This is a genomic window from Streptomyces sp. NPDC059897 (assembly GCF_042730865.1).
In the GTDB taxonomy this organism is placed as follows: domain Bacteria; phylum Actinomycetota; class Actinomycetes; order Streptomycetales; family Streptomycetaceae; genus Streptomyces.
The window spans coordinates 1-57,329 of record NZ_JBHWKQ010000046.1; the positions used below are offsets into that span (position 1 = coordinate 1).

Annotated in this window: 49 protein-coding genes and 1 pseudogene (1 of these 50 running past the window's edge); 18 read left to right on the forward strand and 32 right to left on the reverse strand. The window is 71.6% G+C overall.

Features of this window, described 5'->3' with window-relative positions:
- Positions 1-80: 80 nt before the first annotated feature.
- The 4 genes from ACFV9W_RS33165 to ACFV9W_RS33180 are packed head-to-tail and all read left to right on the forward strand — an operon-like array spanning position 81 to position 4,378.
- Positions 81-1,238 carry a carbohydrate kinase family protein gene (locus ACFV9W_RS33165; protein WP_385768738.1) on the forward strand — a complete coding sequence of 386 codons (1,158 nt, stop codon included), beginning with the start codon at positions 81-83 and terminating at the stop codon, positions 1,236-1,238.
- Positions 1,239-1,248: 10 nt separating this feature from the next.
- A complete protein-coding gene (locus tag ACFV9W_RS33170) occupies positions 1,249-2,661 on the forward strand; it encodes an extracellular solute-binding protein (RefSeq protein ID WP_385768651.1) in 1,413 nt (470 codons plus the stop codon).
- The gene (locus tag ACFV9W_RS33175; RefSeq protein ID WP_385768653.1) at positions 2,658-3,560 is read left to right on the forward strand and encodes a carbohydrate ABC transporter permease; all 903 of its coding nucleotides are present in this window, start codon (positions 2,658-2,660) and stop codon (positions 3,558-3,560) included. Before ACFV9W_RS33170 ends, ACFV9W_RS33175 begins: the two co-directional genes overlap by 4 nt.
- On the forward strand, positions 3,557-4,378 hold the full coding sequence (locus tag ACFV9W_RS33180; protein ID WP_385768655.1) for a carbohydrate ABC transporter permease: 822 nt from the start codon (positions 3,557-3,559) through the stop codon (positions 4,376-4,378). Before ACFV9W_RS33175 ends, ACFV9W_RS33180 begins: the two co-directional genes overlap by 4 nt.
- 14 nt (positions 4,379-4,392) lie before the next feature.
- Here ACFV9W_RS33180 and ACFV9W_RS33185 read toward each other — a convergent pair whose 3' ends face one another.
- The 10 genes from ACFV9W_RS33185 to ACFV9W_RS33230 form a co-directional block, all read right to left on the reverse strand.
- Positions 4,393-5,052: a TetR/AcrR family transcriptional regulator gene (locus tag ACFV9W_RS33185; RefSeq protein WP_385768657.1), complete on the reverse strand. Its 660-nt coding sequence runs from the start codon at positions 5,050-5,052 to the stop codon at positions 4,393-4,395.
- Between the two features lie 46 nt (positions 5,053-5,098).
- On the reverse strand, positions 5,099-7,513 hold the full coding sequence (locus ACFV9W_RS33190; protein ID WP_385768659.1) for a glycoside hydrolase family 2 protein: 2,415 nt from the start codon (positions 7,511-7,513) through the stop codon (positions 5,099-5,101).
- Positions 7,514-7,527: 14 nt separating this feature from the next.
- Complete coding sequence (locus ACFV9W_RS33195) at positions 7,528-8,793, reverse strand: alpha-L-fucosidase (RefSeq protein ID WP_385768661.1); 1,266 nt, start codon at positions 8,791-8,793, stop codon at positions 7,528-7,530.
- Between the two features lie 34 nt (positions 8,794-8,827).
- Entirely contained in the window at positions 8,828-9,874 is a 1,047-nt protein-coding gene (locus tag ACFV9W_RS33200) for an ABC transporter ATP-binding protein (RefSeq protein WP_385768663.1), read from the reverse strand.
- Positions 9,861-10,892, reverse strand: coding sequence for an ABC transporter ATP-binding protein (locus ACFV9W_RS33205; RefSeq protein WP_385768665.1), 1,032 nt, complete (start codon positions 10,890-10,892; stop codon positions 9,861-9,863). Before ACFV9W_RS33205 ends, ACFV9W_RS33200 begins: the two co-directional genes overlap by 14 nt.
- Positions 10,889-11,860: an ABC transporter permease gene (locus ACFV9W_RS33210; protein WP_385768667.1), complete on the reverse strand. Its 972-nt coding sequence runs from the start codon at positions 11,858-11,860 to the stop codon at positions 10,889-10,891. The genes ACFV9W_RS33205 and ACFV9W_RS33210 overlap by 4 nt, the downstream gene beginning before the upstream one ends.
- The gene (locus ACFV9W_RS33215; protein ID WP_385768669.1) at positions 11,857-12,930 is read right to left on the reverse strand and encodes an ABC transporter permease; all 1,074 of its coding nucleotides are present in this window, start codon (positions 12,928-12,930) and stop codon (positions 11,857-11,859) included. The genes ACFV9W_RS33210 and ACFV9W_RS33215 overlap by 4 nt, the downstream gene beginning before the upstream one ends.
- Before the next feature lie 5 nt (positions 12,931-12,935).
- Complete coding sequence (locus ACFV9W_RS33220; RefSeq protein WP_385768671.1) at positions 12,936-14,603, reverse strand: ABC transporter substrate-binding protein; 1,668 nt, start codon at positions 14,601-14,603, stop codon at positions 12,936-12,938.
- 112 nt (positions 14,604-14,715) lie between these two features.
- Complete coding sequence (locus tag ACFV9W_RS33225) at positions 14,716-15,795, reverse strand: LacI family DNA-binding transcriptional regulator (protein ID WP_385768673.1); 1,080 nt, start codon at positions 15,793-15,795, stop codon at positions 14,716-14,718.
- Between the two features lie 309 nt (positions 15,796-16,104).
- Positions 16,105-16,362, reverse strand: coding sequence for a hypothetical protein (locus ACFV9W_RS33230; RefSeq protein WP_385768674.1), 258 nt, complete (start codon positions 16,360-16,362; stop codon positions 16,105-16,107).
- A gap of 3 nt (positions 16,363-16,365) precedes the next feature.
- Between ACFV9W_RS33230 and ACFV9W_RS33235 the strand changes: the two genes are divergently transcribed.
- The 3 genes from ACFV9W_RS33235 (at position 16,366) to ACFV9W_RS33245 (ending at position 19,217) form a co-directional block, all read left to right on the forward strand.
- The gene (locus ACFV9W_RS33235) at positions 16,366-16,644 is read left to right on the forward strand and encodes a hypothetical protein (RefSeq protein ID WP_385768676.1); all 279 of its coding nucleotides are present in this window, start codon (positions 16,366-16,368) and stop codon (positions 16,642-16,644) included.
- Positions 16,645-16,846: 202 nt separating this feature from the next.
- Positions 16,847-18,748 (forward strand): ATP-binding protein, encoded by a 1,902-nt coding sequence (locus tag ACFV9W_RS33240; RefSeq protein WP_385768678.1) that lies wholly within the window; start codon positions 16,847-16,849, stop codon positions 18,746-18,748.
- Positions 18,749-18,815: 67 nt separating this feature from the next.
- Positions 18,816-19,217, forward strand: coding sequence for a hypothetical protein (locus ACFV9W_RS33245; protein WP_385768680.1), 402 nt, complete (start codon positions 18,816-18,818; stop codon positions 19,215-19,217).
- Here ACFV9W_RS33245 and ACFV9W_RS33250 read toward each other — a convergent pair.
- From ACFV9W_RS33250 to gdhA, 6 genes and pseudogenes are all read right to left on the reverse strand, one after another.
- Entirely contained in the window at positions 19,177-21,516 is a 2,340-nt protein-coding gene (locus tag ACFV9W_RS33250) for an MFS transporter (RefSeq protein ID WP_385768740.1), read from the reverse strand. The genes ACFV9W_RS33245 and ACFV9W_RS33250 overlap by 41 nt on opposite strands.
- A 142-nt stretch (positions 21,517-21,658) precedes the next feature.
- Entirely contained in the window at positions 21,659-21,829 is a 171-nt protein-coding gene (locus ACFV9W_RS33255; RefSeq protein ID WP_385768742.1) for a cytochrome P450, read from the reverse strand.
- Positions 21,830-21,939: 110 nt separating this feature from the next.
- Positions 21,940-22,017 (reverse strand): annotated as a pseudogene (locus ACFV9W_RS33260) (hypothetical protein); the annotation flags it as partial.
- A 237-nt stretch (positions 22,018-22,254) separates the two neighbouring features.
- Positions 22,255-22,713 carry a spore germination protein GerW family protein gene (locus ACFV9W_RS33265; RefSeq protein ID WP_385768681.1) on the reverse strand — a complete coding sequence of 153 codons (459 nt, stop codon included), beginning with the start codon at positions 22,711-22,713 and terminating at the stop codon, positions 22,255-22,257.
- A gap of 74 nt (positions 22,714-22,787) precedes the next feature.
- Positions 22,788-23,759, reverse strand: a complete 972-nt coding sequence (locus tag ACFV9W_RS33270) for an esterase/lipase family protein (RefSeq protein ID WP_385768683.1) — start codon at positions 23,757-23,759, stop codon at positions 22,788-22,790.
- 250 nt (positions 23,760-24,009) lie between these two features.
- The gene (gene gdhA, locus ACFV9W_RS33275) at positions 24,010-25,365 is read right to left on the reverse strand and encodes an NADP-specific glutamate dehydrogenase (protein ID WP_385768685.1); all 1,356 of its coding nucleotides are present in this window, start codon (positions 25,363-25,365) and stop codon (positions 24,010-24,012) included.
- A 307-nt stretch (positions 25,366-25,672) separates the two neighbouring features.
- Between gdhA and ACFV9W_RS33280 the strand changes: the two genes are divergently transcribed.
- Entirely contained in the window at positions 25,673-26,116 is a 444-nt protein-coding gene (locus ACFV9W_RS33280; RefSeq protein ID WP_385768687.1) for a hypothetical protein, read from the forward strand.
- 306 nt (positions 26,117-26,422) lie between these two features.
- Here the strand turns inward: ACFV9W_RS33280 and ACFV9W_RS33285 are convergent, their stop codons facing one another.
- From ACFV9W_RS33285 to ACFV9W_RS33300, 4 genes are read right to left on the reverse strand one after another with little or no spacing between them, the layout of a single operon-like run.
- Positions 26,423-27,319: an MBL fold metallo-hydrolase gene (locus ACFV9W_RS33285; RefSeq protein ID WP_385768689.1), complete on the reverse strand. Its 897-nt coding sequence runs from the start codon at positions 27,317-27,319 to the stop codon at positions 26,423-26,425.
- 47 nt (positions 27,320-27,366) lie between these two features.
- Positions 27,367-27,768 carry a YkvA family protein gene (locus ACFV9W_RS33290; protein ID WP_385768691.1) on the reverse strand — a complete coding sequence of 134 codons (402 nt, stop codon included), beginning with the start codon at positions 27,766-27,768 and terminating at the stop codon, positions 27,367-27,369.
- Positions 27,769-27,785: 17 nt separating this feature from the next.
- Positions 27,786-28,427, reverse strand: a complete 642-nt coding sequence (locus ACFV9W_RS33295; RefSeq protein ID WP_385768693.1) for a Chromate resistance protein ChrB — start codon at positions 28,425-28,427, stop codon at positions 27,786-27,788.
- A gap of 41 nt (positions 28,428-28,468) precedes the next feature.
- Positions 28,469-29,227, reverse strand: coding sequence for a sulfite exporter TauE/SafE family protein (locus ACFV9W_RS33300; RefSeq protein ID WP_385768695.1), 759 nt, complete (start codon positions 29,225-29,227; stop codon positions 28,469-28,471).
- Between the two features lie 110 nt (positions 29,228-29,337).
- Here ACFV9W_RS33300 and ACFV9W_RS33305 point away from each other — a divergent pair, with 110 nt between their 5' ends.
- From ACFV9W_RS33305 to thpR, 3 genes are all read left to right on the forward strand, one after another.
- The gene (locus ACFV9W_RS33305) at positions 29,338-30,261 is read left to right on the forward strand and encodes a LysR family transcriptional regulator (protein ID WP_385768696.1); all 924 of its coding nucleotides are present in this window, start codon (positions 29,338-29,340) and stop codon (positions 30,259-30,261) included.
- Positions 30,262-30,322: 61 nt separating this feature from the next.
- On the forward strand, positions 30,323-32,983 hold the full coding sequence (rph, locus tag ACFV9W_RS33310; protein ID WP_385768698.1) for a rifamycin-inactivating phosphotransferase: 2,661 nt from the start codon (positions 30,323-30,325) through the stop codon (positions 32,981-32,983).
- A gap of 77 nt (positions 32,984-33,060) precedes the next feature.
- Positions 33,061-33,669 carry an RNA 2',3'-cyclic phosphodiesterase gene (thpR, locus tag ACFV9W_RS33315; protein WP_385768700.1) on the forward strand — a complete coding sequence of 203 codons (609 nt, stop codon included), beginning with the start codon at positions 33,061-33,063 and terminating at the stop codon, positions 33,667-33,669.
- A gap of 13 nt (positions 33,670-33,682) precedes the next feature.
- Here the strand turns inward: thpR and ACFV9W_RS33320 are convergent, their stop codons facing one another.
- From ACFV9W_RS33320 to ACFV9W_RS33340, 5 genes are all read right to left on the reverse strand, one after another.
- Positions 33,683-35,908: a right-handed parallel beta-helix repeat-containing protein gene (locus ACFV9W_RS33320; RefSeq protein WP_385768702.1), complete on the reverse strand. Its 2,226-nt coding sequence runs from the start codon at positions 35,906-35,908 to the stop codon at positions 33,683-33,685.
- 55 nt (positions 35,909-35,963) lie between these two features.
- On the reverse strand, positions 35,964-37,400 hold the full coding sequence (locus ACFV9W_RS33325) for a M1 family metallopeptidase (RefSeq protein ID WP_385768704.1): 1,437 nt from the start codon (positions 37,398-37,400) through the stop codon (positions 35,964-35,966).
- Complete coding sequence (locus tag ACFV9W_RS33330; protein ID WP_385768706.1) at positions 37,397-39,082, reverse strand: hypothetical protein; 1,686 nt, start codon at positions 39,080-39,082, stop codon at positions 37,397-37,399. Before ACFV9W_RS33330 ends, ACFV9W_RS33325 begins: the two co-directional genes overlap by 4 nt.
- Positions 39,083-39,159: 77 nt before the next feature.
- Positions 39,160-40,020, reverse strand: coding sequence for a carbohydrate ABC transporter permease (locus ACFV9W_RS33335; RefSeq protein WP_385768744.1), 861 nt, complete (start codon positions 40,018-40,020; stop codon positions 39,160-39,162).
- Positions 40,021-40,114: 94 nt separating this feature from the next.
- On the reverse strand, positions 40,115-41,071 hold the full coding sequence (locus ACFV9W_RS33340) for an ABC transporter permease (RefSeq protein WP_385768708.1): 957 nt from the start codon (positions 41,069-41,071) through the stop codon (positions 40,115-40,117).
- Positions 41,072-41,418: 347 nt separating this feature from the next.
- On the opposite strand from ACFV9W_RS33340, the gene ACFV9W_RS33345 reads away from it, so the two are divergent.
- The 5 genes from ACFV9W_RS33345 to ACFV9W_RS33365 all read left to right on the forward strand — a co-directional run bounded on the left by ACFV9W_RS33345 (position 41,419) and on the right by ACFV9W_RS33365 (position 49,610).
- Positions 41,419-42,405: a hydroxyacid dehydrogenase gene (locus tag ACFV9W_RS33345; protein ID WP_385768745.1), complete on the forward strand. Its 987-nt coding sequence runs from the start codon at positions 41,419-41,421 to the stop codon at positions 42,403-42,405.
- Positions 42,406-42,485: 80 nt separating this feature from the next.
- Entirely contained in the window at positions 42,486-43,616 is a 1,131-nt protein-coding gene (locus ACFV9W_RS33350; protein ID WP_385768710.1) for a LacI family DNA-binding transcriptional regulator, read from the forward strand.
- Between the two features lie 186 nt (positions 43,617-43,802).
- Positions 43,803-45,179, forward strand: coding sequence for a M60 family metallopeptidase (locus ACFV9W_RS33355; RefSeq protein WP_385768712.1), 1,377 nt, complete (start codon positions 43,803-43,805; stop codon positions 45,177-45,179).
- A 21-nt stretch (positions 45,180-45,200) separates the two neighbouring features.
- Positions 45,201-47,594, forward strand: a complete 2,394-nt coding sequence (locus ACFV9W_RS33360) for a polysaccharide lyase 8 family protein (RefSeq protein WP_385768714.1) — start codon at positions 45,201-45,203, stop codon at positions 47,592-47,594.
- A gap of 48 nt (positions 47,595-47,642) precedes the next feature.
- On the forward strand, positions 47,643-49,610 hold the full coding sequence (locus ACFV9W_RS33365) for a DUF2264 domain-containing protein (RefSeq protein ID WP_385768716.1): 1,968 nt from the start codon (positions 47,643-47,645) through the stop codon (positions 49,608-49,610).
- A gap of 41 nt (positions 49,611-49,651) precedes the next feature.
- On the opposite strand, the gene ACFV9W_RS33370 is transcribed toward ACFV9W_RS33365, so the two are convergent.
- From ACFV9W_RS33370 to ACFV9W_RS33380, 3 genes are all read right to left on the reverse strand, one after another.
- Complete coding sequence (locus tag ACFV9W_RS33370) at positions 49,652-51,130, reverse strand: M20/M25/M40 family metallo-hydrolase (protein ID WP_385768718.1); 1,479 nt, start codon at positions 51,128-51,130, stop codon at positions 49,652-49,654.
- Positions 51,123-52,187, reverse strand: a complete 1,065-nt coding sequence (locus ACFV9W_RS33375; RefSeq protein ID WP_385768720.1) for a DUF917 family protein — start codon at positions 52,185-52,187, stop codon at positions 51,123-51,125. The genes ACFV9W_RS33370 and ACFV9W_RS33375 overlap by 8 nt, the downstream gene beginning before the upstream one ends.
- A 70-nt stretch (positions 52,188-52,257) precedes the next feature.
- Complete coding sequence (locus ACFV9W_RS33380; RefSeq protein WP_385768722.1) at positions 52,258-52,572, reverse strand: hypothetical protein; 315 nt, start codon at positions 52,570-52,572, stop codon at positions 52,258-52,260.
- Between ACFV9W_RS33380 and ACFV9W_RS33385 the strand changes: the two genes are divergently transcribed.
- Positions 52,555-53,136, forward strand: coding sequence for an IclR family transcriptional regulator (locus ACFV9W_RS33385; RefSeq protein ID WP_385768724.1), 582 nt, complete (start codon positions 52,555-52,557; stop codon positions 53,134-53,136). The two genes, ACFV9W_RS33380 and ACFV9W_RS33385, sit on opposite strands and share 18 nt — an antisense overlap.
- Positions 53,137-53,150: 14 nt before the next feature.
- Here the strand turns inward: ACFV9W_RS33385 and ACFV9W_RS33390 are convergent, their stop codons facing one another.
- The 3 genes from ACFV9W_RS33390 to ACFV9W_RS33400 form a co-directional block, all read right to left on the reverse strand.
- On the reverse strand, positions 53,151-53,831 hold the full coding sequence (locus ACFV9W_RS33390; protein ID WP_385768726.1) for an AroM family protein: 681 nt from the start codon (positions 53,829-53,831) through the stop codon (positions 53,151-53,153).
- 94 nt (positions 53,832-53,925) lie between these two features.
- Complete coding sequence (locus tag ACFV9W_RS33395) at positions 53,926-54,363, reverse strand: SsgA family sporulation/cell division regulator (RefSeq protein WP_385768728.1); 438 nt, start codon at positions 54,361-54,363, stop codon at positions 53,926-53,928.
- A gap of 159 nt (positions 54,364-54,522) precedes the next feature.
- Complete coding sequence (locus tag ACFV9W_RS33400) at positions 54,523-54,699, reverse strand: hypothetical protein (protein ID WP_385768730.1); 177 nt, start codon at positions 54,697-54,699, stop codon at positions 54,523-54,525.
- Between the two features lie 40 nt (positions 54,700-54,739).
- Here ACFV9W_RS33400 and ACFV9W_RS33405 point away from each other — a divergent pair, with 40 nt between their 5' ends.
- Positions 54,740-57,082, forward strand: coding sequence for an ATP-binding protein (locus tag ACFV9W_RS33405; RefSeq protein WP_385768732.1), 2,343 nt, complete (start codon positions 54,740-54,742; stop codon positions 57,080-57,082).
- 23 nt (positions 57,083-57,105) lie between these two features.
- Here the strand turns inward: ACFV9W_RS33405 and ACFV9W_RS33410 are convergent, their stop codons facing one another.
- Positions 57,106-57,329, reverse strand: partial view of a YdcF family protein gene (locus ACFV9W_RS33410; protein ID WP_385768734.1) — the 3' end only. Its footprint extends 382 nt past the window's final position; 224 of the gene's 606 nt are visible here — the last part of the coding sequence; its start codon lies beyond the right edge, outside the window — the gene reads right to left on this strand; its stop codon occupies positions 57,106-57,108.

Here is a 57,329-nt window from a genome sequence, read left to right on the forward strand (position 1 = left end):
GCGGACGCCCCTTCGTCATACGTAGAGGGGGAGCCCGCGCAAAGATGAGCAACTTCTTGCAACTGCCTGGCCGGAAGTGCATGGTATCGATCATCGTCGCGCCGCAGCGGCCGACGTTCGCGAACAGGGAGGGTACGACGGTGAGTCCGAGCAGGGCGGTGTGCGACTGCATCGATCCGCTGGCGGGGGTACGTGCCACCGGCGATCCCGAACACGACGTGTTCCTCACGGGAACCGTCTTCATGGACCTGGTCTTCACGGGGCTCGACGGCGCCCCGCGCATCGGCACCGAGAACTGGGCCCGCGGCATGGGCTCCAGCCCCGGCGGCATCGCCAATATGGCCACCGCGCTCGCCCGCCTGGGCCTGCGCACCACGCTGGCGGCCACGTTCGGCACCGACCTGTACGGCGACTACTGCTGGGAGTCCCTTGCTGACGTCGAACGCGTCGACCTGACCCACTCGCAGCGCCTCCCCGGCTGGCACTCGCCGCTGACGGTGTCCATGGCGTACGACGGCGAACGCACCATGGTGACGCACGAGCATCCGGCGCCCCCGCTGGAGCACACCGTGCCGCGCGCCCGCGCCGGAGTGGCCTCGCTCGAACCCGACCGCGAGGACGCCTGGTTGCGGCAGGCGCACGAGCAGGGCGCCCGGATCTTCGCCGACGTCGGCTGGGACGAGTCGGGCCGCTGGGACACCGCGACGCTGACCGGCCTCCCGTACGCCCACGCCTTCCTGCCCAACACCACGGAGGCGCTGCACTACACGCGCACCGACACCCCGCGGGACGCGGTGGCGAAGCTGGCCGAGCTCGTGCCGATCGCCGTGGTCACCAAGGGCCCCGACGGCGCCGTCGCCGTCGACTCGCTCACCGGTGAGCACGCCGACGTCCCGGGCCTGCGCGTGGAGGCACTGGATCCGACCGGCGCGGGGGACGTGTTCATGGCCGGGTTCGTGACGGGCACCCTCGCCGGGTGGCCGCTCGCCGACCGCCTTGCCTTCGCCAACCTGACGGCCGCCCTGTCCGTGCAGCACTTCGGCGGTTCGCTGTCCGCTCCAGGATGGGTGGAAGTGGCCGCCTGGTGGGGCGAGTTGACCGCCCGGGCGAAGGCCGGTGACGCCGCCGTCACCGACCTGGCGCGCCGTTACGGCTTCCTGCACGACCTCGTCCCCGCCCGCCTCCACGAGGTGGCCCGCCGCCGCGCCACACCGACCCTCGGCTTCCGCGCCGCGTAGGAGACACACCATGAGCTCAAGATTCACGCGGAGGTCGGTGCTCGTGGCCGCCCTCGCCGCCGGTGCCGCGAGCTGCACACCGGGCACCGACGGTTCGGGCGCGGTGACCGGTGAGACCGCGGCCGGTGGAGGCAACGGCATACCCGACCCCGCGAAGGCCGGGAACGTGACACTGCACGTGTGGGACCAGGAGACCCGCGGCGGCACCAACGCCGAGATCGAGCAGCTCAACAAGGAGTTCCAGCACAGGTACCCGAACGTCACGATCAAGCGGGTCTCGCGGAGCTTCGACGACCTCAAGACGACGCTCAAGCTGGCCCTGTCCGGCAACACCCCGCCCGATGTCGTCCAGGCCAACCAGGGCTACCCGGACATGGTGGCGTTCGTCGAGGCGGGCCTGCTCGCCCCGCTCGACAACTACGCGGGCATCTACGAGTGGAACACCCGCTACCCGGCCACGCTCCTCAACCTCAACCGGGTCTCCGTCGCCGAGCCGGGCGCTTCGCGCCGCTTCGGGACCGGCCGCCTGTACGGGATTTCGCAGACCGGCGAGTTCGTGGGCCTCTACTACAACAAGAAGGTCCTGAAGCGGGCGGACGTCCAACCCCCGCGCACCTGGGCGGAGTTCACCGACAGCCTCGCGAAGCTCAAGAAGGGCGGGGAGCTCCCGATCCAGTTCGGCAACCTCGACAAGTGGCCCGCGATCCACACCTTCGGCATGCTCCAGGACCAGCAGGGCGCCGAGCAGGCCCGCGCCACCGTCCTCGGCGACGGTGACGGCTTCGCCGACCCGCGTACGACGCAGGCCGCCACCACGCTGACCGACTGGCTGGACCGCGGCTATCTCCCCAAGGACGCCAACGGGCTCGGCTACGACGACGCCAACAAGAAGTTCATGGCCGGGCAGGGCGCGTACACGATCACCGGCACGTGGATGCTGGCCGACCTGAAGAAGCGGCTCGGCGACGATCTCGGCATCATGCCCCCGCCACCGCCCACGGCGAGCGGCAAGCCGGTCACCACCGGCGGCCAGGGCCTCGCCTGGTCGGTCACCTCCCGCTCCGCGCACCCCGACGTGGCGGCGGCGTACCTGGACTTCATCACCAGCGAGCACGCGGCGGATGTGATGACGGAGAACGGCGTCCTGCCGGCGGTCCCCGGAAACGCGGCGGCCGCCCTCGACCCGAAGTCCCCCGACGGCCAAATGGTCACGGGCTGGCGGCAGTTGACGTCGGCGGACGGCCTGGTCCCGTATCTGGACTACGCGACACCCACGTTCTACGACACGAGCTCCGCGGCCCTCCAGGACCTCATCGCGGGCAAGACGTCACCTCGGAACTTCTCCCGCAAGCTCGAGTCCGACTACGCCCCGTTCATCAAGAAGCAGCGGGGCAAGGGCAGTTCGGGGGCGTCGGGCTCGTGACCAAGAGATCTCACACATCGGGCCGGGCGGCGCCGGGCGAGCCCCGCTCCATCGGCTACCTCTACGTCCTGCCCGCACTGGCGATCTACGGCCTGTTCCTCCTGTACCCCTTCGGCCAGGCGGTGGGCCTGTCCTTCCTCCACTGGGACGGCCTGACCCGCGCGACCTCGGCAGGGCTGGACAACTACACGGCGCTCTTCACGGACCCGACACTCCGCGCCCCCTTCGGCCACGCGCTGGTGCTGCTGCTCTTCTACGCGGCGCTGCCGGTGGCCATCGGCCTGCTGCTCGCGGCGACGATGTCCCGCATCCGGGTCCGCGGCCTGACCTTCTTCCGCACGGTGCTGTTCCTGCCGCAGGTCCTGGCCATGGTCGTCGTCGGTGTGGCCTGGCGCTCGATCCTGGCGCCCGACGGCCTGCTCAACGACGTGCTGCGCGGCGTCGGCCTCGACAGCCTGGCCCGCCCATGGCTGGGCGACGACACGTGGGCGCTGCCGACGGTGGGCGTGGTCGGCACCTGGGTCATGACGGGCCTGTGCATGGTCCTGTTCCTCGCCGGAGCCCAACGCATCCCGCGCGAACTGTACGAGGCGGCCCGCCTCGACGGAGCGGGCGCCGTACGCGAGTTCTTCGCGGTGACACTCCCCGGCCTGCGCGGCGAGATCTCGGTCGCCCTGACCCTCACGATCATCGCAGGCCTGCGCAACTTCGACCTGATCTACATCACCACGGGCGGCGGCCCCGGCAACGCCACGTCCGTACCGGCCTACGAGGTGTACCACCGCGCCTTCGAGCTGAACGAGGTCGGCTCGGCCGCCGCCATCGGCGTGGCCCTCACCGTCCTCATCTTCGCCCTGACCGTCACGGTCTCCCGTCTCGTCGAAGGGCGCCGCGCATGACCTCCCGCATCGAACGCACGGCCACGTACGCGATCCTGGCACTCTTCGCGGTCATTGCCCTGACCCCGGTGATCGGCATCCTCTCCACGGCCCTCTCCTCCCCCGACGCGGTGGGCGGCGGCTTCGCCCTCCCGGACACCTTCCACTGGTCGAACTTCCAACAGGCGTGGCAGCGCGGCCACTTCGGCACCTACCTCGGCAACTCGGCCCTTGTGACGCTGGCCGTGGTGACCGCTGCGACAGTGCTGTCCATCCTGGCCGCGTACGCCTTCGGCACGATGCGTTTCCCCGGCTCGACGCTGCTCTTCTACCTGTTCGTCCTGGGCCTCACGCTCCCCCAGGAGGCCCTGGTCGTCCCGCTCTACTTCGACCTGAGGTACTTCCACCTCACGGACACCTACTGGGCGCTGATCCTGCCCCAGACCGCGCAGTCCCTCGCGTTCGGTGTGTTCTGGATGCGTACGTACTTCGTCGGCAGCAACCGCTCGGTCATCGAGGCGGCCCGCGTCGACGGCGCCGGATCGTGGACCACACTGTGGCGCATCCTCGTCCCGATGGGCCGCCCGGCCATCACCACGCTCGTCGTGATCACGTTCATGTGGACGTGGAACGAGTTCCTGATGGCCCTGGTCATGATCAGCGACGAGGCCCTGCGCACGGTCCCCCTGGGCCTGGCCTTCTTCCAGGGCCAGCAGAGCGCGGACACGACGCTGCTGGCGGCGGCGTCGGTGCTGATCGCGTTGCCGGTGGTGGTTGTTTATGTGGCGTTGCAGCGGAAGTTCATCGAGGGGATGCTGAGCGGGGCGGTGAAGGAGTAGGGGCACGCACCGGGTCACCGCATCGCCCGGTCGAACTCCCCCTGGTCGAGCGCCCGCTGGGGCAACGGCGTCGGCCGGTCCCGGTCCTGACGGAGGCCGTCCAGGATCAGGGTGAGGTAGCGCTTCCACAGGTCCGGGGTGACGGACCGGCCCTGTTCGGCCGTGGCCATCAGCATGATGTGGATGAGCGGGACGTCCGTCACTTCGATGTCGTCGCGCAGGCTGCCGGCCTGTTGGGCGCGGGTCAGCACGGTGGTCACCGCAGGGGTGAGTCGCTCCCGCATGGTGAGCGCTCGCCGCCTGTCGGGCGTGCCCTCCAGCAGGACGTCGCGCAGGCCGCGGTTGTCGGCGAAGTGCCGGCCGGTGACCAGCAGGAGCTGTTCGAGGCCCGTCCACGGGTCCTCGCACCGCGACGCCTCCTCGGCCGCCTCCGCCAGCCGCTCCACCTGGTCCTCGAAGACCGCCTCGATGAGCTCCTCGCGGTCGGCGAAGCGCCGGTAGACGGTGCCGACGCCGACGCCCGCGTGCCGGGCGATGTCGTCGAGCGTGACCTCGACGCCGCGCTCGGCGAACACCTCACGGGCGGCGGCGATAATGCGCTGCCGGTTGCGTTCGGCGTCCGCCCGCAGCGGCTTGGCGGGGGTGCTCCCGGAGGGGGTGGCTCGGCGACTCATGGGCCCACTGTAGCGAGCCAGCCGGAGACACCCCCTCCGGTTGCCGTCACGTCGCGAAGAAGCCGTTCCGGGTGTGCAGGGTGACCGCGTCCGCGTCCGGCAGCGGGGTCCCCTCTCGTTCCGGGCGCAGCACCACCGTTCCGCTCTCGCCCGGCAGCAGCGTGAGCAGCGCCGTGTCCGCGCGCATGCCGGGGGCCTCGACGATCAGGTCACCGAGCGCGACCCCCGTGGTGAGGTGCACGAGCGCGTGGTCCGCCTTGTGCTCGACTGAGTGCTTGACGTCGGGCGCGGGCCAGCGGACGCCGTCGTCGCGTACGAAGACGTGGACGGCGCGGTCGGCTCCCGCGGTGTCCGCGACCACCAGTTCCTCGCGGCGACGGCCCGCCTGGGTGATGCGGGGGCCGACGGGGAGGGTGAGGACCGAGCGGGCCTGTACCGTGAACTCCTTCTCCGTACGGGCCACTTCTCCGTCCTGGACGTGCACGCGGCGCAGCGCGAGTTCGCCCGTCCACGGCTCGTCCGTGTCGTTGACGAGGACGGCGCTGAGGCCGGCCTCCCTCGGCTGGAGCGTGACGAGGCGGTCGGCGAAGGCGCCGCGCACCGCGTACCAGGCGGGCTTGGGGCGGCCGCCGTGGTCGATCAGGGACCAGGACAGGGCCGGCCAGACGTCGTTTAGCTGCCAGATCAGCGCCCCGGCCGTGCGCGGCCACCAGGAGCGGAAGTGTTCCACGGCGGTGCGCAGGGCGTGTGCCTGGTTGAGGCTCGTGGCCAGGTGCCAGCGGCCGGTGTCCGTGGCGATGGCGGCCGGGTCGGGGAAGCGGGCCTTCAGGCGGTCCACGAGGTGGCGTTCGCCGCCGGGCTGCTTCTGGTGTGCCAGCAGCGCCGGGTCGTCGGGGCTTTCGGGCAGGGTGCCGAGCGCCTCGGTCAGCGTGGCCCGGGTGGCCGGGGCCTGCCAGCCGAACTCGGCGGCGAAGCGCGGGATCTGGTCGCGGTAGTGGGCGTAGTCGAGGAGGTTCCAGGTGTCCCAGAGGTGGGCCGGGCCGTCGCCCGGAACCTGCGGGTGGACGCCCGGTTCGCTCGCCACGGGGCTGTTCACGACGTACACGGCGCCGGGCGCGTGGGCCTGGACGGCGGCCGGGAGCAGCTCGCGGTAGTAGCCCTCGCCCCAGGTGCGGTCCCGGATCCGGCTGCGCCAGCCCCAGTCCTCGTGGCCAAGCAGATTCTCGTTGGCGCCGTTCCAGAGGACGACACTCGGGTGCGCCGCGAGGCGGCGGACGACGTCGTCGGCCTCGGCGACGACCTCCGAGCGCAGCGGCTCCTCCTCAGGGTAGGCGGCGCAGGCGAACGCGAAGTCCTGCCAGATCAGGACGCCGCGCTCGTCGCAGGCCGCGTAGAAGGCCTCGTCCTCGTAGATGCCGCCGCCCCAGACGCGCAGCATGTTCATGTTGGCGGCGCATGCCTGGTCGATACGGGTCTCGTAGCGGGTGGGGGTGATGCGGGAGACGAAGAGGTCGTCGGGGATCCAGTTGGCGCCCTTGCAGAACACCGGGCGCCCATTGACCCGCAGGGTGAACGCGCGACCGTGCTCGTCAGGTGTCGTGTCGACGGTGATGTGCCGGAAGCCGACGCGGTGGTGTGTCTCCTGGAGGACCTTGCCGCCCTCCCCCAGCAGCCGCACCGTCGCGTCGTGCCGGGTGGGTGCGCCGTAGCCGCGTGGCCACCACAGGTCGGGCGCGGGGACGTCAACAGACACGCTCTGTCGGCCCGTTGAGTCGATGGGGAAGCGTTCCGTGTGTCCCGCGACCGTGATCTCGGCCTCGCACGGACCGCCCTCCACGTCGAGCCCGACGACGAGGGTGCCGTACCGCAGGTTCTCGTCCAGGGTCGTGGTGACATCGACGTCCGCGCGGGCCGTGTCCCACACGTCGAGGCGCACGTCCCGCCAGATCCCGGCGGTGACGAGCGTGGGGCCCCAGTCCCAGCCGCCCTCGCAGGCCATCGTGCGCAGTTCGTTGTAGGGGTACGACCAGTCGTACGGCAGCGGGTCGTCGCCGGCCGACTCCAGCATGGCCCGCGCGGACGAGGCGAAGCGGACGGTCAGCTCGTTCGTCCCCGGCCGAACGGCGTCGGTCACGTCGAAGCGGTAACGGCGGTGCATGTTGCGGGTGTTGCCGACCTCCGTGCCGTTGACGACGACCGTCGCGATCGTCTGGAGCCCGTCGAAGGCGAGGTGCGCGCGCGAGCCGTCGGCCAGGTCCGCCATGTCGAAGTGTCTGCTGTACTCCCAGTCCGCGAGCCCGACCCATTGTGCGTCCGCCTCGTTCGTGCCGAGGAAGGGGTCGGCGATGACCCCGGCCCGCATCAGGTCGGTGTGCGCGCATCCCGGCACGACCGCCGGGACCTCGATGTCACCGGTCCCGTCGGCGGACCGCAGCGTCCAGCCCTCACCCGTCAGTTCCACGATCTCCTGCCCTCTCATTCGTCCGGCCGGTCCGTCGGTGCCCGATACCCCTCGGGGACCCGCGGCAGCTCCCGTACTCCCGTTTCGAAGACTTCGACCGACTCCAGCAGGGCTCCGTCGCCGTCGACCTCGACGGTCAGCTCGGCGGCCGTCACCGGTTGGGTGAGGTGGATGCGTCCGGCGCCCACGGTCAGCCCCTCGGCGAGGACGCGGTCGCCCGCCCGCACCACATGGCGTACGACGCGCTGTCCGTCGGTGAGGTCCTCGCGCAGCCGGATGTGGTCGAAGGTCACCGGTTCGGCGAAGGAAGCCTTCCAGGTGTCGCCGCGGGTCAGTTCAGCAGTCCCCGCAGGCGTGCCGAAGCGGCGTGTCACCTCCGCGCCGAACTCCGCCGCCCGCGCCGCGTCGGCGTCCGGGATCCGGCCGCGGGTGTCGGGCGGCAGGTTGAGCAGGAGGTTCGCGCCGAGGCCCACGGAGCGGTAGTGGATGGCGAGCAGGTGCTCCAGCGACTTGGGCTCGTCGTCCGGGTGCCAGAACCAGCCGCGCCGGATCGACACGTCGCACTCGGGCGGCAGGTAGAGCGCCTCGGCGAACTCGGCGGTGACGACCGTGTAGTTGCTCATCTGGGTGTGGTCGACGACGTACTCGACGGGGTCCGCGGCGAGCCCGTCCTCGTTGCCCACCCAGCGGATCGTCGGGTCGCCCATGTTGAACACCATGGCGTCGGGCTGGTGCTTGCGGGCGACGGCCATGATGGCGGTCCAGTCGTACTCGTAGCCGTCCGAGCCGGCGCCGTCGAACCACAGCTCCATCAGCGGCCCGTACGAGGTGCACAGCTCGCGGATCTGCTCGGTGTAGAGCTTGGTGTACGCGGCCGGGTCGGCGTACTCGGGCGCGTGCCGGTCCCACGGGGACAGGTACACCCCGAAGCCGAGTCCGGCCGCCCGGCAGGCCGCCGCCAGTTCGCCGACGACATCGCCCTTTCCGTCCTTCCACGGCGAGGAGGCGACGGAGTAGTCGGTGGTCTTCGTCGGCCACAGGCAGAAGCCGTCGTGGTGCTTCGCGGTGATGATCGCGTAGTGGGCCCCGGCCGCGCGGGCCGTGGCGACCCACTGTTCCGCGTCGAGGTCCGTGGGGTCGAAGGACGACGCCGGGAGGGTGCCGTCGCTCCACTCCTGACCGTGGAAGGTGTTGATGCCGAAGTGGAAGAAGACGCCGGTGTTCAAGCGCTGCCAGGCGAGTTGGTGCGGTGTCGGTGCGAGGGGGGCGTCTGATTGCAACGCGGGTCCTTTCAGGGGTGGTACGGGGTCGGGCTCAGGCGTACTGCTCGTCCTGCGCCCAGCAGTGCACCCAGTGGGTGTCGTCGACCTGGGTCCTCGCCGGGAAGGCCGTGGCGCAGATGGGTCTGGCGAGGGGGCAGCGGGTGCGGAAGCGGCAGCCGGAGGGCGGGTCGACGAGGCTCGGGGGTTCGCCGAGGGTCTCCTCGTCGTCGACATCCGGTTCGTCGAGGAAGCCGCCGCGGTCGGGGTCGGGCGCCGACTCCAACAGGAGCCTGGTGTAGGGGTGTTGGGGGTTGGCGACGAGTTCGTCGCCGGGTCCGGACTCGACGAGCTGGCCTGCGTACAGGACCTTGATCTCGTCGGCGAAGTAGCGGGCGCTGGCGATGTCGTGGGTGATGTACAGGATCGCCAGGCCCTCGTCGTCGCGGAGCTTTCCGAGCAGGTTGAGGATGTCCAGGCGGATGGAGACGTCCAGCATGGAGATCGGTTCGTCGCCTAGCAGGACCTTCGGGCGGGCGGCGAGCGCGCGGGCGATGGCGATGCGCTGGCGCTGGCCGCCGGAGAGCTCGTAGGGGAACTTGTCGATGAACTGGTCGGCCGGTGTGAGGTTGACGCGTTCGAGGAGCTGGAGGATCTGGCGTTCCGTGTCCTCGGCGCCGGAGGTGAGGCCGTGCAGTTTGAGGGGGCGGCTGAGGATGTAGCGGATCTTGTGGACCGGGCTGAGCGAGGCGAACGGGTCCTGGAAGATCATCTGGACCTGGCGGTAGTACGCGCGCTTCGCCTTCGCCGTGCGGGCCTTCTTGACGACGTCGCCGTCGAGCCGGATCTCGCCCTCGGTAGGCGGGTAGGCGAGCGCGAGCATCCGGGCGAGTGTCGACTTTCCGCTGCCGGACTCGCCGACGAGCGCGGTGATGCGGCCCCTGTGCAGCGCGAGCGAGGTCGGCTCGACGGCCTTGACCTCCTTGCCGTGGCCGCCGGGCCCGTGCATCGGGAAGCGCTTGACGACCTCACGGGCCTCCAGGACCGGGGCCGGTTCCGTGGCCGGGCCCGGCGCCGGGACGGTGGTGTCAGGTGCGGGCATGGCTGGCCTCGGCTTCCGGGGTCGTCGTGGCGGGGTTCCGGTGGAGGTGGCAGGCGACGTCGCCGACCGCCTCGCCGAGCTGCAGCAGGACCGGCTCCTCGCGGTCGCAGGCGTCCATGCGCTGGGCGCAGCGGGGGTGGAAGGAGCAGCCGGGCGGCGGGGTGCGCAGTCCCGGTGGCGAGCCGGGGATGCCGGTGATCTCGCGGCGTTCGCCGTGCAGCGGAGGGAAGGCGCCGCGCAGGGCGGTGGTGTACGGGTGCCGGGGGTCCTCGTAGAGGCGGCGCGGCGGCCCGGTCTCCACGATCTTACCCGCGTACATGACGGCGATCCGGTCGGCGATCTCGATGAGCAGCGACAGGTCGTGAGTGATGAAGACGACCGAGAAACCCAACTCCCGTTTGAGGCGTGCCACTTGGCGCAGGATCTGGCGCTGCATGACGACGTCGACGGCGGTCGTCGGCTCGTCCATGACGACGAGGTCGGGTTCGCAGGCGAGCGCGAGGGCGATGGTGGCGCGCTGGCGCATGCCGCCGGACAGCTCGTGGGCGTAGGAACGCAGCCGGTCCGCGGGGATGCCGACCATGCCGAGCAGCTCACCCGCCCGCTCCCAGGCCGCCTTCTTCGACAGGCCGCGATGCCGCCTCAGGACGTCGGCGAACTGGGTGCCGAGGCGGAGCACGGGGTTGAGGGCGTTCATCGCGCTCTGGAAGACGATGGCCACCTTCTCCCAGCGCAGCGACTCCAGTTGACGTTCGGTCAGGCGCAGGATGTCGGTGTTGTCGGCGCCGTCGTGGCCGTGCAGGATCACCGAGCCGCCGGTGGTGACGGCCGGCGGCCGCTCCAGGCGGGTCATGGCGGTGACCAGGGTGGACTTTCCGCAGCCGCTCTCGCCGACGATGCCGAGTGTCTCGCCGCGGCGCAGGGTGAGATCGACGCCGCGCACGGCGTGCACGGGGTTCTCCTGGTCGAAGTAGTCGACGTGCAGGTCGCGGACGGTGAGCAGAGGGGCGCCGGTCACGAGGTGACCTCCTTGACGGGTGCGGCCTTGTGGGACCCGGTGGCGTCGCCCGCGCCGATGCGGGCGGCGCGGGCCCGCATCCGTACCTGCTTGGAGGGCTTGCGCAGGCGGGGGTTGGACACCTCGTCGATGCCGAAGTTGATGAGCCCGGCGGCGACGCCGACCAGGGCGATGCAGGCGCCCGGCGGAATGAACCACCACCAGGCGCCGCGGGTGAGCGCGGAGCCGTTCTGCGCCCAGTACAGCATCGAGCCCCAGCTGGTGATGTTGATGTTGCCGAGGCCCATGAAGGACAGGCCCGCGTCGGCGAACATCGAGCCGACGACCGCGCCGAGGAAGCTGACGGAGATCAGCGGGGCGAGGGACGGGATGAGTTCGCGGGTGATGACACCCCAGCGGCTCTCGCCGGTCATCTCGGCGGCGGCCACGAAGTCGCGGTGGCGCAGGGACAGTGTCTGCGCCCGCTTCTGCCGCGCGGCCCACGGCCAGGCGGTGAGACCGATGACGAGGGCCACGGTGACCCAGCCGCCGCGCCCCTGCACATAGCTCGCCACGATGATGAGGAGCGGCATGCCGGGGATGACGAGGAAGATGTTGGTGGCGACGGTCAGGAGCGAGTCCGCCCGCCCGCCGAGATAGCCGCCCGCGACCCCGACCAGGACCGAGAGCACCGTGGTGACGACGCCCGCGACGAGCCCGACGAGCAGCGAGACGCGGCTGCCGACGACGAGCTGCGCGAAGACGTCCTCGCCGTTGGCCGTGGTGCCCAGCAGGTGTGCCCCGGAGGGCGGCTGCATGGAGCCGCTGGTGTCGACGTCGCTGGGCTGGAGCCCCATCAGGTTCTCCACGACGAACGGGCCGAGGGCCGCGAGCAGGGCGAAGAACACGATGATGGCGATCCCGACGCGGACCTTGAGATTCCCTGGCAGCTTCGGCAGCCGCCGCCCGGCGCGTACCGACTTCGTCATGAGCGGGTCTCCCTCGCGCGCGGGTCGATCAGTCCGTACACCGAGTCCGCGATGAAGTTCGCGGCGAGCACGGTGAGCGAGACGATCAGGAACAGGGCCTGCATCAGCGGGTAGTCGACGCTGGAGACGGCCTGGTAGAGCAGATAGCCCACCCCGGGGTAGGAGAAGACGATCTCCACGAGGATCTGGCCGCTGACGGCGGAGCCGATGGTGAGGGCGAACCCTGCGACGCTGGGCAGGACCGCGTTGCGGGCCGCGTACTGGAACATCACGCGGGCCTTGGACAGGCCCTTGGCGCGGGCGAGGAGCACGTAGTCCTCGGAGACGGTCGTCACCATCATGTTGCGCATGCCGACCAGCCAGCCGCCGAACGAGGCGACGACCATGGTCACGGCCGGCAGGATGCCGTGCTCCAGGACGCTCATCAGGAACGGGCCGTTGAAGGCGACCGCCATGTCACCGTCGTACGCGCCGCTGATCGGCAGCCAGTTCAGCTGCACGCCGAACGCCATGACCAGCAGCAGCGCGACCCAGAAGAAGGGCAGCGCGCCGAGGAACATCGAGGCGGGCGTGATGAAGGAGTCGAAGCGCGAGCCGACGCGGGAGCCCGCGAGGACGCCCATCGAGGTGCCGATGACGAAGGCGAGCACGGCGGTCAGGCCGACGAGCCCGATGGTCCAGGGGAGCCCGGAGCGGATCACTTCCCATACGGGCGTCGGGTAGTAGGCGACCGACGCCCCGAAGTCGAAGTGGGCGATCTGGCCGAGGTAGGTGACGTACTGGTCCCACAGGGGTGCGCCGGGCGCGCCGAACAGCCGGTAGATGCTGGTGACCTGTTCGGCGGAGAGGTTCTGCTTCTGCTGCATCTGGGAGATGAGCGCGGAGGCGGGATCGCCCGGCATCAGGCGCGGGATGAGGAAGTTGAGGGTGACGGCGACGGCCGCGGCACCGAGGTAGAAGCCGAGGCGGCGCAGGAAGTAGCGGGCGGCGCCGAACCTGGCGGTCGCCGAGCGCCGGCCGGGCGGTGGTGCCTCCGCGGTGGCGGGGGTGAGGACGGGGGCGGTGGCCATGACCGTCAGCCCTTCGCCGGACGCAGGTTGAGCAGGATGCTCATGGCGTCGATGCCGCCGGACCACGGGGCGGGCTGGGCGTAGGGCTTCTTCTCGTCGGGCCAGCCGGTCCAGTTCTTGGTGCTGTACTCCGACGAGACGCCGATCGTGATCAGCGGGGCGGCCGGCACCTCGTCCACCATGATCTTCTGGAACTCGGCCGAGTACTTCTTGACGCTCGCTTCGTCGTTGGCGCTCGCCATCTCCTTGAGCAGCGCGTCTGCCTTCTTGCTCTTGTAGTGGCCGTAGTTGGTCCAGATGCCGCCGTTCTCGCTGTACAGCATGTCCTTGAAGAAGTTGTACGGCGTCGAGTAGTAGACCCCGCCGCCGATGGTGACGTCGAAGTCACCGGTCTTGCGCTTGGCGTCGATCTGCGCGGCCGCGATGGGCTTCACGTCGACGTCGATGCCGGCCTTCTTCAGCTGCGAGGCGACGACCTTGTCGAACTGCACGGCGTCGCCCCACTCCTGCACCTCCATGATGGAGAAGCTGAGCTGCTTGCCACTGCGGTCGACCAGCTTGCCGTTCTTCTTCGTGTAGCCGGCCTTCTTGAACTCGGCGAGCGCCTTGGCGAGTTCGGCCGTGGGCTGCTCGGCGTCCTGGTACTCGTCGGCGATCCACTTGCCCTGGGTCTTCGAGTCGAGGCCCGTGAGGTTGAGGGTGTTGAACATGCCCGGGTTGGTGACGTTCAGGAGCTGGCCGCGGTCGACGGCCAGCGACATGCCCTTGCGCACGTGGACGTCGTCGAACGGCTTCTTCTTGTGGTTGAAGAACAGGAACTGGCCGCCGTAGGTGGGGTACCAGGCGTGGTGGTTCTTCGGGTCCTTGTCGATGTACTGCTTCTTGACGTCGGGCACGACGCCGCCGCTCCAGTCGAGCTCCCCGCTGAGCAGCTTGGGCACCTCGGACGCCTGCGTGATGATGGGCGCCTTCACCGTCTTGACCGGGACGTTCTTCTGCTTCCAGTAGTCGTCGCGGGCCTCGAAGGTGAGCTGCTGCGGGGTGTACTGCTTGAGCTTGTACGGGCCCGAGCCGACCGGGTTCGGGTTGGTGTCCTTCGCGCCGTCCTTCTTCTTCCAGATCTTCTCGGGCACCGGGGTGATCGCGCCGATGCTCTCGATCTTGGAGTAGGCGGCCTTGTCGAAGGTGATCTCGACGGTGTGCTCGTCCGGCGCGGAGGCCTTGGTGAAGTCGAAGGCCCAGGTCGGCGGCAGCTTGTGCTTCTTCACGTAGTTGATGGTGAACACGACGTCCTGGGCGGTGAGTTTGGAGCCGTCGCTCCAGTTGGCCCGCTCGTCGAGGTGGACGGTGATCTTCTTGCCGCCGTCGGCCCACTCGTACTTCTTCCCCAGCCAGGGGGTGAACTTGCCGCCCTGAAGGATGTTGAAGTCGAAGAGCGCCTCGTACTGGAACCCGAAGGTGCCCTGCGTGGCCTTGAGGGCGAACGGGTTGAAGTTGCGGTTGATGGTGGTGCCCGCGAAGCCGAGGTTCGTGGTGAGCGAGCCGCCACCGGCGGAGCCGCCCGCCGGGGTGGGCGCGGCCGAACAGCCGGACAGGGCAAGGGAGAGCACGGCGGCGCCGACGGCGGCGACGCGGACGCCGGTGCGCGGGGCGGGCTGGGACTTCGGGTTCATCAGGGCTCCCGAGGAGTGGTGGGGACGGGGGACATCACGTGTGGGGAGTGGCGTGCGGCAGGTTTTAGACATCGTTGTCAGGTCGTGGCGGTGGGGCGCCGTGGAATGCGGATCAGCCGGGGGCGGGGGCCGGTTCCGCCGGTGCGGGGCCGCTGCTGCCGCGCGGGACGATGCGCGGGGTCTCGTCCTCGACGGTGCGCGCGGGCCCACCGTCGATCAGCGCGAGCAGTTCCTCCGCGGCGCGCCGCCCGAAGGCCGGGGTGTCACGGACGAGGGCGGACAGCGGCGGGTGGGTGGAGCCGGTGAGCACGGACTCGTCCCAGGCGACGAGGGTGAGCGCGCCCGGCACCGCGATGCCGAGCGAGGCGGCGACGCCGAGCCCGGCGACGGCCATCACATCGGTGTCGTAGACGATCGCGGTGGGCCGCGGCGCCGGTGTGTCGAGCACCTGTCGGGTGGCTTCGACGCTCTGCTGGCGCGAGTAGTCGGTGGGGATGCTGCGTACGTCGGCGGGGTCGAGGCCGAGCCGCTCCGCCTCATCGCACAGGGAGCGGATCCGCTGCTGGGTGTGGGCGAGATGGGGCAGCCCCGCGATGTGCGCGATGCGGCGGTGGCCCAGTCGGTGCAGGTGCTGGACGATGCCGGCCATCGCCCGGGTGTCCGAGGCCCACACACTGGAGATACCGGGGTGCGCCGAGCCGCTCTCGCCCCGTGGCACGGATCCGACGAACACGGCGGGCAGGCCCAGCTCGTCGAGCAGCGCCGGACGCGGGTCGCCGCCCCTCGGGTCGACGACGAGCACACCGTCGACCCGGCGCTCGGCCCACCAGCGGCGGTAGGCGGCACACTCGGCGTCCAGGTCGGGGACCACCAGGAAGAGCAGCCCGATGCTCCGTCCGGCGAGCGCCTCCTGGATCCCGGACACCAGTTGCAGGAAGAAGAACTCCGCGCCCAGGGCCCGCGCGGGACGGGCCAGGACGAGGCCCACCGTGGCGGTGCTGTCCCCGTTCAACGCCCGTGCCGCCGCGCTCGGTTGCCACCCGAGGCGGTCGGCGACCTCGCGCACCCGCTGCCGGGTGGACGGCGAGACACCGGGTCGCCCGTTGAGCGCGAGGGACACGGCGGACTCGGACACCCGCGCCTCTTCGGCGATGTCCTTCAGGGTCGAGCGTCTCGAGGGGGTACGGCGCATGGATTCTCCTGCCACGCATACCGGCAAGGCATACCGGCAAGCCGCCCCCGAACGGGACGGCCTGGAACCCAACTGCCCTGAACTCAAGCGGTTGAGTGCGAGAACGCTAAAGCGCTGGAGCCGTGGGGGCAACAGGTTGCGCGCCAATTGCCCGCGAGTGGCGGGTATTTGTGGGGCGGGACTGCCCGACCGCCGTCACCAAAGGTGATTTTCCGTAGCTGCACGGTGAGTACCGGTGGATGGCAGGAGGAGACACCAAAACACATGAACCTTCGGGGCACCTCGTTGCTTTGCGCGCACACTATGGCTTTACGAACGCACTCGCCCCGGACCGGAGGCCCCGGCCCGTCCCAGGGACGCGGGTGTCCGGCCGGTGAACTCGCGGGCCGTGCGCGCCAGGTGGGCCTGGTCGGCGGCCGACAGCACGACCTTCCACACCGGGTGGCAGTGGGCGGCGACGCGGGAGGGGGCCGTCTCGGCGAACAGCGTCCCGTCGGGGCCCGGCGCGAACATCAGCCTGCGATCGTTTCGTTCAAGCGCCCAGGCGCGGTCGGGGACGACGCTCACACCATGGACCGTATCGCGGCAGTCGTTCTGGGCGTCTTCCTGGTGACAGTGGGGGTGACGCACTTCGCGCTGCCCGGCTATTTCCGTTCGCTGGTGCCGCGCCGGCTCCCCCGCCCCGCGCTGCTGGTCGCCGTCTCCGGGGGCGCCGAGGTCGTGGTGGGCGGATGGGCCGCGGCCGTGCTGACTGTGCGTCAACCTCTGCCACATCGGCTGGGCGGTCCGGGTCGCGCGGAGCGGCCATCCAGGAACCCCTGCGCACTTTCCTTAAAGCGTTGTGTGTGAAATATGTCCACGGAGGGCGTTTTTCATGGATTTCGTCATCGGGTGCATCCAAATTGTCTGCCCTGCGGGTACGCCTGCGCCCACGCGCACTACCGGCGCGCACCGCCCGCGTTGAAGCTGCCGGGAGTTGCCGACAGTAACGATTCTGCTGATCTTCGCTCACCGCCGTTCGTTCCATTCATCGCAGCCGTAAGGACACAAGGTGCGCAAGCAAGCCGGCGAGGTCGGCACGCTTCTCAGGCTCGTCGCGGACACCCGCGCCGACGACTCCCTCATCGGGCGAGAGGCGGAACTGACCCGACTGCGGAGCCTGTTGGCGGGCCACCGACTGGTCACCGTCACCGGCCCCGTCGGGGTCGGCAAGAGTCTGCTGGGCGACGCCGCCGTGCAGCGGGCCCGGCCGCCGAGGCGCCAGGTGGTGCGGGTGTCCTGGCCCGAGGCGACCGGGCGGCCCGGGGCCTTCCGGGACGCCGTGCGGCAGGCGCTGCTCGGCACCCCGCTCTCGCCGGACGGCCCGCCGACCGGGCGGCGGACGGCCCCTCGGGTCCTGCTGTTCCTCGACGACATCGACCCCGTCCATGACGAGTGCGTCGGCGTGATCCAGCGGCATCTGCTCCACCACCCGTCGCTGCAGGTCCTGATCACCGCTCGCCGCCCCCTCGGGCTCGGCGACGAAGCCGTGCTGCGGCTCGGCCCGCTCACCACCGAGCCCGAGGACGACGGCTCCCCCTCCCCCGCCGCCCGCCTGTTCCTGGCCACGGCCGGTGACGCGCTGCGGCGCCGCGATCCGGCCACCCTCGAACGCGTCCAGGCCGTCTGCGACACCCTCGAAGGACTGCCCCTGGCGGTCGAACTCGCCGCCGCGCAGCTGAGGTCGTACTCCCTGCACGACCTCGCCGAACTCGTGGAGCACGGGCAGACCTGGCTGCACAGCCCCCGACCGCGCCTTCGGCGGCACCGTTCCGTCGAGGAGGCCGTCGGCGCCGTGCACACGCTGTGCTCCCCCTGGATGCGGATGGTGTGGAGCCGCGCCAGCATCCTGGCCGGGTCGTTCGGCGAGGCGGCCGCCGTGCTGCTGTGCTCCGGCGGCGAGGTCGCCCCGCACCAGGTGCCGGGCCTGCTGACCCAACTGGCCGCGCTCGGCCTGCTCCAGCACGAGAACGACCCGCACGGACCCGGCGAGCCGCGCTACCGCATGCCCCCTGCCGTCCGAGAGTTCGGCGAGCGCCGGCTCACCGAGGCCGGCGAACTGGACATCGCCGTCGAACGCCGGGCCGGGCACTGCCGAAGGATCGTCCACCTCGCGGAGCACCTCTGGGAGCACGGCCACCAGACGCAGGCGCTGCGCCTCGTGGCCGACGAGCAGCACAACCTCAACGCCATCCTGCGGTACGCGCTGACCGACCCGCGGCCCGAGGCCACCGTCGCCGCCCTGGAGACCGCCACCCGTCTGTGGTTCTGGTGGGTCACGGGCCATGCCGCGACCGGCCTTCGCTACCTCCTGCAACTCCTGGCCCGCTGCCCCGACGACCACCCTTCGGCGGCCCCCGCGGCCTGGCTCGCCGCCTGGCTCGCCGCGCGCACCGACCCCGACACGGCCCTCACCCTGCTCGACCGGATCTGGCCCGGTGCCGTGCTCGACGGCGACGACACCCTGCTGGCCCGCATCGCCCATGTCCACGGCCTCATCGCCCTCACCCTCGGCGACCCGCTCCAGGCCGCCGACCTCTTCGAGCAGGCCTGTGTCCTCACCCCGGACCACGCCGCCGGCGGGCCGGGCCGGGCCGTGTACCTCGCGGCCCTCGCGTTCGCCCGGCGGGACACCGAGCCGCGCGCCGCGCACCGGGCGGCCCTCGCCGCGCTCGCCCAGCCCGGCCTGCGCGACGACGTGTGGTCGAGCATGCGCGCCCGCTACGCCCTGGCCCTCGTCGACCACCACAACGGCCGCGCCGCCCGCGCCTGGACCCGCGCCCACCGCGCGGTGTCCGACGCCGACTCGGCCACCTGCGCCCCACAGGCCCACGCCGCGCTGCACTCCCTGCTCACGGTGCTGCGCACGGGGCAGGCGGCCCCGGCGCCGGTGATCCCGGGGTTGTCCGGGTGACGCGACGACACACGCCGGGCCAACGGGCTTGATCTGAAGTGCGGTTGAGGTACGAGACTCGCGCACCATGAACACACCAGACAGCGGTCTTCTCCTGTTCCGCAACACGATGCGCATCACCGAAGGTCACCTGGAGGAGTTCCGGAACGCGATCGACCGGGCGGTGAGTTTCGTCGAGCGGCACGGCCCCCAGCTCATGGTGGAGGTCTTCGTCGACGAGGAGCGGCTGCTCGCCCACAGCTTCCAGCTCTACCAGGACTCGGACGCCGTCCGCGCGCACTGGAAGCTGTCCGATCCGTACATCCAGGACGTGATGGCGCACTGCCGCGTGGAGCACTTCGAGGTGTTCGGCGAGCCGGACGAGGACGTGGTGAACGGCATCCGGGGGTCGCTCGGCGACCAGCTCGCCCCGGCGTTCTCCCCGCGGTTCACCGGCTTCGTACGGTTCGGCGGTCCGCGGGACCACTGAGCGCCCGCGGCACGCGCGGCTCCGCGGCGAGCGGGCTCTCCGCCGGGCACAGCGCGATGATCGCGATGTCGTCGGCCAGGTGGTGGGTCCAGTCGCGGACGCCGTCGTCGAGGTGGCCGACGAGGTGCTCGGGGGTGCCGTACGGCGCGCGGGTCAGGCCCTCGGTCAGCGGGTAGAACTCGCCGGTCGAGTTGCGGGCCTCGCTCAGGCCGTCGGTGTGGGCCACGAGGGTCGCTCCGGCGCCCAGGCGCACCGTGTGCGGGGTGGGCGGGGCGCCGGAGCCGAGCGTGCCGAAGCCGAGGGGCAGCAGGGTCGGCAGGTCCAGCTCCGTGACACCGTCGGCGGTGACCTCCAACGGGGTGAGGTGACCGCAGTTGACGATGTGCAGCTCGCACGCCTCCTGCTCCGCACCGTCGTGCTCCAGCAGCAGCGCCGTGGCGAACAGTTCCTCGTCCCCGCGGGTGGCGGCCGCGCGCAGCACCTGCCGGTCCAGGCGGGCGGCGAGCTCCCCCAGCTCCTGCGTCTCGTACGCCTGGCTGCGGAAACAGCCCAGCAGATCGGTGACGGTCTGCACCGCCTGGAGGCCCTTTCCGCGTACGTCGCCGATGAGGATGCGGGTGCCGAACGGGGTGTGCAGGGCCTCGATGAAGTCGCCGCCGATGCCGGTGTCCGCGGTGGCGGGCCGGTACAGGCTCGCGAGGTGCAGTCGGCCCAGGTCCTCGGGTATCGGGTGCAGCACGGCGTGCTGCAGGGTGCTCGCGGTCTCGCTGATCCGGGCCAGCCGGTCGCGCTGTTCCCGGCGTGACCAGACGACGGCGCCGGCCGCCGCCCCGAAGGCGAGCGCGACGATCAGGGTGCCCGCGTCGCCGATACCGGTGCGTGTCAGCAGGTACTGGAGGGCCGCGGCGCAGGCCACCGCCACGGAGACCGCGACGCGGCCGAGCAGCAGGGCGGCCACGGCGAGCACGATGGTGCCGACGCGCAGCAGCTGGCGCGCCTCGGCGGGCATCGGGACGCTGTCGACGGCGGAGGTGTACGGCAGGGCCTGCGCGGCGGCGGTGCCCAGCAGGATGGATCCGGGCAGCAGGGCCGCGCTGGTGCCGAGGTGGGGGCGCGGGAGGGCGGCGAGGTAGCGCGCCATCTGCGGCGCGGCGGCGAGCATGACGCCGAAGCCGATGAGCGCCACGACGGCGAAGTCGCCGACCACCGGATAGCCGTGCACACCGAGCCCGGCGTGCAGCAGGACCAGGCCGAGCGCGGCCAGCGGCAGGCCGAGCGAGGAGCCGGTCACCGGGGCGATGGCGCGGCGCCGCACCAGCAGACAGCTCGCCGCGCCGCCGACGCCGAAGGCCGACAGGACGAACCCGGCGGACTCCGGGCCGACGCCCTTCTCGGCCGCGAGCACCGGGAGGGCCATGGCGAGCACGACCTGGGTGAAGCCGAGCGCGAGACCGGCGACCAGGGCACCCGCGCGCAGTGTGCCCGGCAAGAGTGCCGGGCGGCCGCGGGACAGCACCGGCAGGCCGGGGCAGCGCAGCCGCGCGACGACGAGCCCGACCGTGGCGACGAGCAGCAGCAGGCCCACGCGCGGGTCCGCCCACCCCCACACGGGGGCGAGCTGCAGCGCCGCGGGGGCGAGCACGCCGAAGGCGATCAGACAGCCGGCGCGGGCCCGGTCCGGCATCGCCTGGCGGGCCGCCCTGGAGGGTTCGGGTACGTAGCGGCGCACCAGTAACAGGGCCGCGACCGCCGCGAGGGTCATCGCGGCCATGGCCACGCGCCACCCGGTCGTGGACGCCGACCGCGGAGCCAGGTTCACGGCGAGCACGAAGCCGACGGACATGGCGGCCAGCCAGCCGCCCATCACCTTGCGCATCCGGCCCGGCAGGAACACGGTCGGCAGGAACGCGAGGCAGCTGACGAAGACGGCGGCCAGGGCGACGGCCACGACGATCCGCGCGAGCACGTACGACCAGCCGTCGAACGCGACGGCGTGCAGGGCGCAGCCCCCGGCGAGCACGGCCAGCGACACGCTCAGGACGGAGCGCCGTCCCCGGAGGTCGCCCGCGCGTCCCGCGACGACCAGGGTCAACAGTGCCAGGGACGAACCCACGACGCGGGCGACCACCTCGTGGCCCGTGCCGAGGCCCAGCTCGGCGTGGACCAGGGGGACGGCCGCGGAGTGCACCGCGGGGGCCATCACGTACAGAGCCGCTACGGCGGCGAGCAGCAGCCCGACCACGCGCGTCGAGCCCCGTGTGCCATCCGTCGCGAATCCGGACGCACCGGTGCCGACCATGTACTGACCTCCCTGGGGGTTCCCCCTTCCGCGTGGTCCTCCAGGGACTAGCGTCGCGGATCGCGTATGACCTACGTAAGGACCGAAAGTCCCTAAAGAGACTTTACAGACAAGAGGGAGGTAATCGGACGGGCTGCCGGGGTCAGCGCCTGACCAGGGCGACCGGCAGGCCGTCCTTGGGGAACGGCAGGGAGTGATGGTCCATCGGCGGTTCGTAGGCGGCGTCGACCGTCCAGCGGTAGGAGCGCAGCAGGCGGTGCATGATCGCCTTGATCTCCAGGCCCGCGAAGTACAGGCCGATGCACTTGTGCACGCCGCCACCGAAGGGCTCCCACGCGTACTGGTGCGAGCGGTCCTCGCGGCGGTCCGGGCGGGGATGCGCACGCCCTGCACCGTCGTGTCCTTCACCGCGTACCGGACGAGCGTCGGGACCGGCGCCCGCAGGCGCAGCGCCTCGCGCATCACCAGGTCGACGGATTCCAGGCCCTCCAGCTCCGCCATCGACGGCGAGGTGCAGGCGCCGGGTGTACGCCGCCGACCGCTCGCGGGTGAAGGCCTGTTGCATGATCCGGCGGTACACCTTGTGCTCTTCGAAGTCGATGAGCATGAGCCCGCGGTGGAAGACGGTCCGACGAGTTGCGCCCACGCCGGCTCGTTGGCGAACGCCTTGTCCTTGTTCAGGCCGCGGTGATCACGCCGCTGGACCGAAATGCCCCGCGCCCCCGACCTCCTCGACCGTCATGCGGTCACCTCGCCTCTCACCGGCTTGCCGTGCCGGCCGCGCCGCGCCTTCACCACAGCCCGCATCATCCGGCTCCCGGCGAGGCCGACGAGCAGCGTGGCGAGCGGCAGCGCCACGTCCACCCACGGATCGCGGATCGGCTTGTACGTGGCGGTGCCGTCCTTGATCTCGATGAAGCCGAGCGGCTTGGCCCCCGCACCGCCGCCGCCTCCCCCGCCCTCGCCGTCCTTGTCCCCGGTCTTCTCACGCCCGGCGCCGCCACCGAAACCGAAGCCGACCTGGGCGACCGGGACGACGGTGACTCCCTCCCGGAAGACCGGCTCGCCGAAGACCGCGGCGACGGAGGCCCGGCCGCCGAGCTTGTCGGCCAGCCGTTCCAGCAGCGCGGCGGACGCGTGTGCGGTGGTGAGCTCGGCGGGTGAGGTGGCCACGGCCTGTCCGTCCTGACGGGTCATGCGGTGCCTCCCTGGCGTGCCTTCCGGGGCAGAGCACTACACGCTAGGCCGGAGGCCACCGCTCCGCCAGCAGGTCACAGGAGTTGGAGGCCGTAGCCGCGGCAGCGGGGGCGGAAGTCGGACGGTCCGTCGGCGAGGGCGTTCATGGTGATCTGGAGCGTCGGGTCGTCGTTGAACAGGCCCATGTGTCCCGCACGGTCGTCGGGGCAGGCGTCCTGCAGCAGCACGTTGTCGACGTCCTTGCCCTTGAGCGCCTGGGTGGCGTACGGCGTGACGACGGTGTCGTACTTCGTCATGACGACGGTGTAGTGCGGCCCGTCCGGGACGGTGTCCCCGTCCGCCCACATCTCGCGGGTGTACTCGGAGGTGGCCGTCTGCTCGATGACGCCGGGAAACTGCCCCACATCCGACAGCCGCGTCACGAAGCCCATCAGGTTGAGCGCGGAGCCGAGGCCGACGATTCCGTTGAGGTCGGTGCCGTGCGAACTCGGCGCCCAGCCGACGTAGTTGTCGACCTTCTTGGCGCCGCCCATCTTCTTCATCCACCACATGGGGACGTTTCCGCCCAGCGAGTGGCCGACGATGTTCACCTTCTTCGCGCCCGTCGCGGCGAGTGTCTTGTCCACGAACGCGTCGAGCTGAGCCGCCGACTCGCGGTTCGGGCCGAGTCCGCCGACGCGCCCGAGGGACGCCGACGTGAAACCGTAGTTCATGGCGTAGACGCAGTAGCCGGCGTTCTTCAGACGGGGCGCCGCCTTCACGAAGTTGGCGCCGAAGTTGAAGAACGTACCCGGCAGCAGGACGACCGGCTCCGGATGCTCGGCACTGGGCCTGCACGACCAGTCGTTGGCGCCGGGAACGGCTCCCGGTGAACTCACATAGTTGGCCAGGGCCTGCGCCACACCACCCTCGGGAAGTCTCTCCGCGTCGTCCGCGTGCGCGGGAGCCGCGGCCAACAGGGTGAGGGCGGTGGAGGCGCAGACGGCCACGGCGGCCAGGGCCCTGCGGGATCTCGGCCGCTGTGGGGACGGATCGGTCACGGGCATACGTGTCTCCTGGGGTACGGCACGGAGGAACGGGCGTCGAGGCAAGACTGAGGCAGGAGACACCTCCCTGCACCCCGGCCGACGCCCAGACATCGGCGGGTCCGGCCCTGATCCCGTGCCGGTCGGCGGCCGACCGGGTGACACACGCGCTCGACGCGACGGAAGCCCCGTAGGAAAGGGGCCGCCGACCGCACACCGTCGAGCGGTGCACACGGCCGGCGGCCCCTGGGTCCGCCTTGTCGAACCGACCTCAGATGACACCCTGCGCCAGCATCGCGTCGGCGACGCGCTCGAAGCCCGCGATGTTCGCGCCCGTCACGTAGTCGCCGGGGGCGCCGTAGCGCTCGGCGGTCTCGTGGCAGGTGGCGTGGATGTCCTTCATGATGTGCGCCAGCTCGTCCTCGACCCGCTGCGCGGTCCACGACGTACGGGCGTGGTTCTGCGCCATCTCCAGCGCGCTGACGGCGACGCCGCCCGCGTTGGCCGCCTTGCCGGGGCCGAAGGCGACACCCGCCTTCTGGAAGAGGTGCACCGCCTCGGGCGTGGTCGGCATGTTGGCGCCCTCGGAGACCGCCTTGACGCCGTTGCGGATGAGCGCGGCGGCGTCGTTCTCGTCCAGCTCGTTCTGCGTGGCGGAGGGCAGCGCGACGTCACCGGCGACGTCCCAGACCCGCCCGCCGGGCACGAACCGGGCGGAGGCGCCGCGGCGTTCGGCGTAGGCGTCGACGCGACCCCGTTCAACTTCCTTGATCCGCTTGAGCAGTTCGAGGTCGATGCCCTTCTCGTCAACGACGTAGCCGGAGGAGTCGGAGCAGGTGACCGGATTGGCGCCGAGGGCCTGCAGCTTCTCGATGCTGTAGATGGCGACATTGCCGGAGCCGGACACGACGGCCGTCTGGCCCTCCAGATCCTCGCCGCGCTCGCGCAGCATGGCCTCGGCGAACAGCACGTTGCCGTACCCGGTGGCCTCCGGGCGGATCAGCGAGCCGCCCCAGCCCTGGCCCTTCCCGGTGAGGACGGACTCCCAGCGGTTGGTGATGCGCCGGTACTGCCCGAAGAGGTAGCCGATCTCACGGCCGCCCACGCCGATGTCGCCCGCGGGAACGTCGGTGTGCTCGCCGATGTGCCGGTACAGCTCCGTCATGAACGACTGGCAGAACCGCATGACCTCGGCGTCGCTGCGCCCGTGCGGGTCGAAGTCACTGCCGCCCTTGCCGCCGCCGATCCCGAGACCGGTCAGCGCGTTCTTGAAGATCTGCTCGAAGCCCAGGAACTTGATGACGCCGAGGTTGACCGACGAGTGGAAGCGCAGCCCGCCCTTGTACGGACCGAGCGCGCTGTTGAACTCGACGCGGAACCCGCGGTTGACCTGCACCCGGCCGCGGTCGTCGGTCCACGGCACCCGGAACATGACCTGCCGCTCGGGCTCGACGAGCCGCTCCACGAGGCCGGCCTCCGCGTACTCGGGGCGGGCCTGGAGCACCGGAGCGAGGGTCTCGAGGACCTCGTGCACGGCCTGGTGGAACTCGGGCTGCGCGGGGTTGCGCTTTTCGATCTCGGCAAGGAGGTTGCCGAGGATGTCCTGCGTGTTGGTTCGCGTCGTCACTGAAAGCCTTTCGGGCTCGGCAGTCGCCATCTCCCTGCGGGTGCGGCTCGCTCGGGTCCGGTCGTTCGATGAGCGCGCGGCGCCATTGCCGTGCGTGGGACAGGGGTAAGTGTTACGCGCAGGTAAACGACTTGACCAGTGCCATCCGGATTCCGGACGACATGACTCCGCACACAGGCCAATTCGACCGGGACGGATGGAACTTACCTCACCATTCGGACCTTTCTGGCTCGGACTTCCTGCCGTGCGGAGGGGTGGGGGAGAATACCGGCCTGGCGTCCGAACCAGGCCGGAAGGAAGCGTGCGCGTGATCAAGTGGGTGTCCGTCGAGAGCACCGGACCGCGTCCCGTCCCCCGGCCCGTGGCCACGCCGCTGGTGTGGGCGGTGACCGGCGGCACCGCCCTGCTGCTCGTGGCGCTCATCAATACGCTGCTCGGTCCCGGCCGCCCCTGGCTCGCGCTCACCGCGCTCGCCCTGCTCGCCGCGGGGCTCGGCTTCTGCGCCCGGTTCACCGCGGCGCCCGGCACCGCCGTGCTGTGCTGGCTGTTCCTCAACGGCTTCGCGATTCCGCCCGCGGGCACCCTCAGCTGGATCGGCCACCGGGACACGGTGTGGCTGACCTGCCTGCTGACCGCCACCCTCGTCGGCACACTGTGGGCCCGCGTGACGCACGCCCGGGCGGCGTACCGCACGATCACCCCGGCTCCGGCCCCGCGAACGACGCTGGGCGACGACCCGCTGACCCGCTGAATCCGCGTCGCGCCCCGACTTCACCGTCCGACCGGTCGGCCCGGCCCCGCTGGTTCGAGGAAGCGGGGCCGGGCCGGAGGGGAAGAGGCCGGCTGCGGAGTGTGCACTCCCCCGTACGCTCATCACGCGACAGGTGCCGCAGCCGGTCCCACCGTACGCAACGAGCCGCGATCCGCCATGTTCTGCCATTCGGCACCGGGTTGACGAATTGCACCGGACTCCCCGGCCACCTTCACACGGTGGGCACGTGGTTCATCCAGGGTCCCGAGGCCGACCGGTGCGCGGGGAGTTCCGCTGCACGCCCTGCTACGCCGCCCGGAAGCGTCCCGGCTCCACTTCCTCGACCCGGCCCTGACCCAGCAGCCGGTCCAAGTGCCGCCTTGCGGTGCGCAGTTCCACGGGGCGGATGTGTGCGCCTTCGACGTGCGGCCGGTAGACCAGCCGGTGGTCGGAGATCTCGTCCGTCGTGTGCGGTTCGCCGAGGAACGCGAGCAGCTCCCCGTCGCGCCTTTCCACCACACCCGCGTACGCGTCGAGCCTGCGGCGGAATTCGGCCGCGCCTTCGATCACACCCTTCTGGTGGGCGGTGCCGTACCAGCGGACGTCGATGTCCGCGCAGCGCCGCATCGACGCCTCGAAGTCGACGAGGCTGCTGCCCACGTCCCCGTAGTACGGGCCGAACGAGGTGAGGTCGATGTCCGCGACGAACAGGAAACCGTCGGGCTCGACGAGGAATCCGCTGTGGCCCGCGGTGTGTCCGGGGAGGTGGACGACGGTCACCGTGCGCCCTCCCAGGTCGAAGACGGTGCCGTCCTTGAACGCCTGCGCGTCCGGGCGGCCCGTCACATGGAACTCGTCCCGCATCTGCGCGTCGACGGCCTCGACCGTGTCCGGCGGCAGCCCGAGCGCGTCGACCAGCGCGGCGCGCGAACGCAGCGCTTCGAGGTCACCGTGGTGCACATGGACGGGCACGTCGTAGCGCCCGAGTCCCGCGATGTGGTCCTCGTGGGCGTGGCTCACGAGGACGAGGTCCGCGGGCGGCGCGTCATCGACGAGCGACAGCGAGGGGTCGACGACCAGCGAGGCGTCCGTGCCGCGCACGAGCAGCGAATTGCCGTACGGGTAGGCGCCGTTGCGGGCGCCGACGAGCACGCTGACCGATCCGTACTCCTGCGGGGTGTATCCGGTGGGGCGGGGTTCCATGGGCCCGTTTCTATCGAACAGCGGCTCGTACCGCCATAAGGCACCCCTCAGCGGTCGATGCCGGTGAGCCGGGCGAGCGCGGCGAAACCGTCGTCCGTGCCGGGCCAGTGGGCGCGGACCGCGTCGATGCCCGCCCGGCGGACGACTCCGCGCAGCACGAAGGCGACCACGATCGCGTCGTCGGCGTAGCCGATCACCGGCAGGAAGTCGGGGATCAGGTCGATGGGGCCGGCCAGGTAGACCATGAGCAGGGCGAGCCGGACCCGTGCCCCGCGCGGGAGTTCACGGTCGGTGGCAAGGCGCTTGAGCAGCCGCAGCAGGTCAGGCAGGAGCCGCATCGCCTCGCCGAGCAGGGCGTCCTTGGGGCGTACGAGGAGCAGGGCGATCAGCAGCGCGAGCCAGGCGACCAGCAGGCCGGCGGCGATGCCGAGGAGGATCTCCCACCACATGTCGGAGGGGCTCGCTCTCAGTGTCGGTCGACGGCGCGCAGGTGTGTCGTGGCGCGGGGCGCATGGGGGGCGTGGGCGGCTGCTGTCTCCGCGGCGAGCGCCGCGTCCTCGAAAGCGGCGAGGGCGGTGCGGCAGCGCTCCACCGCGTCGCGGGCCGCCTGCCCTCCGGGGGCGTCGAAGTAGTCGCGGGCCGTGATCTTCGCGAGCCATTTGTCGAAGCGCTCGAGATCAGCCTCGGACTCCTCGACCTCGGCGTAGGTGGCGCGTCCGCGCGCGGTCTCCCGCTCCAGTTCGGCGAGGAGCTGCGGGGTGCGCTCGACGACCTCGGCGTACTCCTCGTCGCGTGCGGCGTTGAACTCGGCCAGCAGGTCGGCGCGTTCGGACCGCTCCTCGACGGTGACGGTGAGGGAACGGGCCGTGCCGCCGTCCTTGCGGACCGAGGCCAGCAGGCGCTGGACCTGGCGGCGCACGGCGGGCCGGTCGGGCAGGAGACACACCGAGTTCTGCAGGTAGAGCGCGCCCAGGGAGCGCAGCTTGCGCCAGACCCGGACGCGGGTCGCCTCGGGGGCGCCCGCGGTGCTCGTGGTGATCAGCAGAAAGCGATCCAGGACCTCAGGCGTCTCCGAGCCCTCCGGGGCTGCCTCCGTTTCTTCTGTCATGTAACGACCGTAACATTCACCAGTTCGTTCCAGTGCGCCGCTCAACCGCGCAGGAAGTACAGCACCGTCGTGATCACGGCCGTCGACAGCAGGACGCCGCGCAGCAGCCGGGCGGAGAGGCGGCGGGCCAGATGGGCGCCGAGGTAGCCGCCCGCCACGGCGCCGATCAGCATCGCCACGAGGAGAAGCGGGGCGCTCAGCGCGGCCGAGGCGAGGAGGAAGAGCACGGTCGCGCTGAGGTAGATGGCGGCGAGCTGGGTGACCCGCATGGGATTGCCGGCCGCGGCGTCGAGGCCGAAGCCGATGCCCCACAGGGCCAGCATCAGGATGCCTACGGCTCCGCCGAAGTATCCGCCGTAGACACCGAGGAAGAACTGGCCGATCAGGACGGCGCGCGCACTCATGCGGACCGGGCGGCCCAGCGCACGGGACAGCGCGCTCGACAAGTGGCGCCCGAAGGCGAGGACCACCGTCGCGAACGCGAGCAGCCACGGCACGGCGGCATCGAAGGAGGACGCGGGGAGCACCAGGAGCAGGCCCGCGCCGACGGCGCCGCCGGCCACACTGACCGCCGTCAGCGCTCTCGTGGACGCGGCCCCGACGGGGGTGAGTTCGCGCCGGTAGACCCACGCGCTGGCGACGGCGCCGGGCACGAGGGCGACGCGCGACACCGCGTTCGCGACCACCGGTGGCAGGCCGACGGCGACGAGCGCGGGCAGCGCGACGAACGTTCCGCCGCCACCGATGGCGTTCAGGGCTCCGGCGGCGACGCCGGCCAGCAGGACAAGGAAGGGCTCCATCACCCGCAGAGCATCACCCGGCGACGATCGACACCACAATGCGCCATCGACGAGCCCAGCCTAAGGCTGTGGCTAAGGCTGGGCCCGAGGCTCTGCCCTAGGCTGGGCGCGTGCGCTACGACCTGGACGACCTGCGGCTCTTCCTCCACATCGTCACCGAGGGCTCGATCACGGCGGGCGCCCGGCGCATGCACCTGAGCCTGCCCTCGGCCAGCGCCCGGGTGCGCTCGCTGGAACACCACGCCGGAGTGGCGCTGTTGATCCGCGGCCGCCGGGGTGTGCGCCCCACTCCCGCGGGGGCGACGCTGGCCCGCCACGCACGCGACGTCCTCGACCGCACCGCGCGGCTCGACAGCGCCGTCGCGAGCTACACCCGGTCCCCGCACTCCCGGCTGACCCTGCTGTGCGGCGGCTCCGCGATGCACCGGCTCGTGCCGCAGGCCCTGGTCCCGTTCCTGCGCGCCCACCCCGACACCGACGTCACCGTGTCCGAGAGCCGCACACCGCGGACCGTGCGCAGGCTCGCCGACGGCGAGGCGGATCTGGGGGTCGTCATCGACGACGAGGCGGACCCGCGGGTCGTCACCGACGGCGGGGCCGGCGACAGCGGTCTGCGCACCGAACCCCTGGGCGACGACTCCCTCGTGGTCATCGGTCAGGCCGGAGGCGTTCTCGACGGGCGGACCTCGCTGACGTACAGCGAGGTCGCCGAGCACCCGCTCGTGGGCCTCGACGCCGGCTCCTCGCTGCGCCGCTGGATCGAGAAGCGGCTCGGGCCGCACGCGCCGGTGGTGCGCCACCGCACCACCGTCGCCGACCTGAACGTCCTGGTCTCCCTCGCCGCCGCGGGCGCCGGGCTCGCCGTCGTGCCGCGCCGCGCGATCGACCCCCGCCATCCGCTGGACGTGTGCGAGTTGCAGGACCCGTGGGCCCGACGGCGCCACCTACTGGCCTGGGGCGCCAAGGACGGCGCCCCGTCGCCGGCGGCCGAGGCGCTCGCCGGGCACCTGCGCCGAGCGGCCCAGGAGTCATGATCCGGCGCACATCGTTCATAGTGGGCTCTCGGAAACGGACGGCCGCCCGGGAGGCAGCGCAGTGAGCGAGCAGTACGTGGTGGGCCTGCGAGAGGTCGACGAGACGGACGTCGCCCTCGTCGGCGGCAAGGGCGCACACCTGGGCGGCCTCGCACGGATCGAGGGTGTCCGGGTTCCGGCCGGTTTCTGCGTGACGACGGCCGCCTTCCGGCGGGCCATGGGGCAGGCGCCGTCGCTCGCCGAGCGGCTCGACCGGCTGGCGGGCACGGATCCGGACGACCGGGAGTCGATCCGTACGCTCAGTGCGGTGATCCGCGGGACCGTCGAGGGCATCGGCGTCCCGGACGACTTCGCGGCGGAGATCGGGCGCGCGCTCGCGGACCTGGGCGAGCGGACCGCCTGCGCCGTCCGCTCCAGCGCCACCGCGGAGGACCTGCCGACCGCGTCCTTCGCCGGCCAGCAGGACACGTACCTGAACGTCATCGGGCCCGAGGAGATCCTCCGGCACATCGGCAGGTGCTGGGCCTCGCTGTTCTCCGTGCGGGCCGTGACGTACCGTCAGCGGGCCGGCATCGACCACCGGACGGTCGACATGGCCGTGGTCGTCCAGCGGATGGTGCGCCCCGAGTCCTCGGGCATCCTGTTCACGGCGGACCCGGTCACGGGCAACCGCAAGGTCGCCACCGTGGACGCCGGCTTCGGCCTCGGCGAGGCCCTGGTCTCCGGTCTGGTGAACCCCGACGTGTTCCGGGTGCGCGACGGCGCGGTCGTCGAGCGGACCATCGCCGCCAAGCAGCGTGCCGTGTACGCGCTCCCGGGCGGCGGCACGCGGGAAGTGACGGTCGACGCGCGGCGGCAGGAGCAGCCGTCCCTGACCGACACCCAGGTCGTACGCCTGGTGGAACTCGGGCGTCGCGTCGAGGCACACTTCGGCCGGCCGCAGGACATCGAATGGTGTCTCACGGGTGACGGCACCAGTGGCGGCACCCGTGAGGGCACCTCTGCCGGTGACGGCACCGAGTTCCAGATCGTGCAGAGCCGCCCCATCACGACCCTCTTCCCCGTCCCGGACCGCGACGACTTGGAGAACCACGTCTACCTTTCCGTCGGCCATCAGCAGATGATGACCGACGCGATGCGGCCACTGGGCATCTCCGTGTGGCAGCTGACCGCGATGGCGCCGATGCACGAGGCCGGCGGGCGGCTGTTCGTCGACGCCACCCGGCGCCTTGCCGCACCCACGAGCCGCGCGGCCCTCCTCGACCTCGTGGGAAGGGGCGACCCGCTGTTCAGGGACGCACTCGAAACCGTCCTCGACCGCGGCGACTTCGTGCCGACGCTGCCCGACCCGGCGCCCGCCGTGCCACCGGCAGGCGGCGGTCCGCCCGCGCCGATCGCGACGGACCCGGCCGTCGTCGCCGGGCTGATCGAGCGCAGCCAGGAGTCCGTCGCCGCCCTGGAGCGCGACATCCGGACGAAGACCGGACCTGCCCTGTTCGACTTCCTGCTCGACGCCTTCGAGGAGCACAAGCGTGCGCTCGGCGACCGGCTGAGCATGCAGGCGGTCATGGCGGGCATGGAGGCCACGTGGTGGCTCAACGACAAGCTGTACGAGTGGCTGGGCGAGAAGAACGCCGCTGACACCCTCACGCTCTCCGCCCCTGGCAACGTCACCTCGGAGATGGGTCTCGCGCTGCTCGACGTCGCGGACGTGATCCGCCCGCACCCGGAAGTGGTGGCCTTCCTCCAGGACGCCGGGCGCCTCGCCGACGACACCTTCCTGGACGAGCTGGCCGAGCGCGCGGGCGGCGCCGAGGCACGTGACGCCATCGAGGCGTACCTCGACCGGTACGGCATGCGCTGCGTCGGCGAGATCGACATCACCCGTCCGCGCTGGAGCGAGCGCCCCACGACGCTCGTGCCGGTGATCCTCGACAACGTACGGAACTTCGAACCGGGCGCGGCGGCACGGCGGTTCGAGGGCGGGCTGGAGAAGGCGCGCCAGAAGGAGGCGGACGTGCTGTCACGTCTGCGTGCCCTGCCCGTGGACGGGGAGGCGAAGGCCGCCGAGACCCGGCGGATGATCGAGCGCGTGCGCACGTTCATCGGGTACCGCGAATACCCCAAGTACGCCATCATCCAACGCTACTTCGTCTACAAGCGGGCGCTGTCGGAGGAGGCGGCGCGTCTGGTGCGGGCGGGTGTCCTCGCCGACCCGGAGGACATCCACTACCTCACGTTCCCGGAACTCCACGACGTCGTCCGTACGAACCGGGCGGACGGCCGGCTCATCCAGCGGCGCAAGGACGACTTCCGCACGTACCAGTCGCTCACCCCGCCGCGCGTGCTCACCTCGGACGGCGAGGCCGTCAGCGGAACGTACCGGCGCGCGGACGTGCCGGACGGCGCGCTGCTCGGGCTGCCGGTCTCCGCCGGTACCGTCGAGGGACGGGCGCGCGTCGTCCTCGACATGGCGCAGGCCGATCTGGAGGCGGGTGACATCCTGGTCACGGCCTACACGGACCCCAGTTGGTCGCCGTTGTTCGTCGCGGTCGCGGGCCTGGTCACGGAGGTGGGCGGGCTGATGACGCATGGCGCGGTGGTCGCCCGGGAGTACGGCCTGCCGGCGGTCGTGGGCGTGGCCGGGGCCACCCGCCTCATCCGGGACGGTCAGCGGATCCGGGTGCACGGCACGGACGGATACGTCGAACTCCTGGACTGACCGGGCGCACGGCCCATAGCGGCCCCGCCGCACGGCCGCCTCTCCACCCATCGACCGAGAAAGACACGAAGGCACACGTGACCGACCCGTCCGAGCCCGCCGCCACCCAGCGCGCGTTCGTCGCGCTCGCCCCGCCCGACGCCGCGAAGGAGGAACTGGCGCACGCGCTGCGCCCGGTCTACGCCGCCCACCCCCGGCTGCGGGAGAACCGCGTCGAGGACTGGCACATCACACTGGCGTTCCTCGGCGAGCAGTCGGTGGAGACCGTCGAGCGGCTGCGGCAGCCGCTCTCCGGCCTCGCGGCCGACCACCCCTCCCCCGAGCTGGCGCTGCGCGGCGGCGGGCACTTCGACGAACGGGTGCTGTGGAGCGGCGTGGTGGGCGACCTCGACGGCCTGCACCTGCTGTCCGAAGCGGTCCGAAAGCAGGTCAGGGCCTGCGGGGTCGACTTCCCCGAGCGTCCGCTGCGCCCGCACCTGACGCTGGCCCGCGCCCGCCGCCACGACACGACGTCCGTCCCCGAGGCGGCCGCCGCGCTCGACGCCTTCACCGGCCGCCACTGGCGCTCGCTCCGCCTCCACCTGGTCGGCAGCACGCCCGGCAACACACCCCCGCCGAGGCGCTACCGGGACATCGCGGCGTGGGAGCTGACGGGCGACGGGCTCGCGGAACCACCGAAGGGCTGAGGACCGAGGACTGTCAGGGGTGCACCAGCACGTGGCTCAGGCCCACCCGCCCCGTGCCCTTCAGCTTGATACGGACGTAGCGGGCCTCACTGTTGGTGTCGAGGAGAGTGGGGCGCAAGGCCTTGCCGGTGATGTGTGCGGTCGTCGCGTCGGAGAAGTCGGCGGCCCTGGCGAGCTGTATGTCGAAGTCGCCCGTGGTCGTCGACGCGTCGTTCCAGACCTCGACCTGGCCGATGTGCCGGACGGCGGCGAGGTCGAGCTGCCACCAGGCGCCGGGTTCGGACAGGGTGCGGGTGTCGGTGGAGGTGTCGCCGTCGGTCGCGCGTGCCGCGGTGGCGGTGCCGTCGGTGGAGGACTGGGTGGCGGTGCCGGTGCGGGCGAGGTCCCGGCGGAGCTGTTCGACGCTGCCGTGGGGGTCAGCGCCGGCCGATCCGGCCACCTTCAGTGCCTCGGCGGGCAGCCGGTCGAGCTTGGTGTGGTTGCCGGTCATGGTGGAGCCGGTGCCGCCGAGCGCGGGCGCGTCGGTGTCCGTCCAGTTGCCGGTGGCGTGGTTGTCGATGCCGTAGTCCGCCCAGTTGGACACCCACTTGTAGCCGATCCGGGTCAGGACGTTGCGGGTGACGGTGATGTGGCTGGACTGTTCGTCGAGGTAGACGCCGTTGCCGTCGCGCTCCGTGTTGCCGTACGCGCTGCGGTTGAGGTAGTTCCCGGAGATCACGGTGCCGGGCTGGGCGCCCTGGGTGTAGATGGCGCCGCCGTCGTGCTGGTCGTACTCGACCCGCATGGCGTTGCTGATCCGGTTGTTCGTGATGCGGTTGTCGCGCAGGACGGACTTCTGGACCTCGGGCTGGTTCCAGCCCCAGCCGACGGAGATGCCGGAGTACGGCAGGTCTTCGAGGGTGTTGTGGTCGATGACGGTGTCCGCCTCGTAGCCTGCCCAGATGCCGACGGCGTCCGAGTACTCGACGCCGGTGTGCCGGACGGTGTTGTACGACACCGTGTTGCGCGCGCCGGTCAGTTCGGCGGTCGGCCGGGGTTCCGTGTCACCGATGTAGGCGGCTCCAGAGGACAGGTCGGTGAAGCGGGAGCGGGTGAGGGTGGAGTCCTGGGTGCCCCGCTCGAAGATCACCCCCGCGCCGCCGAGCCGGGTGAACGAGGCGTCGTCGACGACCACGTCCCGGCCGCCGCGGACGGTGAGCGCGGCGGCGGGCTTGGTGTAGTGGCGGCCGGCGTGGTCCACGGGCCCGGTGGCTCCGGTGAGGGTCAGTCCGGCCTGGGTGCCCGCGTAGCCCTCGTCGGTGTCGGGCTGGCGGTAGGCGGCGTACGCGAAGCCGATGCCGGTGAGGCGGACGTCGTGGGCGCCGTCGAGTGTCACGAGGTTCTCCGTGGCGGGGGTGACCGCCAGGAAGCGGCGCGGGTTCTCGCCCTCGCGCGGCAGGTACGTGACGGTCCGCGCGGTCGAGTCCCACACGAACTCCCCCGGCTTGTCGAGGAGTTCGCGGGCATTCTCGAAGAACGACACCTTCGCGTAGCGGCTGGAGTCGACGGTGGTGGTGTCCCAGGCGGGTCCGGTGCGGTCGGTGCCTGAGGAGGCGTTGGTCCAGCAGGGCTGGGCGAACGTCATGAGGTCGCCGCTGACGGAGGCGATCCGGCAGTGGTAGTTGCGCCAGCGCACCCGGATGACGGCCTCGGCGTCGGTGGGCCGCTCCCACTTGTTGATGCCGGTGCGTTCAGCGCCGGTCATGCCCGCCTTGGTGGCGTCGCACACGGAGGCGGCGCAGGAGTCGCCACGCGCCCGGACGGCCCGTACGCCGTCGACGAAGAGCTGGCGCGGGGTGACACCTTCCGGGACCTTCGCCGTCCAGGTGCCGTCGTCGTTGGCGGACCAGCCGGTGATCGCCCGGCCTCCGGAGAGGACGGGGCGTGCGCCGGGCGCGGCGGTCCAGGTGACACCGGAGTCCTTGGAGCCGAGGTCGAGCGGGCGGCTCAACTCGTAGGTGCCGTCGGCGAGTTCCACGCGAACGTCGTTGCCGGTGACGGCGCGCGCCGCGTCGCGGGCACCGTCGAGCGAGCAGGGTTCGGCGAGGCTGCACGCGGAACCGGAGCCGTGCGGCGCCGCGTGCAGCACCTTGATGTCGGCGGCTCCCGCCCGGGCTGCGGGCAGGAGGGCGAGCGAGAGGGCGACGGCGGACATGAACGCCGTCGCCGCGGTGCGGGCCGTGCGGACACCGGATCTCATACGGGGCCTTCCTCTCGGGCGGCTGGAACACGGACGGGCTCGGCGGCGGGGCGTGTCATGTTCGGCCGCCCGGAAGCGGTGGGTTCTTCGCCCCGAACAACCAGTCCCTCAAGAACGTGTCGACTCCCCGGTCCCCCGTCACGTTCACGGCGTGCCGGATGAAGTCCTCGCTGGTGACGGTCCGGTCCTTGAAGCGCCGGGGCCACAACCCCATCACCCGGTCGAACTTCTTCTGGCCCACGTGGAGCCGGAGCGCGTACAGGACGAGCGCGCCGGCGTCGTAGATATTGGTGCCGCCGAGCGCCTTGGGCAGCCCGGGCGGGCCGTCGCTCGCGCGGATGGCGTCCAGCTTGTCGTACGTGGCCTGCATCTTGTCGGCCATCCGCGACCAGCCGCGCTCCTCGCTGTAGAGGGCCGCGTAGTACACCGCGGGCCCCTCGTTGAGCCAGGCCTGCTGCCAGTCGTGCGGGGTGACGCTGTCGCCGAACCATTGGTGGGTCAGCTCGTGGATCATGGTGTTCTCGTACGTGGGCCGGCCGGCCGCGTCCTTGAACCAGTTGGTGCCCATCAGGGTGAGCGTCGTGTTCTCGAGGGCGTCGGTGTACCCGTCGTAGATGTGCAGGCCGTAGACGGAGTACGGGTACGGGCCGAACTTGGCCTCCAGCCAGGTGAGATGGTCCGGCGTGCGGGCCACGATGGGGGCGAAGAAGTCCTCGCGGCCCCGCGGGACGAGGTGCCGCAACGGCAGCCCGGTGTGCGAACTGCCGTACAGGTACGTGCCCTTGACGACGGCGATGCCGAGGAGTTCGGTGGGCATCCGCTCGCGGAGCGCGAAGTGCCACACGGCGGAGCCGTCGGCGCGGCGGTCCTTGCCCGTCAGCTCGCCGTTGGCCGCGGCGACGTAGCCCTCGGGCGCGGTGATGTGGAAGGCCCAGGTGGCCTTGTCGGACGGGGTGTCGTTGCACGGCAGGAAGGTGTCCGCGCGCGAGGACTGCACGGCCGAGACGAATCCGCCGTCCGTCCCGAAGCGCCAGCCGGTGAGTCCGGCGCGTGGTGCCTTGCCGTTGCCGTGGTAGCGGACGGTGGTCGTGAAGGGGGTGCCCTTGTGGAGCGGGGCGGCCGGGGTGACGGTCAGTTCCTGGCCGGACTTGCCGAGGGAGAGGGCGGTGCGCGCCTGCCGCCCTTCGACCGTGACGGAGTCGATGGTGTGTCCGTCGGTGTCGAGGTTGAAGGCCGACAGGTCGTGGGTGGCTCGGGCGTGCAGAGTCACCGAGGCCGTGAAGTCGTAGGTGCCGGGGGTGAAGTCGAAGGCCAGGTCGTAGTGGTCGACCTGGTAGCCGCCGTTTCCGAGCGTCGGGAACAGCGGGTCGCCGACGCCGTCGGAGCCGGGCCGGGGGTCGAAGCCCGCGGCGTGTGCCGGGGCTCCGAACAGCGGGACGGCGACCGCCGCGCCGGTCGCGGCGGTGAGGAACGTGCGTCTGCTGGTGCTCACTTGGCCCCCTTCTTGGCACCCTGGTCGGCGGCCTGCTTGAACTCGGCGCGACAGGTGTCTCCGCCCGCGTTGCGCCACTTCTTCACCAGGGCGTCGTACGACGAGAGCGGCTTGCGGCCGGTGACGAGGTCCTTCACGCCGTCGAGGTGGATCGTGTAGAGGCTGCCGAGGCCCTTGGAGTCCCAGGTGGGCGAGGTGTAGCCCAGCGTGGGGTCCTCGGTGAGCAGGGGGATGATCTTGGTGTACGCGTCGTGGGCGTAGCGCGCCGCCTCGGGGTGTGTCGCGCTGAAGAACGCGGGGGCGGCCGAGGCCAGCTTGGTCCAGGGCACGGTGACGTCCTGCGTGCCCTGCTTGGTGAGGACGGGCGTGCCACGCTTGTCGCGCTTGTAATCGGTGCCCTCGACGCCGTAGTTCATGAGGGTGTACTCCAGCGAACCGAAGGGCGATGCGGCGAAGTCGGCGAGGCGCAGGATCTCCTCGACCCGGCTCCGGCCCGCCTTGGTGATGTGGCAGTTCTCCAGGGAGGTGTTGTCGCTCCAGGCGACCGCGTCCTTGCCGACCGGCACCATCGGACGCACGTCGAAGGACCTGTCGATGGCGCTCATCGCGTCGACGTACCCGGTGCCGGTGGTGAGGTAGGCGGGCATGCCGTCGTACACGTACGCGGCCTTGCCGTTCTTGAACAGGTCGGTGTACTGGGCCTTCTGGGCTCCCGACATCTGTACGGTGCCGGGGTAGAAGCAGCCCGCCTTGTACAGCTTGGCGGCGGTCTCGACGGCGTGCCGGTAGGCCTCGTCCTCCAACTGGTACGTCCACTTGCCCGACTTGGTGTCGTGCGACCAGAAGTGCTGGGCGCCTGCCGACATGGCGATCAGGTTCATGCTGCCGCCGGTGAAGAAGTACTGCTTCTTCCTCGTGTCGGTCAGCTCCTTGGCCAGTTCGACGAGCCGCTCCAGGCTGTCGATCTGGTCGAGGCTGTCCACGCCCGCCTTCTTGAACAGGTCGGCGCGGTAGAAGCCGGCGCCGCCGCTGCCGGACCGGGCGATGGGGATGCCGTAGAGCTTGCCGCCGAAGATGGCCTCCTTCCAGGCGTACTCGGGGATGGCCGCCAGGTTGGGGTACTTCTTGACCTTGTCCCCGGCGAGGTACGGGGTGAGGTCCGCGCAGGTGGAGGCGAGGAAGGCCGCCTTGTTGTCGACGCCGCCGGTCTCCGGGTACATGAAGATGTCGGGGAGCTGGTCGCCGGCGACCATCGTGGAGAACTTCGCCGGATAGTCGTCGGCCGGCACGGCCGTGAAGTCGACCTTGGCGCCAAGGAGTTTCTCGATCTCCCGCCACGCGGCGTTCTTGCCGCGCTCCGGGGGCAGCGGCGCGAAGGTCTCGGTGACCGCGGTGATCTTCTTGGCGCCCTTGAGCGGGGTGCCCTTGGTGGCTCGCACCATCTCGGTGGGGTACTTCAGGAACGCGGCGGGGACACCCGCGGCGGTGCCGGGCAGGTCGGCCTGGATGCCGATGTTGCGGATGGCCGTGGCCGGGAGCAGCTTGCCGCTCTTGGCCTCAGCCTTGGCGGCCGTACCGCCGTCGCCGCATGCGGCGAGCAGGGGCGCGGCGGCGACGCCGAGACCGGCGCCCGCACCCCAGCGGAGCAGGGTGCGGCGGTTCATGGTCGTGGTGCCGGGCATGCGAAGTCTCCTCAACGTGAAGGGGCACACGGGAAGTCGGGGGGTGGCGGCCGGTGTGCGGAGGCCCTGGGGGCTTCTCAGCCCTTGACGGCGCCGGTGAGGACGCCCTTGGTGAAGTAGCGCTGGAGGAACGGGTAGACGAGCAGGATCGGCACGACCGCGATCACCAGCACGGCCATCTGCACGGCCTGCTGCGGGGCTATCGCCTCTCCTGCCGCGGCCGTGTCGAGGTTCTGCCCCTGGAGGATGAAGGTGCGCAGCACCATGGGCAGCGGCCACTTGTCGTTGTCGCCGAGGTAGAGCAGGGCGTTGAAGTACGCGTTCCAGTAGGCGACCGCGTAGAAGAGGCCGACGACGGCGACGACCGCCTTCGACAGCGGCAGCACGACCTGTATCAGCGTGCGGAAGTCGCCCGCGCCGTCGACCTTCGCGGCGTCGTACAGCTCCTCCGGCAGGTTCATGAAGAACGCCCGCATCACGACGAGGTTGAAGGCGCTGACCATGGTCGGCAGGACCAGGGCGGCGAACGTGTTGTAGAGGCCGAGCTCCTTGACCAGCAGGAAGTTGGGGATGACGCCCGCGTTGAACAGCATCGTGAACAGGGCCGTCATCAGCAGGAAGCGGCCGCCGACGATGCCGCGCCGCGACAGTCCGTACGCCATGCCGATGGTGGCGAGCAGGCTGCAGACCGTGCCCGCGACGGTGACCGCGATGCTCACGAACAGGGCGCGCGTGACCCGGCCACCGGTGAAGGCTGTGCGGTAGGCGTCGAGGTTGGGGTGGTCGGGCCACAGGACCAGGCCGTTGGCGTGGATGATGTCGGTCTGCGAGGCGAAGCTCGTCCCGATCACGCCGAGCAGCGGGTACGCGACCATGCCCACGACGGCCACCAGGGCGAGCCCCTTGAGGAAGAGGCCGGCCCGGGTGGGCCGCTCCATCCACGGCGGGCGGGCGCCCGACGGACGCAGTTCGCGGTTCCCGGTGCCCTGTGTGGCGGGGGCGGGCTTGCCGCCTGTCCGCACGGCGGTCGTCTCAGCGGTCAGCACCTCTGTACACCCCTTCGTGTCCGAGCCGGTGGGCGAACTTGTTGGCGCCGATCACCAGGGCCGTGCCGATGACCGCCTTCACGAGGCCGACGGCGGCCGCGGTACCCCACTGGTTGTCCTTGATGCCGTGGAAATAGACGTACGTATCGAGCACCTCGCCGGCGCCGGGGCCGACGGCGTCGCGCTGGAGCAGGATCTGCTCGAAACCGACGGTGAGGATGTTGCCGAGGTTGAGGATCAGCAGCAGGACGAGGACCGGAGCCAGGCCGGGCAGTGTCACGTGCCAGAACCGGCGCCAGCGCGCGGCGCCGTCCATGGCGGCCGCCTCGTACAGGCCGCGGTCGATGTTCAGCAGCGCGGCGAGGATGATGATGGTGCCCCAGCCCGCGTCCTTCCACATGACCTGGAGCGCGAGCAGCCAGGGGAACGCGTTCGGGTCGGTCATCATGTCGTAGTGCGGCAGGCCCACCGCTTCGAGCAGGTCGGGGACCACGCCCGCGCCGCCGAGGATCTGCTGGAAGATCGAGACGATGATGACCCAGCCGATGAAGTGCGGCAGGTAGACCACGCTCTGCACGAAGCGCCGCAGCTTGTCGCTGACGATGCTGCTGAGCAGCAGCGCGAGCCCGATCGGCACGGGGAAGAACAGGACCAGTTGGACGAGGGCGATCTCCAGCGTGTTCACGGTCGCCGACCAGAAGTCGGGGTCGGCGAAGGCGCTCGCGAAGTTGGCGAAGCCGGTCCAGGCGCTGTGCATATAGCCCAAGTAGGGCTGGTAGTCCTGGAAGGCCACCATGTAGCCGAGCAGCGGCACGTAGTGGAACACCACGAAGTACAGGAAGCCGGGCAGGCAGAGCATCAGCATCACCTTGTCGCGCTTGACGCGCTGCCACAGGGTTCTGCGGATGGTGCGGGGCACGGCTGGTGGCGCGGAAGCAGTCATGGAGCGGTCCTGTTCGGCCGGGTGACGCAAGAACTGCGTTACTGCGGCGGCAAGTTAGTAAGCGTTTAACCCTGTCGTCAATAGATCCGAGCGAGCAGTGGTCTGATGCGGGCCCTCAACACCGAGCCACGGTTCGGTATTTGCCTGCCCTGACCTGCCAACTCCCATATTTGATCCAGCCTTTGGGTTGACGATCGGCCGGAGGTCTCCTTAGCGTTCGGTCACCTGATAGAACACGTTTACTGTCCGGAGGCAGGGTGCGTACCACTGACCAGGTGTCGACCGGGGCCGAGCCCTCGGTCACCGGCACCACACCGCCCCCGCGGCGGCCCCGTACGGTTCTGGCGATGCACTCCTCGGTCGTCGACGACGTCTTCCCGCCCGCCGTGCGCGTCCGGCTCGAGGACGCCGCCGACATCCGGCCGCCGCACGTCCTTCGCGAGTTCAGCAGCCCGCAGGCGCGCGCCGCGCTCGCCGAGTGCGAGGTGCTGCTCACCGGCTGGGGCTGCCCGCCCATCGACATCGCCGTGCTCGACGGGGCGCCCCGGCTGCGCGCGGTGATCCACGCGGCCGGCACCGTCAAGCCCTTCCTGGGACGGGAGGCCTACGAACGCGGCATCGCGGTGTCATCGGCGGCCGCCGCCAACGCCGTGCCGGTCGCCGAGTTCACCCTCGCGGCGATCATCATGGGCGCCAAGCGGGCCTTCCCCCTCGCCCATCTCTTCCGCACACGGCGCACCCACCGCACCGACGCCGATCTGGACCGGCAGCACTGGCTCGGCACCCGCGGCCTCACCGTCGGCGTCGTCGGCGCCTCGCACGTCGGCCGCCGGGTGGTGCGGCTGCTGCGCTCGCTCGATGTCGAGGTCCTCCTGTACGACCCGTACATCGCGGACACCGAGGCGGCCCTGCTCGGTGTCACCCGCACCGACCTGGACACCCTGCTCACCGCGAGCGACGTCGTCACCCTGCACGCGCCCGACACCGAGGAGACCCGGCAGCTGCTCGACGCCCGCCGCCTGGACCTGCTGCGGCCGGGCACCCTGCTGGTCAACACGGCGCGCGGGCCCCTCGTGGACACCGAGGCCCTGGTGGAACATCTGGTCAGCGGGCGGATCGACGCCGTGCTCGACGTGACGGACCCGGAACCGCTGCCCGCCGACCACCCGCTGTGGGACCTGCCCAACGTCCTCATCACACCGCACATGGCGGGCGCCCAGGGCAACGAGGTGGGCCGGCTCGGCGCGCTCGCCGTCGACGAGCTCACCCGGTACGCGCACGGCGCCCCGCTCGACCACCCGGTCCGCCTCGACGACTTGGAGCACATCGCGTGACCAGGACCACCCCGCACGGCATAAGCTCTGGGGCGGGCGGAGCAGGAACGGCACGGCAGGATCAGCAGGGGGTGGGCCGGATGGCCCGGCAACGATCGACGGCGGCCGGCGGCCCCGGCCACCGGGAGCAGCGCCGCGCGACGGTGGTCGACGTCGCCAGGCACGCCGGTGTCTCCACGGCCACCGTGTCCCGCGTGATGAACCGCAACTATCCGGTCGCCGCAGCCACCCGCGAGCGCGTCGAAGCCGCGGCGCGCGAACTCGGTTACGTGGCGAACGCCCATGCCCGCGCCCTCGCCGGGAGTTCCGGGCGCACGGTCGGCATCATCGTGAGCGAGCTGATCGACCCGTTCTACGCGTACATCGCGCGCGGCGTCGAACGCGAGGCGACCGCGGGCGACCGGCTGTGCCTGGTGTGCTGCACGCAGGGCGACCCGCAGCGCGAGCTGGCCTTCATCGAGCTGATGCACGAGCGGCGGGCGGACGCGGTGGTGCTGGTCGGCGGGAGCGTCGACGACCCCGCCTACCGCGACGAACTCTCGCGCCGGGCACACGAGTTGGCGGCGGACGGCGCCAAGCTCGTACTGTGCGGGCGCCCCTCGCTCGGCGCGGGCGTACCCACGGTCGACGTGGAGTACGACAACGAGGGCGGCGCCTTCGCCATCACGGACCATCTGATCACCCGGGGGCACCGGCGGATCCTCTACCTGGGCGGCCCGCCCGCCCTGTCGACGGCGCGCGACCGGCTCGCCGGGCACCGGCGCGCGCTCGAACTGCGCGGCATCGACCGCGTGCCCGACCTTGAGCAGCCGGGCGCCTTCGGCCGGTCCTTCGGCTACCGGCGGATGACGGAACTGCTGAAGGACGGGCCCGAGTTCACGGCCGTGTTCGCCGCCAACGACATCGTCGCCGCCGGGGCCGCGCAGGCGCTGGAGGAGGCCGGCCTGCGGGTGCCGCAGGATGTGTCGCTGGTCGGCTACGACGACATCCCGGTGGCCCAGGAACTGCGGCCGCGCCTGACGACGGTCCGCATCCCGCTGGAGGAGATGGGCCGCCAGGCGGTGCGGGTCGCCCTCAACGGCGGGGACGAGGACGACTGGCGCGCCCCCACGACCGGCGCGCTGCGTTTGGGCACGCACATCGTGGTCCGCGACTCCGTGGCACCACCGGCGGCGGCGCCACGCGGCCGCGGCGGACGCAAGCAGGACTGAGGCACTCCGCCACGCATCCGACTGCTCGATTCTGCTCATTGCAGGTCCACTTGGCGTAGTAACGAGCAGAAAATCTCGCCAGCACCTTGCCTCGGTGCAGCAAACGCTTACATGCTGTCGCCCAGTTCGCACGCACCACGTCCCACTCGTCCTTCCGAGGTCCTTCATCCCCTGGGGAGTCCCTGCATGCGCCCTGCCGACACGTCCCACGATCTCGCCGCCGCCTGCCGCCCCGACGAGCCGTCCGGCCCCGGGCGGCGCACGGTGCTCACCGCGCTGGCCGGTGCCGGAGCCGCCGGAGGTCTCGCGCTCACCCTCGGCGCGGGCTCCGCGCACGCGGCCACCTCCGCGACCGTGCGGCTGACGGCCCGCCCGTCCGCCGAGACCGAACGGCTGCGCCTCGGGCAGGCACTGCGCGCCTCCGAGTTCCAGCCGTCGGGCCGCTACGTCACCGCGGGCACCCCGCTGCGCCTGGACGTGCAGCCCCACGACGACGTGCTGCCCACCGTGTGGATCGGCCGCTGGGACTACTACGCCACGGTGACCGCTCCCCGGCGCTACCCGCTCAAGCCGGGCGCCAACACGGTCACCGACCAGCACGGCGGGCCCGTCTACTTCTCCCTGGAAGGTGACGGGGAGCAGGCCACCGTCGCGTTCAAGAGCGGCAGCGCACCCATGCCGGTCTTCACGCTCGGCAACACCGAAGAGGCCTACTTCCAGCGCCAGTTGGACACCATGCCCGATGTGCCGGTCGTGGAGCTGCACGGCCCGCGCTCGATCGTGACGCTGACCCGCGAGGGCGCCCTGCTTTACCGCGACGAGAGCCACGCCGAGCTGCTGCGCCTCCTGGAGCAGATCATCGACGCCGAGTCGGCGATCAGCGGCCTCGACGGGTCGCGGCCCGTGCACCGGCCCAAGGCGGGCGGCTACCACTTCACCGAGGTGTCGGTGGTGCCCTCCGGTGTCGGCGCGTACGCCACACACGGCTACAACGGCTTCCCGCGCGCCTACCTCGACCGGGCGACCACGGTGCACGGGCTGCGCACCAGGGGCTGGGGCCTGTACCACGAACTCGGCCATCTGCATCAGCAGTTCGCGTACAAGCCCGCCGCGATGACCGAGGTCACCGTGAACATCTACTCGCTGGCCGTGCAGCGGGCGCTGGGGCAGCCGTCCAACCTGCTGACCGTCGACCCGGCGACCGGGCTGAACCCCTTCCAGTCGGCCCGCGCCAAGTTCGGCACGGACGGGCTCACGTACGAGAAGTCCTTCGGCGCGTACGAGAAGCTGGTGCCGCTGCGGCAGCTGGAGCTGGCGTTCGGCGACTCGTTCTGGCCGCGGCTGCACCGCCTTGTGCGCGAGGAGAACCCGCAGTCGGACTCCTCGGACTCGGCCAAGCGCTACCGGGCGCTTGCCACCTGCGCGAGCCGGGTCGCGGAGCGCGACCTCACCGATTTCTTCCTCACCACGTGGGCGTTCCCGATCGACGCGCAGGGGCGCGCGGAGCTTGCCGCGCTCAAGCTGCCGAAGCCGTCCGTCGATCCGGCCACGCTGTCCGACTGAACCGAAGGGCGAAGACCGATCATGCAGCTGAGCAGACGTCACACCCTGGCTCTGATGGGCGCGGGCGCCGCGGCCACGACGCTTCCCCTCGGACTCGGCGCCGGGGCCGCCGCCGCGGCCGAGGACCCCTACGAGCCGCTGCTCGCACGGGCTGCCGAGCAGCTCACCGGCGGCGAGGTCGACCCGGACGACCCCGATGTCGCCGCCGCGCTCGCCGCCCTGGACAAGCAGGCGGCCGGCTGGTGGAAGGCACTCGACCGCTCCGCCGGACGGACCGCCCTGTGGTCCGATCTGGCCCCGGCCACCGACCCCGGCATGTTCGGCCAGAGCTACACCCGGCTGCGCACCCTCGCCACCGCCTGGGCCACCCCCGGCACCTCCCTGACCGAAGACACGGCCGTACGCGACGCGCTCCTCGACGCGCTGCGCTTCCTCGGCGCCACCGGCTACAACGACTCCCGCTCCGAGTCCGGCAACTGGTGGTTCTGGGAGATCGGCGCACCGCGCGCACTCCTCGACACCTGTGTCCTGCTGCGTGCGCACCTCCCCGCCGACGACCGGTCCGCGTACCTCAAGACGGTCGCCAAGTTCGTCCCCGACGCCGACCGGCGCACCAACTCCCCCACACTGGCCGAGACGGGCGCCAACCGTGCGGACAAGGCCGTCATCGTCGCCCTTCGAGGCCTGCTCGCCGGCGACGCGGACGTCGTCGCACTCGCCCGCGACGGCCTCTCCGACGTGCGCGACAACGGCAAGAACAGCCTGTTCCAGTACGTCACATCGGGCGACGGCTTCTACGCGGACGGCTCGTTCGTCCAGCACTCCTCGGTCGCCTACACCGGCACCTACGGCGGCGTCCTGCTCGGCAGCGCGGGACAGCTGATCGCGCTGCTCGCCGACTCGCGGTGGTCCGTCACCGACCCGGCGGTGAAGGTGCTGTACGAGGCGGTGGAGCGCTCCTTCGTGCCCGTGCTCCTCGACGGCGTGATGATGGACGCGCTGCGCGGCCGCGCCATCTCGCGCGAACGGGCCCGCGACCACACCGACGGGGCGGCCACCGCCTCGTACATCCTCCAACTGGCGGACGGCGCACCGCAGTCGTACGCGGACCGCTGGCGCGCGACCGTCAAGGGCTGGATCCTGCGCAACAAGGACACCCCGTACCTGCGGCTCGTCGGCGTCCCCGCCCTGGCCCGCGCGAAGACCCTCCTCGCCGATCCGGCGGTGCGTCCTACGGAGCGGCTCACCGGCCACTACGTGTTCGCCGACATGGACCGGGTGGTGCACCGGCGGCCCGGCTGGTCGTGCGCCCTGTCCCTGTCCTCCAAGCGCATCGCGGCGTACGAGGCGGGCAACGGCGAGAATCTGCACGGCTGGTACACCGGCGACGGCATGACGTACCTGTACGACGGCGACGACCTCGACGCCTTCGGTGACGGCTTCTGGCCGACGGTGAACCCCTACCGGCTGCCGGGCACCACCGTGGACACGCGGGAGCGCGCCGACCTGGGCACGGGCGCCGGGACCGGCACCTTCCGCCCGAAGAACGCGGTCGCGGGCGGCGCGGTGCTCGACTCCCGGTACGGGGCGGCGGCGATGGAGCTGATCGCCGACGGGTCGACGCTGCGCGCCAAGAAGGCGTGGTTCTTCCTCGACAACGCGGTCGTCGCGCTGGGCGCCGGCATCACCGCGAGCGACGGCCGCCCGATCGAGACCGTCGTGGAGAACCGGAATCTGCACACCGACGGCGCTCCCCTGCTCACCGTCGACGACCGGCCGCAGCCCGGCGAGCCGGGCTGGTCGGCGCGGCTCACCGATGCGCACTGGGCGCACCTGGAGGGCACGGGTGGCTACGTCTTCCCGGCCGGTGGCCCGCTGCGCGCCCTGCGCGAGGAACGCACGGGGACATGGCGCTCCCTCAACACCGGCGCGGACACCGGTGGTTCGACCACCCCGGTCACCCGGCGCTACGCCTCCCTCTGGTTCGATCACGGCCCCTCCCCCGCTTCCGCTTCCTACGCCTACGTCCTGCTGCCGGGCGCGACGGCCGCCGCCACCGCCGCGTGGTCGCGCTCCACCCCGGTGCGCGTCCGCACGAACAGCGCGACCGTCCAGGCCGTCGAGTCACCCCGGCTCGGGCTGCTCGCCGCGCATTTCTGGGCGGCGGGCTCCGTCGACGGGCTGCGCGCCGACGGCCCGGGCACCGTGCTCGTCCGCCGCCGGGACGACGGGATCACCGTCGCCGTGTCCGACCCCGGCCGCACCGGGACGACCCTGTCCGTGCAACTCCCCTTCCCCGTACGCCAAGTGGTCCGCGCCGACGACACGGTCTCGGTCACGCCGGGCCGCCGCCCGGTGGTCACGGTGCGCGTCGCGGGCTCGCGCGGCCATACGCACACCGCGGAGCTCGCGTAGAGCAGCCCTCCGCCCCGCCCGCCCCGACCGAGGAGCCGTCGAGCCACCATGCCCGCCCCGTACCTCTCCCTGCCGCCGACCGATCGCGTCCGCTCCCCTTTGACGGGGTGGACCCGGGCACACTGGGAGGCCCTCGCCGACCGGCAGTTGGCGGCGCTGGCCCCCTACGCGACACCCGGGTTCGCGCAGTACCGGCTGCCCGGGCGCGGCAGTTGGTCAGGGGTGGTACTGGACGGGCTCGAAGGGTTCGCTCGGACATTTCTGCTGGCCTCATTCCGGATCGCGGGCGCAAGCACGGACACGACGGGAACGGACAACGGGGCCGAGGCCCCTGCCGTCTCCCACCTGATCGAAAGATATACGCAGGGTCTGACAACGGGCACGGACCGTGACCACCCGGAGGCCTGGCCCGAACTCACGGACTGCTCCCAGCAGATGGTCGAGGCCGCGTCGATCGCGATCAGCCTGCACGAGACCCGCCCCTGGATCTGGGACCGGCTCGACAGCCGATCCCAGGAACGGGTGGTCGACTGGCTGTCGGGCTTCGTGGGCGCCCGCACGTGGGACAACAACTGGCGGCTCTTCCAAGTGGTGGCGGAGCAGTTCCTGGCCTCGGTCGGCGCCCCGTACAGCCAGAGCGACATCGACGGCGGGCTCGACCGGATCGAGGACTGGTACGTCGGCGACGGCTGGTACAGCGACGGCGACGGCCGCAACTTCGACTACTACATCGGCTGGGCCATGCACCTGTACCCGCTGCTGTGGACGAGGATCGCGGGCCGGGACAACGGGGGCGACGACGGGCGCGCGAAGCTCTACCGGGAGCGGCTCGCCCTGTTCCTGGAGACGTACCCGCAGTTCTTCGGCGCGGACGGCGCGCCCGTGCACCAGGGCCGTTCCCTGACGTACCGCATGGCGGCGACGGCGCCCTTCTGGCTGGGGGCGCTGGCCGACTGCACACCTCTCGCGCCGGGTCTGACACGCCGGCTGGCCTCGGGCACGGCGCGGCACTTCGCCGAGCGCGGCGTACCGGACGAGCGGGGGCTCCAGCCCCTGGGCTGGTACGGCACCCACCTGCCGACCACGCAGCCGTACTCGGGCCCGGCCTCACCGTACTGGTCGAGCAAGGGCTTCCTGGGACTCCTTCTTCCCGCCGCCCACCCGGTGTGGACGGACCGCGAACTCCCCCTGCCCGTCGAGCGGGAGACCCAGTACACAGCACTGCCCGCGCCGGGCTGGCTCCTGCACGGCACCCCGCACGACGGCATCGTCCGCCTGATCAACCACGGCAGCGACCACAACCCGCCGACCGGCCCGGCCGACGACGACCCGCACTACGCCAAGCTCGCCTACTCCACCGCGACCGCCCCCGAGTCCGCCCCGCACGCCTGGTCCCGCACGATCGACAACCACATAGCGCTGCTCACTCCGGACGGCACCCCCTCGCGCCGCCGCCGCATCCACCCCCTCACCTGCGAGAACCGCCGCGCCTCATCCCGTCACTACGCCCAACTCCCCGACAGTTACGCAGAGTTCCCGATCGAATCGACGAGCGTCCTGCACGGCCCCTGGGAGCTGCGGGTCCACCGGGTGCGGGCTCCTGCGGGCGTCACGGTCCGCGAGGGCGGTCACGCGGTCGCCGCCACCGCACGACCTGGCGTCGACCAAGGGCCCGGCTGGGCGCTGGCACGCACCGAATCGGGACTGACGAGCGCGGTGGTCGCCCTGCACGGCTGGGACACGGAGACCGGGATCGCCCGCGAGGTGGCGTCGAACGCCTTCGGCCCCCACTCGGCGACCCCGTATCTGCGCTCCCTCCCCCACCCCGGCGGCACCTCCGTCCACGTCACCCTGGTGGCCCTCACCCACGACGCGGTGCACCCTCAGGCGCTGCGGGAGGCGATCGAGTGCACGGTCGACGCGGCGGGCGGGGTCACGGTCGCGTTCCCCGACGGCGAGGTGGTGAAGGTGTCACCGCACGCGACTCACTCGACCCAGCAGGCGGCGGACTCGTAGGTGGGGTCGGGGCGCCGCCGAACCGCTCGTGCCCTCAACCTTCACCCCTCAGCGCCTCCCGACCGCAGCGCGAACGCGTTCACGGCCAGCGACAGACACGCCGTCAACCGCTGCCCGTACGGCACGTGCAGGGACTCGTTCGGGCCGTGGGCGTTCGCTCCCGGGCCGAGGACTCCGCAGGCCAGGAACTGGGCCTCGGGGAACTGCCGGCTCAGTTGGCCCATCAGCGGGATCGTGCCGCCCTGGCCGATGCGGGCCGCGTCCGCCCCGTCGAAGCAGGCGCGGCTCGCGGCGGACAGCGCCTCGCGGAGCCAGGGCCGCTCGGGCGGTGCGTGCCAGCCGTCAGCGAGGACCCGGTCGGGTGTGAAGCGGACCGACGCGCCGTGCGGGGGCGCGTCCTCCAGGAGGCGTGTCACCTCCGCGAGCGCCTTCGCGCTGTCCACCAACGGGGGCAGCCGGAACGAGAGTTTGACCCTGGTGTGCGGGCGCAGCACGTTGCCCGCCGAAGCAACCGGGGGCAGCCCGTCCGCGCCGGTGACCGCCAGGCTCGGGCGCCAGGCGCGAGCGAGCAGCAGCTCCTCGGGGCCGTGGGTGACGGGTCCCGTGCGGTGGCCGGTCTCGTCCTCGTGCCAGTCGAAGCGCTGCCAGACCTGGTCGCCGAGGAGTTCCGCCGCCTCGGCGACCTGGGCGCGGCGTTCGGCGGGCACCTCGCAGTGCAGGTCCCCGACCAGCAGATCTCCGGTCCCGCTGTCCTCCAGGCGGTCCAGCAGGTGGCGCAGGACGCGGAACGTCGACGGGACGACGCCGCCCGCGTCCCCGGAGTGCGCGCCGTCGTCGAGGACGCGCACGTCGAGCGTGCCGCCGCAGTGGCCGCGCAGCGACGTCACCAGCCACAACCGCTCGTAGTCGCCGGCGCCGGAGTCGAGGCACACCACGAGGCCGATCTCGCCGAGGCGCGGGGCCAGTTCGGCGAACCAGTGGTCGAGGTCGGGGCTGCCCGACTCCTCGCCCGCCTCGAAGACGCCGACGCAGCGCGGGCGGGCCGCGCCCTGTGCGGCGAGGGCGCGGACCGCGGTCAGGGCGGCGGGCAGCGCGTAGCCGTCGTCGGCGCCGCCACGCCCGAACAGCCGGGTGCCGTCGAAGACCGGTTCCCACGCGGACAGGCCCTCGGCCCAGCCCTCGCCCTCGGGCTGCTTGTCGAGGTGCCCGTAGAAGAGGACGGTCTCCTCGGCGGCCGAATCGTGGCCGGGGATCTCGAAGAAGACGAGCGGCGTACGTCCCGGCGCGCGAAGCACCTCGACCCGCAGGCCCGGCAGGTCCTCCACGGAGCGCAGCCATGCCGCCGCGGCCTCCACGGCCCGGTCCAGGAATCCGTGGGTCTCCCACTGCGGGTCGTACGCCGGGCTGACCGCCGGAACGCGGATGTATTCCCGCACCAGCGGAAGCACCTCCTCGTCCCAGCGCGTCGCGCAGAAGTCCCGTACGAGGGCGGGGTCAGCGGCGCGTACCTGCTCAGGCATCGGCGAGCACCTTCGCCGCCGGGGCGAACGGGAAGCCGAGCAGGTCCTCGATCGGCGCGTACAGCTCGGGCATGTGCATCGTGGAGGAGAGGGGCAGGTTCGCCGCAGGGGCCACCAGGACGGAGACCTCCTTGCCGACCTCGACGTGGGCGGAGGCGAGCGGCTGCCCCGCCGCGTCGAATGTCGTGATCAGGTCGGGGAAGGCGGCCCTGCGCTCGCCGCCGGACTCGAAGGTCATGTACTCGTTGACGAAGTGCAGCTCCGTGCCCGCCGCGTCGTCGAGGGTCGCGACGCCGATGTCCAGGCCCTCGCGCTGCTCGCAGCGGTACTCCCGGACGGTGCCGGTCACCGCTATTTCGCCGCCGAGGTGCGCGGCCGCGCCCGCCGGGCCTTCTGCCAGGAAGCGGCGGCCGAGTTCGATGGCGAAGCCGACGGCACCGGGGGCGCCGTGCCGGCGCGCGTAGCCGACCTCGACCGGGTTGCGGGCCACGCCCACCCAGCCGCCCGCCTCGACCGATGCGCGGCGCACCACGTTGGAGGTGGCATCGAGGGTGCCGGTGACGGCGCCCTCGACGTAGGTGTGCGGCTTGCCTCCCGCGTAGCCCTGGTAGGAGCGGTAGCCGTCCTGCGCGTGCAGGCCCATCGCGCCCATCTGGCTGGAGGGGTGGGCGCGGCCGTTGCAGGCGAGGTCGATGACCGGCAGGCCGGTCATCGCGGAGTGGAACCAGCCGTTGATGGTGGTCTCGGCGCCGTTCTCGTTGGTGTGGACGGCGACGAGCGGGCTCGGCAGGTCGCGGCGCAGCAGTTCGAGGGCGCGCAGGAGGTGGGTGGGCAGCACCTGCGGGTCGGGCGCGGCGGGAGCGCCGACCAGGGCGACGGTCGCGGCCAGGGCGTCGTCGGCGAACTCGTCGGCGCTCCACAGCTCGGGCGTGCCCACCTGCAGGGCCAGTTCGGCGGTGCGCAGGCCACGCTCGACGAATCCGCCGCCTCCGCCGCCGAGCACGGCTCCGCCGTAGACGGCTGCCTCGAGGTCGTCGTGCGTCAACTGTCGCTGCACAGGGGTCTCCTGGGTCGTTCTCGGTGTACGGGTGGTACGTGTGGCGGGGGCTCGGTGGTGGTGCGGAGGGCTACTTCGTCGCCGTCCAGACCCCGTTGCCGAACGAATAGAGCGCGTCGCCCGCGATCGCCCCGCCGGCGAAGATCTCGAGGTTCTCCTTGGCCTTGCGACCCAGGAAGCGCGGCGCGAGGACGCGGACGGCGAGGCCCGCGGCGACCATCCAGCCGGCCATGGGCGTCGTGATCAGCAGACCGGTGGCGAGCATGATGCCGAGCTGGCGCCTGGAGCCGCCGATGAGCTGGATGATCGCTCCGGGGTCCTCGACCGCGACCCGCTCACCCGCGCCTACCGCCCCGGCGGCCTGATCATGGAGGCCTCGTACCACTTCCGGGCCTCGCGCGGCACCGTCTCCCTGCTGGAGGAGGAGGCCGCCCGCCTCGTCGCCGACACCGGCTACACCGGGTACGTGGACGTGCTCGACGGGGCCGAGTCGCTGGTGCTGCACATGCGCATCGGCACGGCAGGCGCCCTCCAGGCGTACACACCGGCGGGCACCCGGGCCCCCGCGTACGCCAGCTCGATGGGCCGAGCGCTGCTCGCGCGCCTGGACGACGCGCAGGTCATGCGGCTCGTCGACGCCCGCCTCGAGCAGGCCACCGGGACGGCACCGCGAACCCGCAAGGACCTGGTCGCCGCACTGGCCCGGATCCGTGTCGACGGCTGGGACATCTCGAAGGGCGAGTGGGTGCCGAACGTGGGTGGCATCTCGGCCGCCGTGCTCGACAACGACACGGGCCAGGTCTTCGGCATCGGCATCGCCCTGCCGGCCCCCCAGCTGCGCGACGAGGCGACCGAACGCTTCGGCAGGGCGGTGCGGGAGGCGGCCGCCCGCGTCGGCAAGCGCATCGGCGACCCGTACTGGCTGCGCTTCGTGTCCGACGAGGGCTGAGCCGCCGTCCCGAGCTACGCGAGGAGCGGGCCGGTCATGGCCCCGGTGACCCCGCTCGACGTGAGGACCGGCACGCGGACACCGCCCGCGCGCAGCGCCTCCCAGTGCCGGTCGGCGTAACCCATGCAGTCCAGGACGAGGGCCGCCGCGCCGCGATCCAGCAACTCCCGGGCGGCGCCGAGCAGTTCGGTCTCGTCCGGGGCGTACGGCGACGCCGTGGCGAACTCCGGGGTCGGCGCGATGCCCCGCCACTTATCGCGGGCCGCGGCCACCTGTTCCGGCAGTGGCACGACCACACCCACCGGCACACCGTCCAACACACCACGGACGTAGGCCGTCAGCAGGGCGTCCGGCTCAACGAGCAGCGCCCTGCGGGTGCGCAGCGCCGGGAACTCGCCGGTGCACAGCAGCACCACGGTGTCGACGCCCTCGCCCTCGAGCGCGTCGACCCGTTCCTGCAGGACCTCCCCAACGGCCGCCTCATCGAGGGTGCCCGTGACTCCGGCCGCGAGGCGGGTGATCAGGGTGGGGCGGCCCGGGACGGCGGCGAGACGCTCCGCGGACCGCGCCGGGTCGGGCCCGTCGAGCACACCGGCGTGCCGCACGCGCGCGGTGCCGGGCAGAGCCGCCTCGATCCCGGCACTCAGGTCGGGGCGCGGCGCCTGGCCGATGGTCAGAAAGCCGACGTTTCGCATCTGTTCCGGAATCCTTCGAGTTCAAGATTGTGAGACTGGATTCCAGAAAGATAGACATGCGGGTGACCGCGAGGGAACCCTTGACCGGCTGCCGTCACCGCGGCGCGAGCAGCCCCTCGATCCCCTTGTCGATCCGGCCAGGGCGCACCTCGCTGCCGAACGGGACGAGGGCGTGGCTGCGCGCCAGGTAGAGCAGGAGCGCCTGGTGGCCGATGCGGACGCGGAGCGCACGCTGCTCGTCGCGGGCCCGCAGCAGTACTCCGGGCGGGCCGTCGGGATCGACGACGGGGCGCACCGTCACGTCGCCGATGCCCGCCCGGCCGGACAGGCCGTCGGACAACAGGTCCCGGGAGATCACCCAGTGTTCGGCCCGGCGGCCGAGCCGTGCCGTGGTCACCGAGACGACCAGCGGATCGTCCTCGCTGTAGCGGAGCATGACGTCGCAGGGCTCGCACGCGCCGCCGTCCGCCGCGAAGGCGAGCCCCCGGACGGTCGCTTCGAGATGTCTTTCGCTTCCCCTGCCAGGGCCCACCGTGATCATTCCCTTCCCCGTGGACGCGCCGTGGAACGAGCCGTTGAACGACGCTCGAACTAACGTAGATACGGAGTCGGAAGTGCCGTTGGCATAGTCCGCGATGACCATCAATCCCACGCAACTTGTTCGACCGTTCGCACACCGGTACCCATCGCTTCATTCCGGGGTCGGGGAGGCGTTCAGCGCGGAGGTGGCGGCGAGCCCGCCCACGCACAGCGCTGCCCACGCGGCGATCAACGTACGGCGGTTCATTGAGGTCGGCTTGGGCACCCCGGCGTCCGCGGCAGCGGATACTACGCCGCGGTTCACCAGTTCGTATGGACCTTCGGGCATCCCGACGCCCACTCCGCGCACGCGCGGGACAATCCGCTGCATGACGTTCGGCATTGTGCGGCGCCGTCCCGGCGAACTACCCCGTGAACTCACCGGTTTCATCGGCAGGGCCCCTGAATTGACCCAGTTGGCAGCGGCGTTGGACACGCAGCGGTGCGTCACCGTGGTGGGGCCCGGCGGTGTCGGCAAGACCCGGCTCGCGCTCCGCGCGCTCGCGGGCCGTACCACCGGGGCCGAGGCGCCGGTGTGCCTGGTGGAACTGTCCGCGCTGCGCGACCCGGGGCTGCTGCCGCACACCCTCGCCGCCTGCCTCGACCTTCCCGAGCAGTCCGGGCGGCCGCAACTGGACGTGGTGCTCGACCACTTGCGGGAGACACCCGCGCTCATCGTCCTCGACACCTGCGAGCACCTGGTGGACGCCTGCGCCGAGCTGGTGGACGTCCTGCTGCGGGAGACCGACGGCGTACGCGTTCTCGCCACCAGTCGGCAGCCCCTCGACGTGCCGGGTGAACACACCTTTCCGCTGTCGCCGCTCAGCGTGTCGGACGGGGGCGGCGAGGCGGTGTCGCTGTTCGAGCAGCGGGCCACGGCCGTCGTCCCCGGCTTCGAGGTGACCGACGCCAGCCGGGAAGCCGTGGTGCGGCTGTGCCGCCGCCTCGACGGCATGCCGCTCGCCATCGAGCTGGCCACCGTCCGGCTGCGCGCCGTGCCGCTGATCCAGCTCATCGACCGCCTGGAGGACCGCTTTCGGCTCCTGACGGGCGGCCGCCGCACCTCGCTGCCGCGCCACCAGACACTGCGTACGACGATCGACTGGAGCCACGACCTGTGCGACGCCCGCGAGCAGCGGCTGTGGGCGCGGCTCTCCGTCTTCGCCGACGTCTTCGACCTCTCGGCCGCCGAAGAGGTGTGCGGGTTCGGCGAGTTGGGCTCGGACGAGGTGCTGGAGGTGCTCATCGACCTCGTCGACAAGTCGGTGGTGCAGCGGGTGGACGAGTTCGGGCCCGGCACCGGCGCCGACGGTGCCACCCGTTACCGGATGCTCGACACCCTGCGTGAGTACGGGGCGGAGAAGCTGGCCGCTTCGGGCGAGGAGACCGCGGCGCGCGACCGGCATCTGGCGCGCTACGTCAAGGCGGCGGACGAGTTCGACCGGCACTTCATCGACGACGACCAGATGCCGCGCGTCCAGGCGCTGCGCCGTGAACACCCGGACATCCGGCTGGCGTTGGAGTACGCGCTCGGGCGCGGCGACCGGGAGCAGAAGGGCGCCGGGCTCGCCGGGGCACTGTGGGGGTACTGGCAGATCACGGGGCTCCTCACGGAGGGGCGGTACTGGCAGCAGAAGTCCGCGGCGGCCTTTCCCGGCGCGACACCCGAGCGGGCCTGGGCACTGGTCGTCGGCGGGTACATCAAGACGTTCCAGGGCGATCCGGCGGGTGCCGTGCCGGAGATCAAGGAGGGCATCGAGATCGCCGACCGGCTCGGCGAGTCCCTGATCCGGGCCCGCGGCTGGCTCTACCTGCACTGCGCGTACACGTTCGCCTGTGATTTCGACCGCGCCGAGCGGGCCGCGGTGGCCGCCCATGAGCGGCTCGCGGCGCTCGGCGACCTCATCGGCCTGGTCTGCCTGGACGTTCAGGCCGGGTACCAGTACCACCTCTCGGGCCAGGACGATCTCGCCCTGGAGCGCAGCGGCCAGGGCCTTGCGCGGCTGGGCGCCGGCTCGAAGGAGTGCTGGCTGCGCGGTTTCGTGCACACCATCGTGGGGCTGAGCCACTACTCGAAGGGGGACCCGGGGGCCAGCGAGGTCGCGCTGAAGGAGGCGCTTCCGCTGAAGGCGGCGCTCGGCGACGTGATCGGCTGCGGCTACGCGGTGGAGATCATGGCGTGGGTGGCGGCCCGGGACGGCCGGCACCGGCGGGCCGCCTGGCTGTTCGGCGGCTCGGACGCGCTGTGGCAGTCGACCGGCGGCGAGCTGCTGAGCGGGGCGCCGGTCTCCGTGGAGAACCACCGGATGGCGGCGGAGGCGACCCGTTCGGGACTCGGCGCCGATGTCTACGACCAGCTGTGGCAGCTGGGCGCCACCGCACCGCGCGAGGCCCTGTTCGCGGCGGCGCTCACCGGTGCGGACGAACTCACCCTGGAATCGGCGGAGTTGCCCGGTCAGCGCAGGACGGCGTCCGGGGAGTCGCTGACCCGCCGCGAACACGAGGTGGCGCGCATGGCGGCGGACGGCCTGTCGAACCGGGAGATCGCCGAGCGCCTCTTCATCTCGCGCCGCACCGTGGACGCCCACATGGAGCGCATCCTCTCCAAGCTCGGCATCGGCTCCCGCAACCGCATCGCGGTGAAGCTCGCGACGGCGGGGACCGGGGAGTGACGCCCGCTCAGGCGGCCTTTCACTCAGGCGGGCTTGCGCTCCTCGGGCTTGACGCCGCGGAGCGCCCAGAGTCCGTACAGGGCCAGCAGCGGCTTGCCGAGCAGCCACTCGCCGGGGCGGCAGTCGTCCGCCCGCGCGAGCCGCTCGGCGAGATCGGGGCGCTGTCGCCGCAGGTACACGCGGGCCTTCAGCGCGTGCGCCGGCTGGGAGACGATCTTGATGCGGTCGGCGTCCTCGACCATGGGGA

Excerpts from the sequence above, each read along its gene's own strand:
- ACFV9W_RS33320 (WP_385768702.1), bottom strand. The coding sequence starts at position 35,908 with ATGAGATCCGGTGTCCGCACGGCCCGCACCGCGGCGACGGCGTTCATG.
- ACFV9W_RS33165 (WP_385768738.1), top strand. The coding sequence starts at position 81 with ATGGTATCGATCATCGTCGCGCCGCAGCGGCCGACGTTCGCGAACAGG.
- ACFV9W_RS33225 (WP_385768673.1), bottom strand. The coding sequence starts at position 15,795 with ATGCGCCGTACCCCCTCGAGACGCTCGACCCTGAAGGACATCGCCGAA.
- ACFV9W_RS33385 (WP_385768724.1), top strand. The coding sequence starts at position 52,555 with ATGGAGGCCTCGTACCACTTCCGGGCCTCGCGCGGCACCGTCTCCCTG.
- ACFV9W_RS33365 (WP_385768716.1), top strand. The coding sequence starts at position 47,643 with ATGCCCGCCCCGTACCTCTCCCTGCCGCCGACCGATCGCGTCCGCTCC.
- ACFV9W_RS33200 (WP_385768663.1), bottom strand. The coding sequence starts at position 9,874 with ATGCCCGCACCTGACACCACCGTCCCGGCGCCGGGCCCGGCCACGGAA.
- ACFV9W_RS33220 (WP_385768671.1), bottom strand. The coding sequence starts at position 14,603 with ATGAACCCGAAGTCCCAGCCCGCCCCGCGCACCGGCGTCCGCGTCGCC.
- ACFV9W_RS33290 (WP_385768691.1), bottom strand. The coding sequence starts at position 27,768 with ATGTGGTGGGAGATCCTCCTCGGCATCGCCGCCGGCCTGCTGGTCGCC.
- ACFV9W_RS33245 (WP_385768680.1), top strand. The coding sequence starts at position 18,816 with ATGAACACACCAGACAGCGGTCTTCTCCTGTTCCGCAACACGATGCGC.
- ACFV9W_RS33335 (WP_385768744.1), bottom strand. The coding sequence starts at position 40,020 with ATGGAGCGGCCCACCCGGGCCGGCCTCTTCCTCAAGGGGCTCGCCCTG.
- ACFV9W_RS33235 (WP_385768676.1), top strand. The coding sequence starts at position 16,366 with ATGGACCGTATCGCGGCAGTCGTTCTGGGCGTCTTCCTGGTGACAGTG.
- ACFV9W_RS33405 (WP_385768732.1), top strand. The coding sequence starts at position 54,740 with ATGACGTTCGGCATTGTGCGGCGCCGTCCCGGCGAACTACCCCGTGAA.
- ACFV9W_RS33400 (WP_385768730.1), bottom strand. The coding sequence starts at position 54,699 with ATGCCCGAAGGTCCATACGAACTGGTGAACCGCGGCGTAGTATCCGCT.
- ACFV9W_RS33180 (WP_385768655.1), top strand. The coding sequence starts at position 3,557 with ATGACCTCCCGCATCGAACGCACGGCCACGTACGCGATCCTGGCACTC.
- ACFV9W_RS33185 (WP_385768657.1), bottom strand. The coding sequence starts at position 5,052 with ATGAGTCGCCGAGCCACCCCCTCCGGGAGCACCCCCGCCAAGCCGCTG.
- ACFV9W_RS33285 (WP_385768689.1), bottom strand. The coding sequence starts at position 27,319 with ATGGAACCCCGCCCCACCGGATACACCCCGCAGGAGTACGGATCGGTC.
- ACFV9W_RS33360 (WP_385768714.1), top strand. The coding sequence starts at position 45,201 with ATGCAGCTGAGCAGACGTCACACCCTGGCTCTGATGGGCGCGGGCGCC.
- ACFV9W_RS33295 (WP_385768693.1), bottom strand. The coding sequence starts at position 28,427 with ATGACAGAAGAAACGGAGGCAGCCCCGGAGGGCTCGGAGACGCCTGAG.
- ACFV9W_RS33300 (WP_385768695.1), bottom strand. The coding sequence starts at position 29,227 with ATGGAGCCCTTCCTTGTCCTGCTGGCCGGCGTCGCCGCCGGAGCCCTG.
- ACFV9W_RS33170 (WP_385768651.1), top strand. The coding sequence starts at position 1,249 with ATGAGCTCAAGATTCACGCGGAGGTCGGTGCTCGTGGCCGCCCTCGCC.
- ACFV9W_RS33345 (WP_385768745.1), top strand. The coding sequence starts at position 41,419 with ATGCACTCCTCGGTCGTCGACGACGTCTTCCCGCCCGCCGTGCGCGTC.
- ACFV9W_RS33370 (WP_385768718.1), bottom strand. The coding sequence starts at position 51,130 with ATGCCTGAGCAGGTACGCGCCGCTGACCCCGCCCTCGTACGGGACTTC.
- ACFV9W_RS33340 (WP_385768708.1), bottom strand. The coding sequence starts at position 41,071 with ATGACTGCTTCCGCGCCACCAGCCGTGCCCCGCACCATCCGCAGAACC.
- ACFV9W_RS33210 (WP_385768667.1), bottom strand. The coding sequence starts at position 11,860 with ATGACGAAGTCGGTACGCGCCGGGCGGCGGCTGCCGAAGCTGCCAGGG.
- ACFV9W_RS33250 (WP_385768740.1), bottom strand. The coding sequence starts at position 21,516 with ATGGTCGGCACCGGTGCGTCCGGATTCGCGACGGATGGCACACGGGGC.
- ACFV9W_RS33350 (WP_385768710.1), top strand. The coding sequence starts at position 42,486 with ATGGCCCGGCAACGATCGACGGCGGCCGGCGGCCCCGGCCACCGGGAG.
- ACFV9W_RS33270 (WP_385768683.1), bottom strand. The coding sequence starts at position 23,759 with ATGCCCGTGACCGATCCGTCCCCACAGCGGCCGAGATCCCGCAGGGCC.
- ACFV9W_RS33355 (WP_385768712.1), top strand. The coding sequence starts at position 43,803 with ATGCGCCCTGCCGACACGTCCCACGATCTCGCCGCCGCCTGCCGCCCC.
- ACFV9W_RS33215 (WP_385768669.1), bottom strand. The coding sequence starts at position 12,930 with ATGGCCACCGCCCCCGTCCTCACCCCCGCCACCGCGGAGGCACCACCG.
- ACFV9W_RS33390 (WP_385768726.1), bottom strand. The coding sequence starts at position 53,831 with ATGCGAAACGTCGGCTTTCTGACCATCGGCCAGGCGCCGCGCCCCGAC.
- ACFV9W_RS33330 (WP_385768706.1), bottom strand. The coding sequence starts at position 39,082 with ATGCCCGGCACCACGACCATGAACCGCCGCACCCTGCTCCGCTGGGGT.
- ACFV9W_RS33265 (WP_385768681.1), bottom strand. The coding sequence starts at position 22,713 with ATGACCCGTCAGGACGGACAGGCCGTGGCCACCTCACCCGCCGAGCTC.